The sequence below is a fragment of the Nocardia sp. NPDC051756 genome (genome assembly GCF_040681495.1).
Lineage (GTDB): Bacteria > Actinomycetota > Actinomycetes > Mycobacteriales > Mycobacteriaceae > Nocardia.
The window spans coordinates 115,344-173,014 of record NZ_JBFAYV010000007.1 but is presented as its reverse complement, the minus strand read 5'-3'; the positions used below and the strand labels follow the sequence as shown (position 1 = coordinate 173,014).

General features: G+C 66.5%; 46 protein-coding genes (2 of these 46 cut by a window edge). 33 read left to right on the top strand and 13 right to left on the bottom strand.

What is annotated here, in order from left to right:
* On the bottom strand, positions 1 to 301 hold the 5' portion of the coding sequence (locus AB0M22_RS30890) for a carboxymuconolactone decarboxylase family protein (RefSeq protein WP_364734412.1). Its footprint begins 185 nt before the window's first position; 301 of the gene's 486 nt are visible here — the first part of the coding sequence; the start codon lies at positions 299 to 301; its stop codon lies off the left edge, out of view.
* Between the two features lie 169 nt (positions 302 to 470).
* Between AB0M22_RS30890 and AB0M22_RS30885 the strand changes: the two genes are divergently transcribed.
* The 5 genes from AB0M22_RS30885 (at position 471) to AB0M22_RS30865 (ending at position 6,713) form a co-directional block, all read left to right on the top strand.
* The gene (locus tag AB0M22_RS30885; protein WP_364734410.1) at positions 471 to 1,397 is read left to right on the top strand and encodes an RNA polymerase sigma-70 factor; all 927 of its coding nucleotides are present in this window, start codon (positions 471 to 473) and stop codon (positions 1,395 to 1,397) included.
* 77 nt (positions 1,398 to 1,474) lie between these two features.
* Positions 1,475 to 2,278, top strand: coding sequence for a DUF6585 family protein (locus AB0M22_RS30880; protein ID WP_364734408.1), 804 nt, complete (start codon positions 1,475 to 1,477; stop codon positions 2,276 to 2,278).
* A 218-nt stretch (positions 2,279 to 2,496) separates the two neighbouring features.
* Positions 2,497 to 2,793 carry a WXG100 family type VII secretion target gene (locus AB0M22_RS30875; RefSeq protein ID WP_364734406.1) on the top strand — a complete coding sequence of 99 codons (297 nt, stop codon included), beginning with the start codon at positions 2,497 to 2,499 and terminating at the stop codon, positions 2,791 to 2,793.
* 21 nt (positions 2,794 to 2,814) lie between these two features.
* On the top strand, positions 2,815 to 6,456 hold the full coding sequence (locus AB0M22_RS30870) for a hypothetical protein (RefSeq protein WP_364734404.1): 3,642 nt from the start codon (positions 2,815 to 2,817) through the stop codon (positions 6,454 to 6,456).
* A 92-nt stretch (positions 6,457 to 6,548) separates the two neighbouring features.
* Positions 6,549 to 6,713, top strand: a complete 165-nt coding sequence (locus tag AB0M22_RS30865) for a hypothetical protein (RefSeq protein WP_364734402.1) — start codon at positions 6,549 to 6,551, stop codon at positions 6,711 to 6,713.
* Positions 6,714 to 7,207: 494 nt separating this feature from the next.
* Here the strand turns inward: AB0M22_RS30865 and AB0M22_RS30860 are convergent, their stop codons facing one another.
* The gene (locus AB0M22_RS30860; protein ID WP_364735135.1) at positions 7,208 to 7,597 is read right to left on the bottom strand and encodes a hypothetical protein; all 390 of its coding nucleotides are present in this window, start codon (positions 7,595 to 7,597) and stop codon (positions 7,208 to 7,210) included.
* A gap of 291 nt (positions 7,598 to 7,888) precedes the next feature.
* On the opposite strand from AB0M22_RS30860, the gene AB0M22_RS30855 reads away from it, so the two are divergent.
* Positions 7,889 to 8,854 (top strand): hypothetical protein, encoded by a 966-nt coding sequence (locus AB0M22_RS30855; RefSeq protein WP_364734400.1) that lies wholly within the window; start codon positions 7,889 to 7,891, stop codon positions 8,852 to 8,854.
* 406 nt (positions 8,855 to 9,260) lie between these two features.
* On the opposite strand, the gene AB0M22_RS30850 is transcribed toward AB0M22_RS30855, so the two are convergent.
* Both AB0M22_RS30850 and AB0M22_RS30845 read right to left on the bottom strand, forming a co-directional pair.
* Positions 9,261 to 10,775 (bottom strand): serine/threonine-protein kinase, encoded by a 1,515-nt coding sequence (locus AB0M22_RS30850; protein ID WP_364734398.1) that lies wholly within the window; start codon positions 10,773 to 10,775, stop codon positions 9,261 to 9,263.
* Between the two features lie 552 nt (positions 10,776 to 11,327).
* Positions 11,328 to 12,560 (bottom strand): ROK family transcriptional regulator, encoded by a 1,233-nt coding sequence (locus tag AB0M22_RS30845; protein ID WP_364734396.1) that lies wholly within the window; start codon positions 12,558 to 12,560, stop codon positions 11,328 to 11,330.
* 143 nt (positions 12,561 to 12,703) lie between these two features.
* Between AB0M22_RS30845 and AB0M22_RS30840 the strand changes: the two genes are divergently transcribed.
* The 15 genes from AB0M22_RS30840 to AB0M22_RS30770 all read left to right on the top strand — a co-directional run bounded on the left by AB0M22_RS30840 (position 12,704) and on the right by AB0M22_RS30770 (position 29,675).
* Positions 12,704 to 13,753 (top strand): substrate-binding domain-containing protein, encoded by a 1,050-nt coding sequence (locus tag AB0M22_RS30840; RefSeq protein WP_364734394.1) that lies wholly within the window; start codon positions 12,704 to 12,706, stop codon positions 13,751 to 13,753.
* A complete protein-coding gene (locus tag AB0M22_RS30835; protein WP_364734392.1) occupies positions 13,744 to 15,267 on the top strand; it encodes a sugar ABC transporter ATP-binding protein in 1,524 nt (507 codons plus the stop codon). Before AB0M22_RS30840 ends, AB0M22_RS30835 begins: the two co-directional genes overlap by 10 nt.
* Positions 15,264 to 16,319 (top strand): ABC transporter permease, encoded by a 1,056-nt coding sequence (locus tag AB0M22_RS30830; protein ID WP_364734390.1) that lies wholly within the window; start codon positions 15,264 to 15,266, stop codon positions 16,317 to 16,319. The genes AB0M22_RS30835 and AB0M22_RS30830 overlap by 4 nt, the downstream gene beginning before the upstream one ends.
* A 52-nt stretch (positions 16,320 to 16,371) precedes the next feature.
* A complete protein-coding gene (locus AB0M22_RS30825; RefSeq protein ID WP_364734388.1) occupies positions 16,372 to 17,268 on the top strand; it encodes an SMP-30/gluconolactonase/LRE family protein in 897 nt (298 codons plus the stop codon).
* Complete coding sequence (locus AB0M22_RS30820) at positions 17,261 to 17,872, top strand: bifunctional 4-hydroxy-2-oxoglutarate aldolase/2-dehydro-3-deoxy-phosphogluconate aldolase (protein WP_364734386.1); 612 nt, start codon at positions 17,261 to 17,263, stop codon at positions 17,870 to 17,872. Before AB0M22_RS30825 ends, AB0M22_RS30820 begins: the two co-directional genes overlap by 8 nt.
* A 130-nt stretch (positions 17,873 to 18,002) precedes the next feature.
* Complete coding sequence (locus AB0M22_RS30815) at positions 18,003 to 18,947, top strand: sugar kinase (protein ID WP_364734384.1); 945 nt, start codon at positions 18,003 to 18,005, stop codon at positions 18,945 to 18,947.
* A 17-nt stretch (positions 18,948 to 18,964) separates the two neighbouring features.
* A complete protein-coding gene (locus AB0M22_RS30810; RefSeq protein WP_364734382.1) occupies positions 18,965 to 19,720 on the top strand; it encodes an SDR family oxidoreductase in 756 nt (251 codons plus the stop codon).
* Positions 19,717 to 20,862: a galactonate dehydratase gene (gene dgoD / locus AB0M22_RS30805; RefSeq protein WP_364734380.1), complete on the top strand. Its 1,146-nt coding sequence runs from the start codon at positions 19,717 to 19,719 to the stop codon at positions 20,860 to 20,862. Before AB0M22_RS30810 ends, dgoD begins: the two co-directional genes overlap by 4 nt.
* Before the next feature lie 512 nt (positions 20,863 to 21,374).
* Positions 21,375 to 22,199: an alpha/beta hydrolase gene (locus AB0M22_RS30800; RefSeq protein WP_364734378.1), complete on the top strand. Its 825-nt coding sequence runs from the start codon at positions 21,375 to 21,377 to the stop codon at positions 22,197 to 22,199.
* Between the two features lie 349 nt (positions 22,200 to 22,548).
* A complete protein-coding gene (locus AB0M22_RS30795) occupies positions 22,549 to 24,012 on the top strand; it encodes an MDR family MFS transporter (RefSeq protein ID WP_364734376.1) in 1,464 nt (487 codons plus the stop codon).
* A gap of 195 nt (positions 24,013 to 24,207) precedes the next feature.
* Positions 24,208 to 25,752 (top strand): M28 family metallopeptidase, encoded by a 1,545-nt coding sequence (locus tag AB0M22_RS30790; RefSeq protein WP_364734374.1) that lies wholly within the window; start codon positions 24,208 to 24,210, stop codon positions 25,750 to 25,752.
* Positions 25,753 to 25,967: 215 nt separating this feature from the next.
* On the top strand, positions 25,968 to 26,294 hold the full coding sequence (locus AB0M22_RS30785; RefSeq protein ID WP_364734372.1) for a hypothetical protein: 327 nt from the start codon (positions 25,968 to 25,970) through the stop codon (positions 26,292 to 26,294).
* Positions 26,295 to 26,484: 190 nt separating this feature from the next.
* Positions 26,485 to 26,973, top strand: a complete 489-nt coding sequence (gene crcB / locus AB0M22_RS30780; RefSeq protein ID WP_364734370.1) for a fluoride efflux transporter CrcB — start codon at positions 26,485 to 26,487, stop codon at positions 26,971 to 26,973.
* Positions 26,973 to 27,335, top strand: a complete 363-nt coding sequence (gene crcB, locus AB0M22_RS30775; RefSeq protein ID WP_364734368.1) for a fluoride efflux transporter CrcB — start codon at positions 26,973 to 26,975, stop codon at positions 27,333 to 27,335. The genes crcB (AB0M22_RS30780) and crcB (AB0M22_RS30775) overlap by 1 nt, the downstream gene beginning before the upstream one ends.
* A 210-nt stretch (positions 27,336 to 27,545) precedes the next feature.
* Entirely contained in the window at positions 27,546 to 29,675 is a 2,130-nt protein-coding gene (locus AB0M22_RS30770) for an acyltransferase family protein (protein ID WP_364735133.1), read from the top strand.
* A gap of 10 nt (positions 29,676 to 29,685) precedes the next feature.
* Here AB0M22_RS30770 and AB0M22_RS30765 read toward each other — a convergent pair whose 3' ends face one another.
* From AB0M22_RS30765 to AB0M22_RS30725, 9 genes are all read right to left on the bottom strand, one after another.
* On the bottom strand, positions 29,686 to 31,977 hold the full coding sequence (locus tag AB0M22_RS30765; RefSeq protein WP_364734366.1) for an excinuclease ABC subunit UvrA: 2,292 nt from the start codon (positions 31,975 to 31,977) through the stop codon (positions 29,686 to 29,688).
* A gap of 45 nt (positions 31,978 to 32,022) precedes the next feature.
* A complete protein-coding gene (asnB, locus tag AB0M22_RS30760) occupies positions 32,023 to 33,879 on the bottom strand; it encodes an asparagine synthase (glutamine-hydrolyzing) (protein WP_364734364.1) in 1,857 nt (618 codons plus the stop codon).
* A 26-nt stretch (positions 33,880 to 33,905) separates the two neighbouring features.
* Entirely contained in the window at positions 33,906 to 35,387 is a 1,482-nt protein-coding gene (locus AB0M22_RS30755; protein WP_364734362.1) for an aldehyde dehydrogenase family protein, read from the bottom strand.
* Between the two features lie 18 nt (positions 35,388 to 35,405).
* On the bottom strand, positions 35,406 to 36,461 hold the full coding sequence (locus tag AB0M22_RS30750; protein WP_364734360.1) for a zinc-dependent alcohol dehydrogenase family protein: 1,056 nt from the start codon (positions 36,459 to 36,461) through the stop codon (positions 35,406 to 35,408).
* Positions 36,462 to 36,472: 11 nt separating this feature from the next.
* Positions 36,473 to 37,666, bottom strand: coding sequence for a cytochrome P450 (locus AB0M22_RS30745; RefSeq protein ID WP_364734358.1), 1,194 nt, complete (start codon positions 37,664 to 37,666; stop codon positions 36,473 to 36,475).
* Complete coding sequence (locus AB0M22_RS30740) at positions 37,663 to 38,724, bottom strand: class I SAM-dependent methyltransferase (RefSeq protein ID WP_364734356.1); 1,062 nt, start codon at positions 38,722 to 38,724, stop codon at positions 37,663 to 37,665. The genes AB0M22_RS30745 and AB0M22_RS30740 overlap by 4 nt, the downstream gene beginning before the upstream one ends.
* A gap of 33 nt (positions 38,725 to 38,757) precedes the next feature.
* Entirely contained in the window at positions 38,758 to 40,557 is a 1,800-nt protein-coding gene (locus AB0M22_RS30735) for a gamma-glutamyltransferase family protein (RefSeq protein WP_364734354.1), read from the bottom strand.
* A gap of 11 nt (positions 40,558 to 40,568) precedes the next feature.
* Positions 40,569 to 42,032, bottom strand: a complete 1,464-nt coding sequence (locus AB0M22_RS30730; protein WP_364734352.1) for an FAD-binding protein — start codon at positions 42,030 to 42,032, stop codon at positions 40,569 to 40,571.
* 158 nt (positions 42,033 to 42,190) lie between these two features.
* Complete coding sequence (locus AB0M22_RS30725) at positions 42,191 to 42,670, bottom strand: MarR family winged helix-turn-helix transcriptional regulator (protein WP_364734350.1); 480 nt, start codon at positions 42,668 to 42,670, stop codon at positions 42,191 to 42,193.
* Between the two features lie 103 nt (positions 42,671 to 42,773).
* On the opposite strand from AB0M22_RS30725, the gene AB0M22_RS30720 reads away from it, so the two are divergent.
* The 12 genes from AB0M22_RS30720 to AB0M22_RS30665 form a co-directional block, all read left to right on the top strand.
* Positions 42,774 to 43,526 carry a VOC family protein gene (locus tag AB0M22_RS30720; protein ID WP_364734348.1) on the top strand — a complete coding sequence of 251 codons (753 nt, stop codon included), beginning with the start codon at positions 42,774 to 42,776 and terminating at the stop codon, positions 43,524 to 43,526.
* Positions 43,527 to 43,534: 8 nt separating this feature from the next.
* Positions 43,535 to 44,731 (top strand): MFS transporter, encoded by a 1,197-nt coding sequence (locus AB0M22_RS30715; RefSeq protein ID WP_364734346.1) that lies wholly within the window; start codon positions 43,535 to 43,537, stop codon positions 44,729 to 44,731.
* 290 nt (positions 44,732 to 45,021) lie between these two features.
* A complete protein-coding gene (locus AB0M22_RS30710) occupies positions 45,022 to 45,522 on the top strand; it encodes a VOC family protein (RefSeq protein ID WP_364734344.1) in 501 nt (166 codons plus the stop codon).
* On the top strand, positions 45,519 to 46,424 hold the full coding sequence (locus AB0M22_RS30705; protein ID WP_364734342.1) for an L-tyrosine 3-hydroxylase: 906 nt from the start codon (positions 45,519 to 45,521) through the stop codon (positions 46,422 to 46,424). The genes AB0M22_RS30710 and AB0M22_RS30705 overlap by 4 nt, the downstream gene beginning before the upstream one ends.
* Positions 46,421 to 47,305, top strand: coding sequence for an LLM class flavin-dependent oxidoreductase (locus AB0M22_RS30700; protein WP_364734340.1), 885 nt, complete (start codon positions 46,421 to 46,423; stop codon positions 47,303 to 47,305). The genes AB0M22_RS30705 and AB0M22_RS30700 overlap by 4 nt, the downstream gene beginning before the upstream one ends.
* On the top strand, positions 47,305 to 48,138 hold the full coding sequence (locus AB0M22_RS30695; RefSeq protein WP_364734338.1) for a phenazine biosynthesis protein PhzF: 834 nt from the start codon (positions 47,305 to 47,307) through the stop codon (positions 48,136 to 48,138). Before AB0M22_RS30700 ends, AB0M22_RS30695 begins: the two co-directional genes overlap by 1 nt.
* The gene (locus AB0M22_RS30690) at positions 48,135 to 49,364 is read left to right on the top strand and encodes an aminotransferase class V-fold PLP-dependent enzyme (RefSeq protein ID WP_364734336.1); all 1,230 of its coding nucleotides are present in this window, start codon (positions 48,135 to 48,137) and stop codon (positions 49,362 to 49,364) included. Before AB0M22_RS30695 ends, AB0M22_RS30690 begins: the two co-directional genes overlap by 4 nt.
* Positions 49,361 to 50,161, top strand: a complete 801-nt coding sequence (locus AB0M22_RS30685) for a tryptophan 2,3-dioxygenase family protein (protein ID WP_364734334.1) — start codon at positions 49,361 to 49,363, stop codon at positions 50,159 to 50,161. Before AB0M22_RS30690 ends, AB0M22_RS30685 begins: the two co-directional genes overlap by 4 nt.
* A 50-nt stretch (positions 50,162 to 50,211) precedes the next feature.
* Entirely contained in the window at positions 50,212 to 51,276 is a 1,065-nt protein-coding gene (locus AB0M22_RS30680; RefSeq protein WP_364734332.1) for a methyltransferase, read from the top strand.
* Entirely contained in the window at positions 51,269 to 52,159 is an 891-nt protein-coding gene (locus tag AB0M22_RS30675; protein WP_364734330.1) for an alpha/beta hydrolase, read from the top strand. The genes AB0M22_RS30680 and AB0M22_RS30675 overlap by 8 nt, the downstream gene beginning before the upstream one ends.
* Positions 52,156 to 53,988: a non-ribosomal peptide synthetase gene (locus tag AB0M22_RS30670; RefSeq protein WP_364734328.1), complete on the top strand. Its 1,833-nt coding sequence runs from the start codon at positions 52,156 to 52,158 to the stop codon at positions 53,986 to 53,988. The genes AB0M22_RS30675 and AB0M22_RS30670 overlap by 4 nt, the downstream gene beginning before the upstream one ends.
* 1 nt (position 53,989) lies before the next feature.
* On the top strand, positions 53,990 to 57,671 hold the 5' portion of the coding sequence (locus AB0M22_RS30665; RefSeq protein ID WP_364734325.1) for an amino acid adenylation domain-containing protein. 668 nt of this gene lie beyond the right edge of the window; only the first 3,682 of its 4,350 coding nucleotides appear in the window; its start codon is at positions 53,990 to 53,992; its stop codon lies beyond the right edge, outside the window.

Here is a 57,671-nt window from a genome sequence, read left to right as displayed (position 1 = left end):
TGAGCCGGGTGCCCTCCTCGGCCAGGGCCAGCGCGGCCTGCTCGGCCTCGGTGAACACGGTGGCTTCGCGCCAGACCGCGACCAGGTTGAGCCGGACCGCGGTCTCGCCGGCCGCCGCGGCATCCTTGGTGTGCATGTCCACGCACCAGCCGCATCCGTTGATCTGGCTGGCGCGCAACGCCACCAGCTCCTGCGTGGGCTTCGGCAGCGACGACTGCAGAATCGGCAGGCTGGCATTGGCGAACCGCTTGCCGAACTTGGCGCCGAGCTCGTGGGTGAACAGGTCGATACGAGGTTCCATGACTTCGTCCTCACTCGTGGTGTTGCATTGAACGAACACCAGATGCCGACGGCTCGGTCGTTGTGACAGGCGCGCGGACGTGACGTGCGTCATAGGCGGGAGGTGTCACAAAATCGCGGCGCGCGGCATCTGGTGGGGTGAGAGCCGAGTGCAGAGATAGGAGCCACCCATGGCAGGTACGTCGAAGACCGCGCCCGATCGGAGTCAGGGCGAGCGGCCGGATCCGGCGACCGCCATGTTCGTCGCCCATCGGAACCTGCTGTTCACCGTCGCCTACGAGATGCTCGGCTCGGCCGCCGACGCGGAGGATGTGCTGCAAGAGACCTGGCTGCGGTGGGCCGGTGTCGATCTCGAGCTGGTCCGGGATCAGCGGGCCTATCTGGTGCGGATCACCACCCGTCAGGCGCTGAGTCGGCTGCGCACGCTCGGTCGGCGCAAAGAGTCCTACGTCGGGTCTTGGCTGCCGGAGCCGCTGCTCACCGCGCCCGATGTGGCCGAGGACGTCGAACTGGCCGACAGCGTGTCGATGGCGATGATGCTGGTTCTGGAGACGCTCGCGCCGACCGAGCGGGCGGTGTTCGTGCTGCGGGAAGTCTTCGATCTGTCCTACGACGAGATCGCCGAGGCCGTCGACAAGACTCCGGCCGCGGTCCGGCAGATCATTCATCGGGCGCGGGCGCATGTGTCCGCGCGCCGGCCGCGTGGCGTCGTTTCCCAGACCGAGACTCGGGACGCGCTCGCCGCTTTCCAACGGGCGATCGAGACCGGCGAGATGCAGGACCTGCTCGACATCCTCGCGCCGGACGTCGTGCTGCTCGGCGACGGTGGCGGAATCAAGCAGGCGGTCGCGCGGCCCATCGTCGGGTCCGACAAGGTCGCTCGGTTGCTGGCCGTCGGGTTCGAGCGGGTCCGGGCGGAGATGTCGGTCGAGCCGGTGCAGGTCAATGGCTCCCCGGCGCTGATCTACCGGCTCGCCGGAGAGGTCGATACGGTCTTGGCGCTGCGGATCGATGATGGTCTCATCACGGGCCTGTATGCGGTGCGCAATCCGGAGAAGCTGTCGCACATGGAGAGTGAGACCGCGCTGCGTCGGTGAGGTCGCGTCCTGGCGGGTGTATGGGTTCCGTCAATGACGGTGGTCGGCGTGGTGGGGTAGGGGCATAGTCAGCCGTCGTGACGGATCCTGCGGGCAACGATGTCGATCTTCGTGCCGAGATCGGCCGGGTTGCGGCGCGGGAGGATCTGGGCGCGCACCGAAGAACCTATGCGGCAGCGCAACCCGACATTCGGCGCTATGTCATCGAAGGGGTTGCGACGCTCGCCGCCGCGCTGGTGGCCGTGTTCGGTTTCGCGAGTGGTGTCGCGGTGGTGGCCATCGTCGGGGTAACGGGCATGCTGATGGTCGGGGGTCGGCTGCTGTGGGATCTGTTGTGGCTGGTGTATATCCACGGACGGAACCGGCGGGTTCGGCTGGATCTGTATGAGCGAGGGTTGGTCGTGATGGTCGGCGGCAAGGCTCGCTGTGTCCGGTACGACACGACGATGCTGCGGCGCAATATCGTCGAGCACGCGGATTCGCCAGCTGCGAATCAGGTTTCGTATGCCTACACGCTGGTCGACACGGTTGGTGATCCAATTGTGTTGCGGCACGGGATCGAGCGGCCGCAGGAGTGGGGGCCGGCGATCGATCAGGCGATTACTGCCGCTCAGTTGCCAAGGGCCGTCGAGGTACTGGCGGCCGGTGGGTGTCTCGACTTCGAGTATTTCTGGATAACGCGGGCCGAGATCGGGGCGGGGGAGCGGTCGGAGCCGTGGTCGCACGTGACGGGTATCGCGCTGAGTGCGGGGTGGGTCAGTGTTGGTGTGGCGGGGGAGTCGGCGCCGTTGGAATCGCTTCCGGTGAGTTTGATTCCGAACTTCACGATCTTTCGCACGCTCGCGGAGCGGATGCGGGTGCAGCATGCGCGGTCGGTGTAGGTCGCTCGGGGCGTAAAGGACGCGTCAGAGATCGTCGCGCCGTTCGGTGGTCGGTCTTGTCGCCGTCAGTGGCGCGACCGGCTCTGGTGTGGTCTCTCCTGAGAACCGTTGCCTGGCAGCGCATGTCAGGGAACCGTCAAATCGGTGTCGAGGATCTTTTCCGGCGCGGTCCGGCGCTGACATCGTCTGAATCCGGATAGTTGGTGAAAGGGAGCAGAGTGGCGTCGAAGGTCGGGGTGACTCCGGAGCAATTGCGGAGTGCGGCAGGGAAAATGGGTCTGCTGCGGGATCGGATGAACGACATCCTCAGCACATTGGAGTCCTCGCTGGCGACCAAGGGCGCCGCCTGGGGTGGCGACGGCTACGGCAGCACCTTCGCCGACGGCCCGGAAGGTTATGTGGCCGCGCACAAGAACCTCGCCGAAGGCATCGGCAACACCGCCGTGACCCTCGGCTCGTACTCCGCCGGGCAGTACAAGGCCGCGGACTTGCTGGCACGAATGGACCGGCGGTAGAACGACTTCTGCTGATATCGCATGTCCATCACCATTCCCAGCGAGCTGCAATGGCTCGGCTGGATCGCCGGATCGGACTGGCCCGACGGCGACGAAGACAAGATGTGGGCCATCGCCGCCGACTGGCGCAAAGCCGCCGCCGACATTCGTGAACTGCTACCGGATTTGGCCGCCGCCCGGAAAGCCACCTTCGAGGCATACCCCTGGGGTGACGGCGTCGAGGAGATGACCGCGGCGCTGGACAAGCTGGATCGCGGTCCCGAATCGCTGGAGCAGCTGGCCGAAATCCTGGACTACGTCGTCGAATCCGCGGACGCGCTCGGCACCGAGATCGAATACACCAAGATCCTCGTCATCAGCTCGCTGGCCATGCTGGCCTTCGAAATCGCTGCGGCGTGGTTCTTTCCGCCGACCGCGCCGTTGGTGGAGGCGGCGGCGATCGGGGTGACCCGGATCGCGGTGCGATTGCTCGGTCAGCGAGCGGTCAGTGCGATCGCTCGATTCGCGGCCAAGACCGGACTTGCCGCGCTGGCCAAGTTCACGGCGAAGCATGTGGTGTTCAGTACGGTGCTCGGTGCCGGGCAGGATGCGGCGATCCAGGCGTATCAGGTCGGGGCTGGGCATCGGGACGGCATCGATTGGAATCGGGTTGGTACGACCGCCTATACCGCTGCTGCGGCGGGTGCGGTCGGTGGTCCGGTTGGGGGACTGCTCGGGAAGGCGGCGACCAAAGTTCCGCTGCCCGCTGGACGTTGGAGTGGGGCGTTGAAAGGCGCGGCCGTCGGCGCGGGATCGGGTATGGCCGGCGCGCTCGGGGCTTGGGGCGTCGGCGGATTCGCCAATGGATGGACGTGGGATCCTCGGCTGCTGACCGGTGGTGCTGCTTACGGGGTATTGACCGGTGGTAGCAAGGGGTTTCGGCATAGGCCGTCTGGGCGTGGGCCTGGTGCAAGGGGATTCGATGCGCCGGATCCCGCGCGGTTCGGTGGTGGTGACGGCAGTGCCGCACGGGTTCACCCGGCAGGTGGTACACGGAACGGCGACGGTTCCACGCACCGCTCGGGAGATTCGTCTGGCAATGGCGTCGGGAATCAAGGCGTCTCTACTGGTAATCGCACCGGGGAGACGCCGGGGAACAGCGGGAATCACGCTGAAGGCTCGTCGAATGCGAATTCCGGTGCACGGAACGGTGTGAGTCGGGCCGGTATACCGGACGGTCCGGGACGGAGTGCGCACGAGGTGACACCGGCGCATGCCGGGAACAACGAGTCCGGAATCATTGCCGGGCCCAAGGAAACTCAGGCCACTGACCCGAACGGGCAGAGTGGCGATGGTTCCAGCTCATCGACGCATGGCAGGCAGGAATCAGGTACGTCGACTGCCGGACCGCGGCATGCAGTTGAACCGACTGGGCACCCGAATGAGGGCACGAATTCTGTTGCACCGCATGAAGAAGGTGCACGCCCTGCGTCAGCACAACGGCATCCGGAGGCGACTGCTGTCGACCCGAGCGCAGCCGCGTCCGGCGAAATGAAAGGCGCTCCACCGGAACCGGCACCTCCTGTCGGTGGCGAGTTCAAATCCCCTGGAACGGAAGTCGGCGGCACAACAAACACCGGCGGCGAGAATCCCGGTGCGACCGGGCAGCCTGGCGTCGAGAATCCCGCCGGCACGACCAGACAGTCGAATCCCAATACCGCGAGCGGTGCGGATCAACCACTGGTTGCCGCACATCCATCCGCTCCGTCGCAGGCTTCAGGCGGCCCCCAGCCGCACCCCGCGCCCAGCGGTGCCGACGGGAGCCAGTCGAAGTCGTCGGTCGGCGTTGACGGAGGCCAGCCGAAGTCGTCGGTCGGGGCCGATGGGAGCCAGTCGAAGTCGGCGATTGGCGCTGATGGAGGCCAGCCGAAGCCATCGGTGAAGGTGTCCGAACCTCCACGCGCTGAGCCGTCAACTCCACGAGCGGGCGGTACCGATACCCGCGCGCCTGGTTCGGAACCGCGCGCAGGCGCCCCCGAACATCGACCGGCTTCGGCCGGCACCGAGACACCCATTGAGGCAAGTACTACCGGGAAGGCAGCGTCCGAAACCCCCACTCCTAGATCAGAACAGCCGCACGCCCAGCCGGGCATACGCGGCGAGGAACAGCCACAGGCAGCAGAAGCGAGACGACCCGCCGAGGTTCCGGACCAGATCCGCGAAAAGCTCCGCGGCTTGGGCGTCGACCCGGAGGGCATGACCCCCGAGCAGGTACACCGCGCCGGAATGGATGCGGCGACGCGCCGCCTGTCGGAACTTGCCGCCTCGACCGCCGACCTGGACGCCGCGGGCCTACCGCCGAACGAACATTTCAACCATCGCAAGGCCCTGCAACGGCAGATCGACGAAATCCTCGCCCTGCGAAAAGACCTCCGATCCGAATACGAGCACCCACGAAACGAGACCACTGGAAAACCGGACGCTACCCAACCGCGTCCGGAAACCCCGCCGGGCAACGAGAATCCGTCGAAGCAGACGGGGGAGCGTCCACCGTCGGATGTCCGGCAGCCCGGCGAAATCATCGATTCGATCCGGGAAAAGGTGCGAGCACTCGGCATCGATCCGGAAGGCATGACTCCAGAGCAGCTGCGGCGCGCAGGAGAGGAAGCACTGACCCGACGAGTCGACGAATTCGCCGACCAGAGCGCTGCTTTGGAAGGTGCAGGCCTACGTCCAAACGAACTTCTACAGCAGCGCATGGAGCTGCGACGGCAGATCGACGAATTCCTCACGCAGCGTAGAGAACTCCGATCCGACTTCGACCACTACTGGAAACAGGCCGAGTCAGAAGCGAATACGCCCCTTGAGCGCTCAACGCCGGAACACCCTGCGCCGGAGCCAACTGTTCGGCAACAACCAGAAGGCGAACATCCACACCCCGACAACCACACACCCGCCGCACCCACCCCAGCCCCTCACTCAGTGCCGGAGGCCGAGCGAGCCCCCAACGAAATCCCCGACACATCCTCCAAAATTCCTTACACACCAAGATACTTCGGCGTCCCGCCGATCCCCGAGTACGAGGCCCCCGCACCCCCAGATGACGCCCTGTGGGAGCCGAAACCTGAGCCCGAGCCCACACCTGAGCCCGAACCGGGACCGGAGCCCACACCCCAACCGGAGCCGGAACCCGTGCCCGAGCCCGGGCCTGAACCAGTGCCCGAGCCTGAACCGGAGCCCGAGCCCGAGCCTGAGCCCGAGCCTGAACCGGAGCCGGAACCCGAGCCCGAGCCCGAGCCCGAGCCGGAGCCCGAACCCGAACCCGAACCAGTGCCGGAGCCCGAGCCCGAACCGGAGCCCGAACCGGAGCCGGAGCCCGAACCCGAACCCGAACCAGTGCCGGAGCCCGAGCCCGAACCGGAGCCCGAACCGGAGCCGGAGCCCGAACCCGAACCCGAGCCTGAACCAGTGCCGGAGCCCGAGCCCGAACCGGAACCGGAACCCGAACCCGAACCCGAACCCGAGCCTGAACCAGTGCCGGAGCCCGAGCCCGAGCCGGAACCGGAGCCCGAACCAGAGCCGGAACCGGAGCCCGAACCGGAGACGGGAGACCCCCAATGGTGCCCGCCTGCTGGCAGCACGCCGCCAGGCACAGGTACGCACGAAACGCAAGGGGCGCGGTAGGTGCGTTTGGTGCGGTTTGGCGTCAGGCCGCACCAAAGCGCACCAAACGCACCGCTGTTGGTGCGATCACAGGGGCGGCAGGCTCAGGTGTCATGCGCCGAACTCGACACCACGTGGCCGACCTCGTCGGCTTGCTCGCGATCCTCGCCACGACGATCATCCTGGTTCGTCTCCTCGACCCAGCCGCGGTCACGGTCCTAGCTGCCGCAGGTGGATTCGTGGCGGCAACGCTTCGGCTGTGGCCGCGCCGGAACTGATGACCGCTAGGGACCGGCTGAGTGGTCTGTGAAATCGTCACGCGGCGACGCTGGCGAACAGCCCGTCGACCGACTCGGTCACCCGAGTTCTGGTGTGTGCCCATAGTCGGAACCTGAGCCCGGCCCCTGAATCCGAGCCCGGGCCGGAACTCGCGCCTGGAACCGGGCCAGGCCCTGAACCGATACCTGGCCCGGTGCCGACACCCGTGCCTATGCTGGGGTCAGCACCGGCAGTACCGCCGATCGCATCCTGCGACGACCACGCCTGAGAAACGCAGGTGCACGCTATTGCCAGGCGTTAAGGACCGCAGAATCCGCTGCGGCGTAGGCAGATTCGGCTTACTGTCGATCGATGGGCGCCACCGCTCGACCCTTTGCCTATCTCAGCTTCGAATGCAGGGCCAATCCTGGCTGATCTGATTCCTGTCGGCTGGCAATGTCTCTAGGCAGGTGTCGCCGCCAGATCGATCAACGATCCGGCGGCGTCCTGCCGGTTACGGCACGTAGAGCGTCGCGAAGCCGGGCGTGACCGTCCCGGAGCTCGGCGAGGTGACCATGAAGACGAGCTGCCCGGCACCGGTATTCACCGAAGCCTGAGCCGGAATTCCGTTCAGACCGTCGGACAGGCGCGTGGCCCCGGTCGCACCGGTCGACAGGTTGACCCACTGCACGGGCGCGGTGAGCATGCACCCCCAACCGCCCGGCTTCCCACCGGTAATCACCACCACGCCGGGTTGATCACCGACCACCGCCACGCACCGAATCGCGGGTGCGTCGAAGCTGCCGTTCGGATTCCCGAACGGCGCGGGGTCGACCTGAAACGGAACTGTCACCGCCGCGGAAGCGACACCGGCGGCCGATAACCCCGACGCGACGACGAACATTGCGCCGAGACCGAGCTTGCGAGCGAAAGTCAGCACAGCGATCTCCTGGAACGTTGGCGGAACCCGACCCGAATTTCGCCGAGCATATCCCCTCCGGCCGACAAACTCGGACGGTCCGCGGGCGTTGCATATCGCGGCAACACGGCGGCGGATTGGCGCTACGTGACATATGACTCGATGACAGAAACCTACTCCTTGGTGAAACTGGATGACGGCGTCGATCACAAATGGCCTGCTCAACACCGGTGATGCGCCGCCGAACTATCGCAATCGGAAGGATGAGTCCAGCTCATGGCAGCGTCGCCGACCATGGACACGGTCAAGATCGCACTGGAGATGGCGGTCCGCGCCCCATCCATCCACAACACCCAGCCATGGCGATGGCGCGTCCGGGACCCGGCGATCCAACTCTGGGCCGACCCGCGACGGCACCTCGTCTCCAGCGATCCCCAACAGGGCAAACTGATCGTGAGTTGCGGCGCCGCACTGCATCATCTGCGCGTCGCGCTGGCAGTCCTCGGTTGGTCCGCCACCGTCACCCACCTGCCGGACCCGAACGAACCAGACCACCTCGCAACCGTCGAATTCGCCCCGCATCAGCCAACTCAGGCCGACATCGACCTCGGCGCCGCATTACTGCAACGCCACACCGACCGTCGCGGCTACCGCTCGCTGGAAATCCCGCCCGGCTACCTCAAAACCATCTCCACCCGCGCCACCAAATTCGGTGCCGTAGTCCGCCACGTCCCGGAAAGTCTCCGCGTCCGCTTGGTACCGCCGTTCCAAAACGCGGTCGCCCGCCACGCGAAAGACCCCGACTATCAACTCGAACTGGCCGCTTGGAGCGGCCACCGCCGAACCGCGGACGGCGTCCCCTCCGCAAACACTCCCCACCCAAACCTCACCGACGAAATCCCCGCCCGAATATTCGCCGACGCCGACCTGATCGACCGTCACGAAGCCCCCGACGCCGCCGAATGGCTCGTAATCTGCACCCCGCACGACGACCGCCGCTCCCAGCTCCGCGCCGGCGAAACCACCAGCGCCCTCCTCCTCGAAGCCACCCACCTAGGCCTATCCACCTGCCTCCAAACCGAACCCCTAGGCCTCCCCGAACTCCGCAACGACATCCGCACCACAGTCCTCTACGACTGCGCCTACCCCCAAACCATGATCCGAATAGGTTGGACCCCAACCAATTCCGCCCCACTAGCCCCGACTCCGCGCCGCCCGATCGAAGACATACTCGACGCGTAACCCGCTGCCATCCACCGCCGTTCGGTGTTGTGAACACCAACAGGGTTCTCTCGCATCACTACCAACGTTTCCCATTCGCGCCCCGCCGACTCGCGAACCGGGTCGAGCCATGAAAGCATCTGTGCCAGTTGGCTATCGGATTGCGTGAAGCGGGAGCTGTCCCGCATGGTCGCGTACCGAGAATTCGAGGAACCAGATGCTCCTGTGGGCAACCGTCGGCACCGCAACTCTCATCGTGCTGCTGCTACTCGGCGCGGCAGCGCGAGCTATGGATCCACAGACCCGGTCGGACCGCCGACGCCGTCTGAACCCCTCCGACCCGCGCACCTCAGCTCCGCAACAGCAATGGCCGCAGTCCGGCCGCTAGCGAAGTTCGGCGATGGAATGCCCTGGTAGAAGCCCGATCTCAATAGGCATACACCACTGCGTCGTTACCTCCGCCGCAGCTGACGAGACCTGCGTTGAACATGCAGATCATGGTGTAAGTGAGTCCCGTGACTGGACTGACCGCGACGACTGGACGAGGCTGAGGTGTCGGCGTGCCACTAGTAGCGTAGGCGCGACGGACCTCCTCAGCGAACCCGCATGAGGTGACGCTGTTACCCACCGCGGATGCGATGAAGGGGCCGGTTTGGCCGAACACCGACGCACATGGTGTCGCTCCAAGCGGCAGGCCCGCCGCCACGGACGCACGTGCCGCAGGAACCGCGGCAGCGCTGTATTGGCCCGATTCGACCTGGCCGCTCGTCGTTGTCGAGGCGACCTGGTTGAACTTGGACTGGGAGATGACCAGCCAAGCCACGACCCCGCCTAGGCCGAGCAGGACTACCGCCAGCAGCGTGGCCGCGACTGGAACGAAACTGGATCGTTTCGCCGTCGGCGGAAGGGTCGCAGTCGGGTACGGGTAGGGGATTCCATCCGGCGCGGCCGATGGGCTTGTGCGAGAAGCGATATCAGCGGCCGATCCGTAGCCACTGGTCGGTCGGATGGCGGTCGCCTCGTTCGGCGGTGTCTCGCCGAACTGGCTGACCGCGGTCGCCGATGCCGCGCGATCGACTACAGATGTCGCATCGTCATGCTGTGGCGACAATGCTGCGCGGGCTGCGCGGGCGAGGTCACCGGCTGTGGCATATCGATCCTGCGGGTCCTTCGCCATGCCTCGGGCGATGACGGTGTCGAATCCTGCCGGTATTCCGGGCCGCATGGAGCTGGGGCGCGGTGGCGGAGATGTCAAGTGCGCCTTGATCACTTGGCTGATGCTGGTTGCGTGGAAGGGGCGTTCACCGGTCAGGATTTCATCGAGAACGCAAGCAAGAGAATAGGTATCGGCGCGGCTTGTGGCCCGTACATCGTCGAACCGTTCCGGCGCCATGTAGCCGTACGAGCCGATCGTCGACCCCAACGCGGTGAGGGCAGGATCGGCACCGGAGTGGGCGATGCCGAAATCCACCAGATAGGCGAAGTCGTCGCGGGTGACGAGAATGTTCGCCGGTTTGACGTCGCGGTGAACGAGGGTATCGGCATGCGCTGCGTCCAGAGCGGCGGCAATCTGCTCGATGATCGCGACTGCGCGAGCCGGCGCGATCGGCCCGTAGCCGGCTACCAAAGACCTCAGGTCAGGCCCCTGAACGAGCCGCATGTCGATATAGAGTTCGCCTTCGATCTCGCCCCAGTCGTGGATCGGGATGACATGTGGTTCCCGCAATCGGGCGGCAGCGTGCGATTCGCGCCGGAAACGTTCCTTGTAGGTGGGGTCCTTTGCCAGTGACTTCGACAGGATTTTCAACGCGACAGTGCGATCCTTTGCCGTGTCATAGGCCTCGTAGACCTCGCCCATGCCGCCTTGTCCGAGCAATGCGCGGAGCTCATAGGGACCGAACTGCGTGCCGACTCGTTCGTCGGCTATCGAGTCTTGACCCATTGCGGGCCTCTTTCGGATACATAGAAGGGCGATATTCGGTACGGGCCGCAATGCACCTTTCGTCGCTAAGAGTATGAGTGTTACGGACGGCTGAACCGTTGGTCTCAAATATTCGGCGGGCGGCTGTATCGGCTGGCTTCACATTGGCGTATCCACATGACGTGGACTCGGCCGGATCGCTCATAATTCGTGCGAAAACCATTGGCGCAGTGTGTAAATCACACCTGCGATGTCGCCTGCGGGGGTGATGTCGTGTCGGTCGATGACACAATCAACGCGCCGAGATCCTGCTCGGAGTCGCCGATAAATTGCACGCCACCCACCAGGAAACGATCTCATCAACCGGTGGTCGAACGCAGTCGATCGATGAACGGACATTGGTATGCCGAACGCCAACCGGGCCATTTCTCTGTGCGTCAACGGGCCGAACTTCAAGCCTCAGTTAGCTCTGCACGCAACTACGGCAGTGGGAGACGACCGACTGATGGGGCGTCGTAGCGGCGCACCGCCGATGCTCATGCGGCGACTCGGCACCGCCAGCCGTTGGAACGATCAGGGGGTTGGGGTCCGGAGGGCTCGGCGGGCGGCTATTGAGCCGAAGGTTTCGCGGTCGGCTAGGAAACCTTCGAGGGCGAAGGTGGCGGCGCCGAGGCTGGCGGGGTTGTGGGGGAGGGTGGAGAGTTGGAGGGTCACGGCGGCGAAGGGGTCGGTCATGGCGTGGCGGGCGGCTACTCGGCGGGTGATGTCGAGGAGTCGGGCGCCCAGGTGGTCGGCGATCAGGTCGCCGAAGACGATGGTTCTGGGGTTGAAGAGGTTGACCAGGTTGGCTACCGCGACACCGAGGTAGTGGCCGGTTTTGTCGATGACTTCGAGGGCTGCGGCGTCACCGTTGTCGGCGGCCTTCGCGATTTCCGCGATGGTCACGGCGTCGTCGGTGTCGAGTAGCGGGCTCGACGGCGCGAGTTCGCGCAGGGTGCGCACGATGCCGGGTGCACTGACATACGCTTCCACGCAACCCGTTCGCCCACAACGACATTCGCGTCCGTCGAGCACCAGGTTGGTGTGTCCCCATTCACCGGCACTGTTGGTGACACCGCGGTAGAGCATCCCCTCGACGACCACGCCGATGCCGACACCGGCACGAAGCGTGACGACGATCAGATCGTCCACGTCCCGCCCCGCACCGAACCAAAGATGTGCCGCCGTACTGGCTTTGAGCGGATTGTCGAGATATAGCGGGTAGGAAAGGTGCTGCTCGAGCATCTGCGACAGCGGCACATCGTGCCAATGCCAGTACGGCGAGAACACCGAGACGCCGCCGATCGGATCGACGAGCCCGGGCACGCTCAGCCCTACGCCGAGCACCTTGTCCGCATCATCGGCGGCCAACTCGCCGATGCCGCGGGTGATGAGCGCGACCACATCATCGGGCTCGGTAGCCGCCGGATCGACCGGAATCTCGACCGACCGCTGCACCGTCATCGCCATGTCGAAAAGGTCGAAGTGGATGGCGGTTTCGGCGATATCGACCCCGACCAGCATGCCGCGATCGGGATTGATCGCGAGCTGGGCGCGCGGCCGGCCGATGCCGGGCGCGTCGTAGCCGAGCTCGGCGAGCACGCCCACGTCCAGTAGTTCCGAGATCATGTTGCCGACCGTGGCGAACGACAAACCGGTCGCTCGGGCGATCTCTTGCCGGCTGATATGGCCGACGGCGGCATACACCGCCTGCAGTACGCCGAACCTGTTGCGGCGTCGGATGTCGCGCGCGGTCAGCTGATACACGGGTCGGGACCTCCTCGTCCGCTGGTGGTCGCAAACATACCGAACCACTTCCGCCAACAGTATTTACAACAGTTATCTGAAGTCTTACTGTAACCGGCATCACTACGCGACGCGAGTAGGCGTCAGATCACCGAGGAGTGCCCATGTCCTGGACCCATCGACGACGTTGGACCAGTGCCGTTCTGTGCGGGGTGTCGCTGGCCCTGGCCGCGACCGCCTGCTCATCGGGCAAGGAGGCCGACTCGGCCGCTAACGGTCCACAGCATCAGACGGGCGCGGTCAGCCTGGTCTACGCGCAGAAACAGGGCGACCAGGAGTACTTCATCGGTGAGGCCGAGGGGGCAAAGGCGAAGGCCAAGGAACTCGGCATCGATCTGAAGGTCGTCAACCTGGGCAATGACGCGAACAAGGCGGTCACCGAGGTCAACAACGCGATCAATCAGAAGGCCAGCGGCGTGATCGTCGTGGTGCCGGATCCGTCGGTCGGCCCGCAGGTCGCCCAGCTCACCAAGACCGGCGGCGTCGCCCTGCTGACCTCGGACGACCAGGTCTGTACGACCGGCCCGGACCCGTCGAAATGCGCCAAGGACCAACTGGTGCCCCGCGTCGGCTTCAGCGGAACACAGATGGGTACTGAGGTCGGCCGCCGAGCTGGCGAGGACTTCAAGAAGGCCGGCTGGAAGCCGGAGGAGACCGCGATCGTCGACGCCTGGAAGCAGGACGTGACGGTCTGCACCGACCGGGTCGAGGCGAACAAGAAGGCCTTCCGCGAGGCCGCCGGCGTGGACGTCAAGGTGATCGACGTCGGCACCGACAACACCCCTTCGGACGCGCAGAACAAGATCTCCGCGACGGTCGCGGGCAATCGATCGGTCAAGAACTGGATCGTCATGGGCTGCAACGACGAGAACGTCAGCGGTGGCGTCGCCGCCATCCAGAACTCCGGCTACGCCGCGGACAACGTGCTCGGCGTCGGCCTCGGCGCCTACCTGGCCTGCAAGGAATGGCGCAGCGGCAAGCCGACCGGCTTCAAGGCGGCACTGTTCATCAACGGCAAGGACGTCGGCGCCCTCGCGGTGCAGACGATCTACGACTACCTGAAGAACGGCAAGGCCATGCCCGCCGAGGCCTTCGCGCCGACCACGATGGTGGACTCCGGCAGCTGGCAGCAGGCAGGCGTCACATGCAGCTGAACGGCCTGCGCGCCACCGGCCTCAGCAAGAGTTTCGCCGGGGTGCCCGCCCTGCGCGATGTGAGCTTGGACTTCCCGGCCGGCGCGGTGACCGCGCTCATGGGCGAGAACGGCGCGGGCAAATCCACCCTGATCCGGATCCTCGGTGGCGATCACCGCCCGGACACCGGCCGGCTCGAGCTCGACGGTGTCGTGCTCGAACCGGCCACCCCGGCCGATGCTCGTGCGGCCGGGATCCGGGTGATCGGCCAGGAACCGGAGATCGTGCCGCACGTCTCGGTCGCCGAGAACGTCTACCTCGGCGCGCTGCCGCGCCGCGCGGGTCGTCTGCTCGACCGCGCGGCCTTGCACGAGCGGATGCGCACCGACCTGGCCCGGCTCGGCTTCGATCGCGATCTCGACCCGGACACCGTCGGATCGAAACTGACTGCCGCGCAACGACAGCTGGTCGAGATCATGCGGGCGCTCACCACCGACGCCAAGGTGATCGCCTTCGACGAGCCGACCTCCTCGCTGTCCGACCACGAAACCGAATCGCTGTTCGCCCTGATCGGCCGGTTGCGGGCGCGAGGGCTGGCGGTGATCTACGTGTCTCATCGGATGCGGGAGATCTTCCAGCTCGCCGATCGGGTCGCGGTCCTGCGCGACGGAGCGCTGGTCGGGGTGCGCGCGACCGCAGAGACCGACGATCAAGAGATCGTCCGCATGATGGTCGGCCGCGACCTGTCCACGTTGTTCACCCGCGGACCGAGCACACCGGGCCGGGTCGTCCTCGATGTCGACGGGGTCACCACCGACGACGTGCAGGACGTGAGCCTCCAGGTTCGCGCCGGTGAAGTGGTCGCGCTGGCCGGTCTGGTCGGCGCGGGGCGGTCCGAATTGGCGGGCGCGCTGGCCGGCGATCACCCGATCCGCTCCGGCACGGTGCGAGTGGACGGTCAGCAGTTGCGGTTGCGTCAACCGCGGGATGCGGTGCGGGCCGGCATCGGCTACGCGCCGGAAGAACGCAAAGCCCAAGCCCTGCTGCTGCATCGCGGTGTGCGCGACAACATTTCGCTGGCCATGCTCGATCACCTGCGGCGACTGCGATTCGTCAAAGCGGGCGAGGAACGCCGGCTCGCCCAGCACTACGTCGACTCGCTGCGGGTGCGCACGCCCTCGATCGAACAGGAGGTGCGCAAACTCTCCGGCGGCAACCAGCAGAAAGTGGTGCTCGCCCGCTGGCTGGCCCGCAAACCCAAGGTGCTGATCCTGGACGAGCCGACCCGCGGCGTCGACGTCGGAGCGAAGGCCGAGATCTACCGAATCATCGAGGAATTGGCCGAAGCCGGGGTGGCGGTGCTGGTGATCTCCTCGGAACTACCCGAAGTGCTCGGCCTGGCCGACCGGATCGTCGTCATGCAGCACGGGCGAGTCACCGGCGAACTGGACCGCAGCGCAGCCAGCGAGGAGGCCATCCTCGCGCTGGCCATGGCCGCAGACCTGACGTCGAACACATCTCGAGGGAACCAATGACCGAGCAACAACTCGAACTGCCGCCGGTGGCCACCGCTACACCGGCGCCCACGCTGTCCCGCTACACCGCCGCGCTCACCCCGCGGCGACTGCTGCACGCGATCGGCCCGGGAAATCTCAGCCTGATCGGCGCGCTCGTGGTCATCGTCGCGATCTTCGGCTCGCTCAACGACGGCTACCTCGATCCGGCGAACCTGGCCGGAATCGGTGACGCGGTCACGGTATTCGGACTGCTGGCCGTCGTGCAGACCGTGGTGATCATCTGCGGTGCGCTCGATATCTCGGTCGGCTCGCAAGCGGGCGTCGCCTCGGTGATCAGCGCGATGGCGTTCACGGCGACCTCGGGCAACGCCTTCCTGGGTATCCTCGCCGCGATCGGCGTCGGCGTGGTGCTCGGCCTGGTGAACGGGCTGATCATCGTCTACGGCCGGGTGAACCCCGTGATCGCGACGCTGGCCACGCTGGCCGCGTACAAAGGTCTGGCCCAACTGATTTCGGGCGGCAAGGCGCAGGGCTTCGTGCTGGACAACGACCTGTTCATCTTCCTGGCGCGCGGCAAGATCATCGGCCTGCCGGTGCCGGTGATCATTCTCGCGATCGTCGCCCTGGCCGTGCACGTGCTGCTGAAGTACACCGATATCGGCCGCAACATCTATGCCATCGGCGGAAACGACACCGCAGCAAGGCTTTCCGGAATCAACATCAACAAGTATCTGATCGCGGTGTTCGTGCTCGCCGGCGTGGTGGCCGCGATCGCAGGCATCATCCTGACCGCACGAACCGGGTCGGGGCAGCCGGTTTCCGGCAGTGAGGGTCTCGAGCTGAAGGCAATCACCGCGGCTGCGCTCGGCGGGTGTGCGCTCAAGGGCGGTAAGGGAACCGTCGGTGGCACGCTGCTGGCGGTCGTGCTGCTCGGTGCGCTGGACAACGGGCTGAATGTTGTTGGCGTCAATACGTTTTGGCAGAACGTCGCGCAAGGTTCCTTGCTCGTCGCCGCTGTGGTCATCCAGCAGCGACGCAGTGGAGAACGTGCGGTTGGGCTGCCGACCTGATGTGCAACCCACACCGCCGCAATCCGTGCACCAGCTATCACAGGAGCGAACCATGATCACCTTGCGCGCGCATCCGTGCGCTCCGCCGCCCGGGGTGCTGTGTGAAAGCCCGGTGTGGGACAGCAGAACCCAGGAACTGGTGTGGGTCGACATCCGCGGCGGTCATATCCATCGCGCGACATTGGACGGACCCGACCTCACCCTTCGGTCGACGATCAGCTTGGAACCGCCGGTCAGCGCCGTAGTGCCCTGCGCCTCCGGCGGCCTGGTCGCGACAGTGGGCGACACCGTCTATCGAATCGCCGACGACGGCACCACCACACCGATCGCCGCAATTCCGTTGCCTGAGGACGGTATTCGACGCCGTTTGAACGACGCGAAGGCCGACCCGCACGGACGGCTGCTCGCAGGCACAATGTCCGAAGACGGCGTCAAGGGCAGCGCCGCCCTCTATCGGCTCGACCCCGACGGTGCGCTGACCACCCTCCGCGACGGCGTCACCATCTCCAACGGACTCGACTGGAGCCCGGACGGCACCGTCCTCTACTACGCGGACAGTCCGACGAAACGAGTCGACGCCTTCGACTACGACATCGCCACCGGCACGTTCAGCGGCGGCCGGTCATTCGCGCGATTCTTCGGCGGCGACCCCGACGGCCTGACCGTCGACGGTGAAGGCTGGGTGTGGGTAGCGGTGTGGGGTGCGGGACAGGTGCACGGATTCGACCCCACCGGGCATCGGCGCGTGATCATCGAGGTCGGCCCCTCACAGGTCTCCAGCTGTGTGTTCGCCGGGCCGGATCTGAGCGTAATGGTGATCACCACCGCGGCAGAGGGACGAGGTGCCGCGGAACCTGATGCCGGTCGACTGTTCACCTGCATCCCCGGCGCCGTCGGCTTGCCCGGAACCGCTTACGCCGACGCGGGATTGGTGCACAGCGATGTCTGATGATCTCTTGCAGTGGAGCACCCCGGTCATCGCGATCCTGCGCGCCCCGACCGCGTCCCGGTTCGCCGAAGTCACCGCCGTCCTGCACGAATCCGGCATCACCGCGGTCGAATTCACGCTCACGACCGACGGCGCTCTGGACGCACTGCGTGACTGCGCGGGATTCGACCATCCGATCGGCGTCGGCACGGTCATCACCGCCGACGACGCGAACCGCGCGGTCGACGCCGGCGCCGCCTACCTGATCACCCCGATCGTCAGCGACGACGTCATCGAACAGGGATTCCGGCTGAGCATCCCGGTGATCTCGGGTGCGTTCACCCCCACCGAGATTCACCACGCCTGGTCGGCAGGCAGCACCATGATCAAGGTCTTCCCCGCCTCGGTCGGCGGCCCCGACTACCTCCGGGCCATCCGTGCCCCGCTGCCCGATATTCCATTGGTCCCGACCGGCGGTGTCGCCCTCACAGACGCCAGGGCATATATGGACGCGGGTGCCACCGCCCTCGGCATCGGTTCCCCGCTCATCGGCGATGCCTGCACCGGCGGCGATCTCGACGCACTACGCGAACGGGTGGCACTCCTGCGCGAGGAATTGTCATGAACGTGCGACGGCGAATGGGCAACGAGCGCAGCGGATTTCGCGCGCCGAAGGGGAGTGCCCGTGAAGCGGTCCTGCACCGCGCTGGGGAGGTCGGGACTTGCCGCTCGTCGATCGTGCGGAACGGATTGTCATGAGGGGCAAGCTGGTAACGCTCGGTGAAGCGCTCGGGGTCGTGGCGGCCACAGAGCCGGGGCCGTTGGCCTCGGGTGCGGCGATGCGGATGGATTTCGCGGGCGCCGAGGCGACGGTCGCCATCGGCGTCAGCAGGTTGGGGCACGACTCCGCGTGGATAGGCAGTGTCGGCGACGATGCGGTCGGCACGATGGTGCTGGACCGACTGCGGGCCGAACGAGTCGACGTGTCCCGCTGCCGGATCGACCCAGAGCTGCCGAGCGGCATGATGCTGCGCGAGCGGCGCACCGCTGACCGAATCCGGGTCACCTACTACAGGCGCGGGCTCGCTGGTTCCAAGCTGTCCGTAGCCGAGGTCGACAAGGAACAGATCGCCGCGGCAGGTGTCCTGCATCTGACCGGAATCACCCCGGCACTCAGCCAGACCGCGCGCGACGCAGTGCACGCCGCATTGGACATAGCGGTCGATGCCGGTGTCCTGGTGTCGCTGGACATCAACTACCGCAGCGCCCTGTGGCCCCGCTCCGCGGCCGCCGCGGAACTGGCGAAACTGGTGTCGCGATCCGACATCGTCTTCGCCGGAACCGACGAAGCGGCGCTACTCGTGCCCACCGCGAGCCCGGCGGCAATGGCCGAATCCCTTGCCGCACTGGGCCCGTCACAGGTCGTATTGAAACTCGGCGCCGAGGGCGCGCTCGCATTGCATCGCGGCCGACAGATCAGGCAACCGGTGATCCCGGTGACCATGGTCGATCCGGTGGGCGCGGGCGACGCCTTCGTCGCCGGCTACCTCGCGGGCGTTCTCGACGGCGGCCCGGTCCGGCACAGCCTGCGGTTGGCCGCGACCTGCGGCGCGTTCGCGGTATCGGTACCCGGCGACTGGGCCGGCCTGCCGTCGCGCCGCGACCTCGACTTGCTCACCGGCACGGACATTCAGCGTTGATCACGAAGGGAAGAGCATTGAGTCGTCTCGCAGACCGAGTCGCGGTCGTCACCGGCGCGGCATCGGGCATCGGCGCCGCCACGGCCGAGCGCCTCGCCGAAGAGGGGGCCTCGGTTGTCGTCGCCGACATCGCCGAGACCGGGGGAGAAGAGGTCGCGGCGAAGATCCGCGCGGCCGGGCATCGCGCCGAATTCGTCCGATGCGACGTCTCGCACGAAGAATCGTGGACTGAGCTGCGGGACCGGGTCAACGAAATGTTCGGTCCGCTGGATGCCTTGTGCAGCAACGCCTCCAAGCAGGCCACCATCCCCGCGCACGAGCTGACCCGCCCGCAGTGGGACGAGGGTCTGGCGATCAACCTGACGCCGCTGTTCCTCGGTGTGCGCACCTTCATCGACGATCTGCAATCCCGCAACGGCAACGTGGTCGCCATCTCCAGCGTGCACGCCCAGTTCGGCCTGCCCGGGTACCCGGTGTACGCCGCCGCCAAGGGCGGATTGACCGCCCTGGTCCGGCAACTCGCGGTCGAGTACGGCGGATCGAGGGTGCGGTTCAACGCCATCCTCCCCGGCCCGGTGCTCACCCCGGTCTGGGACGACGTCGACGAGGAGGGCCGACGAATGTCCGCCCGCGCCACCGCCCTCGACCGATTGGGCGCACCCGAGGAGGTCGCCGCGGCGGTCGCCTTCCTCGCCTCCGACGACGCCTCGTTCATCACCGGCGCCAACCTCGTCGTCGACGGCGGCTGGAGCGTACGAAAGGAGTCCCGGTGAAGATCACCGCACTGACCACCTACCTGGTCGCGCCGCGCTGGTGTTTCCTGCGCATCGACACCGACGAGGGCATCACCGGCTGGGGCGAACCGGTCATCGAGGGCCGCGCGCACACCGTCGCCGTCGCCGTCGACGAACTGGCCGACTACCTCGTCGGCAAGGACCCGATGAGCATCGAAGCGCATTGGCAGGTGCTCACCAAGGGCGGTTTCTATCGCGGCGGTCCGATCCTGTCGAGTGCGATCGCCGGCATCGACCAGGCCCTCTGGGACATCACCGGCAAGGCCCTCGGCGTCCCCGTCTGGCAGCTGCTCGGCGGCGCGGTCCGCGACCGGGTCCGGGTCTACAGCTGGATCGGCGGCGACCGCCCCGACGACGTCGCTCAAGCCGCGCTCGAACGAAAACAGCAGGGCTTCACCGCGATCAAGATGAACGGCTCGGCCGAACTCGAATTGATCGACACACCACGCGCGACCACCGCCATCGTCGACCGCGTCGCGGCCGTACGCGAAGCCACCGGCGACGACTTCGACATCGCCGTCGACTTCCACGGCCGCCTCTCCGTCGCGATGGCGCGGCGAGTGCTACCGCTGCTCGAGCCGTACCTGCCCTTCTTCGTCGAAGAGCCGCTGGTGCCCGAGGTCAGCGACCGGATCGGCGAGATCACCCGCGCGACAAGCATTCCCATCGCCACCGGCGAACGACTGTTCTCCCGGTGGGACTTCCGCACGGTGATCGACCAGGGCATCGCGGTCGTCCAGCCGGATCTCTCGCACGCGGGCGGCATCTCCGAGGTCCGCCGGATCGCCGCCCTCGCCGAGAGTCGCGACGTGGCGATCGCGCCGCATTGCCCGCTCGGCCCGATCGCGCTGGCCGCCAGCCTGCAGGTCGGTTTCGCCACCCCCAACCTGCTCATCCAAGAACAGAGCCTCGGCATCCACTACAACACCGGATCCGACCTACTCGATTACCTCGTCGACCCCGCCGTCTTCGCCTACCGCGACGGCTATGTCGACCTACTGAACGCGCCGGGTCTCGGTATCGAGATCGACGAGAAGGCGGTGGCCCGAGCCGCCGAACTGGGCCATCGCTGGCGAAATCCGATCTGGTACCGCAAGGACGGTTCCTTCGCCGAATGGTGAATCACACTGCCGGTGCGGTTGCCGGCCCGTAACAACGGAGAAACTGCCGTGGTCGCATACATTCTGATTTCTGCCCTCCGACTCGCCGCACCGCCGGCCGAGCGGATGTACGAACCTGACGAACACATCGACGAACACACCGTGATCGACGACCGCGCACAGGATGCGCGCGTCGAAGCGGATCCCGCGGAACGGATCGACGAGGCGCCGCAGCGCACAGCGGCACTCGCGCCACCACCGCGTGCCATCACGCCGCTACCGAGTGGAGGACATCCACCCAGAGATAGCCCGGCCGGGCCGGCAAGCAGCCCGCCCCACAAACAACGATTGAGAATCGTGCCCGGTCACGTGCCGCAGGTGGACCGGGGTGGCCCGCGAGAGCAGAAACGCGCCTGACGATCACCCGCCCATCGATCTGCTCCCTTCGAACGAACCAGGCGCAGGCGTAACGTTTGCTGTGCGTACCTGCACCATCGGGCGCACAGGTACTTCGGGTGGACGGAGGACGCAGAGTGGCAGTCGAGACCCGCGACATACCAACGCGATTGGGAAATCTTCACGTCCAGATCGCGGGCGCAGGCGACCCCATCCTGCTATGGCCCAGCCTGTTGCTGGACCACACCCTGTGGCAGGCCCAGGTCGAGCATTTCGCGCCGCGATTCACCACCATCGCCATCGACCCACCCGGCCACGGCGCCAGCACTCCACTCACCCGAACCTTCACCTTCGACGAATGTGCCACCTGCATCACGCAGATCCTCGACGAACTCGGCTTCGATCGCGCCCACATCATCGGCAACTCCTGGGGCGCGATGATCGGCGCGACCTTCGCCGCCCGCTACCCCGACCGCGTCCGCACCGCCGTCCTGATGAACGGCACCGCCTCACCCGCCCCACGCCGCCAACGCCTCGAGTACGCAGCTCTGCTGACCATCGCACGACTGCTACGCGGCATCCGCCCGCCACTCACCCGATCGGTCGTCTCCGCGTTCCTCGGCCCGACCTCACGCCGAACCCGGCCGGAGGTGGTCGAGCGGATGCTGCACGTCGCGCGCGCCAACAACGTCGCATCCGTAACCCCGGCAATCCGCAGCGTGGTCTCGCAACGACCGGATCAACGCAGCCTGCTCGGCGAGATCCGCACCCCGACCCTCGTCGTGGCCGGCCGCGAGGACGCGACTTTCCCACCCGCCGAGGTCGAAGAGATGGCGCGCTGCATCCCCGACGCCGAGTACGTCCTGCTCGACGGCGCAGCCCATCTCGTCGCCCTGGAAGTCCCGGACACGGTCAACACTCTGATCGACGACTTCCTGACCCGCCACACCTCGCTGAAGTGATCTCCCCATTGGGATTCCGCCGTCGGGCTGGCGACCAGCCGACCTCCTCGCGGCGATCCACGCCCAGCCACTCCCCAGCCACCCGTCGAATCCACTGCATCGACCAGAGTGATCCGGCTCACGATTCGATCTTGGATTAGCCGAGAAAATCCCTCTGAGCAGCGGTTATGTCGCAGACAGCAGGCATATCTCCGGGAAAACCCGGTGATTTGTGTCGGTCCCAACCGGTTAACTGATGGTCGCCCGATGAGTTCGAGCACCCGAGTCCGTCTCATTCATTGTGGCGCCGGGACCTCGACCCTCCAGGGACCACACGTGCAACTGTCAACCATCTGCCCGGAGGTATCCGATGTCCGCCCAAGTATCCGCTCCCGCCAAGGGAGGACGGACACCGCTCGTAATCCGGGTATTGGTACTCGCGACGTTCGTGGTGATCCTGAACGAGACCATCATGATCAACGCAATCCCGCGGCTCATGGCGGATCTCGATGTCACCGAGCGGGCAGCGCAGTGGGTTTCCACCGCGTTCATGCTCACCATGGCCGCCATCATTCCGACCACCGGCTGGTTCCTGCAACGGGTTTCGACTCGCCAGGCCTACGCGTCGGCGATGGGCATCTTCCTGGCCGGCACCGCGCTGTCGGCGATCGCGCCGACCTTCGAGGTGCTGCTGCTCGGCCGGATCGTGCAGGCCGGCGGCACCGCGGTGATGATGCCGCTGCTGATGACCACGCTGATGACCGTTGTCCCCGAACAGGACCGCGGCCGGGTGATGGGCAACGTCACGCTCGCCATTTCGGTGGCGCCCGCGATGGGGCCGGTGATCTCCGGACTGGTGTTGCAAGTCGGCTCGTGGCGTTGGCTTTTCGTGCTCGTGCTGCCGATCACCGCGGTGGTGGCCTGGCTGGGTCTGCGTCAGCTGGAGAACGTCGGTGAGCCGCAGGCCGGCGCGATCGACTGGGCCAGCGTGTTCCTCGCCGCGCTCGGCTTCGGTGGACTGGTGTTCGGGCTCAGCCGATTCGAGGTCGACAACCTGACCAGCCCGGCGCTGATCGTCGCCGCCGGCGTTGCGCTGATCGCCGGGTTCGTGTTCCGTCAGCTGAGCCTGCAGCGCTCCGGCACCCCGCTGCTGGATCTGCGCGTCCTGCTGGCCGGCACCTACACCAAGGCGCTGGTGCTGATGTCGGTCGCGTTCATGGCGATGCTCGGGTCGATGATCCTGCTGCCGCTGTACCTGCAGAACCTGCGTGGTCTGAGCCCGCTGGCGACCGGCCTGCTGGTGATGCCGGGTGGTTTGGCGATGGGTCTGCTCGGACCGACCATCGGACGGCTGTTCGACCGGTTCGGCGGACGGTTGCTGGTGATTCCCGGGTCGATCGGCATCGCCGCATCGCTGGCCGGCTTCACCCTGATCTCGCTGAGCATGCCGTACTGGCAGCTGCTGGCCCTGCACATCCTGCTGATGGTGTCGCTGGCCGCGACCTTCACCCCGGTCTTCACCCTCGGCCTCGGTGCGCTGCCGCAGCATCTGTACTCGCACGGCAGCTCGATGCTCGGCACCCTGCAGCAGGTTGCCGCGGCGTTCGGTACCGCGCTGGTGGTGACCGTGATGTCGGCGCGCAGCACCTCGCTGGTCGAGGACGGCGTCGACGCGGTCACCGCGCACCTGGACGGCATGCGTCTGGCGTTCGGTGTGTCCGCCGTCCTGGCGCTGATCGTGATCGTAGCCGCCGTGCTGCTGCCGAACCGCGCTGCCGCACACGAAGATTCCGATGAGATCGAATCCACGACGCCCGAATTGATCAAGGGCTGAGGGTAATTCGACCCGAAGAAACCCCCGGCTGCCTGCGCAGGCCGGGGGTTTCCTCGTTCGCGAATCGCCTACTTCGGCGGCCGGATAACGTACCCACACAACCGTTTTCCCCACTTGGACTGGGGTTTCACTAAGCGGACATACCGGCTTAACCTCCGACCATCGGGATTTGTCCGTCCCTTTGGAGGAGCCCACATGCCCCACATCTTCCGCCGTGCCAAGGCTTGTCGCGTTGTCGCGACAGCCGCCGCTCTGCCTCTCGCTCTCTCGCTCACGCTGGCCGGGATTTCGCACGCCGATCCAGGCGCGCCACCCGAGCGACAACTGGCTGAATCGGTCCAGGCGCCCAATATCAAACGGCATCTGCAAGAGTTCCAGAAGATCGCCGACGCCAACGGCGGCACCCGTGCCTCCGGCACACCGGGTTTCGACAAATCCAGCGACTACGTGGCGGGCAAACTCCGCGGCGCGGGCTACCAGGTGACGGTGCAGAAGTTCGACTTCCCGTTCTTCCGGGAGAAGTCGACCGCGGCCATGTCCCAGGTCTCACCCGACGCCAAGGTCTACAAGCCGACCGCGCCGGGCAGCAGTGAGCTCGGCGACTTCGTCACCCTGACCTATTCGGGTTCGGGGAACGTGCAGGGGACCGTCCAGGCCGTCGATCTGACGCTGCCGCCGGCCCCGGCGCCGAGCTCGACCTCCGGCTGTGAGGCCGAGGATTTCGCCGGCTTCACCGCGGGCAATATCGCCCTGATCCAGCGCGGCACCTGCCCGTTCGCCGACAAGGCCCGCAATGCCCAGACGGCAGGCGCGTCGGCCGTGATCATCTTCAACGAGGGTCAGCCCGGACGTACCGACGCGTTCGCCGGAACCCTTGGCGGGCCCGGCTTTACGGTGCCGGTGGTCGGTGCGAGCTTCGCCGTCGGCGAGGATCTCGCGTCGCCGGCGAACACGGTCGTCAAGCTCAAGACCGATACCGAGAGCACGACCCGCAGCACCAGCAACATTGTCGCGGAGACCAAACGCGGCAACGCGGACAAGGTCGTGATGGCCGGAGCGCACCTCGACTCCGTGCTCGCCGGTCCCGGCATCAACGACAACGGTTCCGGCAGTGCGGGATTGCTCGAGGTCGCGTTGCAGCTGGCCAAGGTGCCACCGAAGAACAAGGTCCGCTTCGCCTGGTGGGGAGCCGAAGAGCTCGGCCTGCTCGGTTCCGAACACTACGTGGCGAACCTGCCCGAGGCAGAGCGCAACAAGATCGCGCTGTACGCCAACTACGACATGATCGCGTCGCCGAACTACGCGTACATGATCTATGACGGCAGCGGGGGACCGGCCGGTTCCGCCGAGATCGAGAAGAACCTGGCCAAGTACTTCGACTTCCTCCGCCTCCCGCATGTCCCGACCGCGCTCGACGGTCGTTCCGACTACGGGCCGTTCATGACGGTCGGCATTCCGGTCGGTGGCTTGTTCACCGGTGCGGAGGGCATCAAGACGCCCGAACAGCAGAAGATGTTCGGCGGTGAAGCGGGCAAGCCCTACGACGCCTGCTATCACAGTGCCTGCGACACGACCAAGAACATCAACGAGAAGGCGCTGGCCGTGAACACCGGCGCCATCGCCTACTCGGTCGCGACCTTCGCCTTCAGCGACAACCCACCGGCTCGCACCGTGGCGGCGAAGTCCGCTCCCGCGCAGCACGGAAAGACCCAGACCTATCACGGTGGACTCGCCATGTAAGTCTGGACATGGCAGAACGCAACCCGGTGGCCATCCCACCGGGTTGTGTTCTGTTGTGGCACGGATCTTTGTCGACTGTGCTGCCGCACGATGCGTCGGATGCGGGCCGCTAGCCTCGGAACCGAATGTTTCGACGGGTATGGAGGTTCACGACCATGCAGGAATCGCAGGATCCGATTTCTCTCATTGCAGAGGCCGCTGGTGATGATGTCGCTGTGGCGATGCGGGACCAGATCATCGACTTGGTCGGCGGACGGCGTGGTGCGGCAATGGTTTTCGGTGAACCGGTCACCGCCGACGGCATCACCATCGTGCCGGTGGCGCGCGCGGGGATCGGATTCGGCGGTATCGAGGGCAGCATAGGCGGGGGCACCGACATTCGTCCGCTGGGCTACATCGAAATCAGTCACGGCGTGGTGCGCTATCGACCGATTCGCGATATCTGGGGCCGGGTCGTCGTGCCGCTGACGGCGATGGCCGCCGGGCTCGCGGCACCGTGGGTGCTCCGATCCGCGAGCAAGCTCCGCCGCACTCGCACGTAGTAGCGCGCCCCCACAACCCGCTGGCCATACCCCCCGCACGCACCCCGCGTTGACACGACATACAATGGTTGCTGCGGCGGTGGGGCTCGCCGCTCCGGACATCGGATTCGGAACAACCGCGGGCATCGCCGGCCAACAGTCCCTACCCCATCACTCCGCTTTCGGGCGGCCCATGGAGTAGGAGACAGCCGTGCCCATCGACCCGCGTTCACCCCTTCTCATCGATCCCGATATCGACCTGCACAGCCCTGACCAGCGCTGTGAGCTCGGAGATACCCACGGCGCAATCTTGGCCGTCATCGCGGTCGGTGGGGCGCTCGGTGCGTTGGCCCGCTACGGGCTCACCCTCGCCTGGCCCGCGCCGGCGGGTGGATTCCCGTGGGCGGTGTTCATGATCAACGTAGCGGGGAGTTTCCTGCTCGGCGTGCTGATGGTCGTCATCACCGAGCTCCGCCCGGCCCACCCGTTGGTCCGCCCGTTCCTCGGCGTCGGCGTGCTCGGCGGATTCACCACCTTCTCCACCTACGCCAACGACATCAGGGCGCTGCTGGACCCGAACACGGTCATGGTCGCCGCCGTCTACCTGTTCGGCACCTTGATCGCGGCCTTGGTCGCCACCACCCTGGCCCAGATCCTCGTCCGCGCCGTAGTCCGTCCCGCCCCGGTCGAGGTGGCGTGATGAACGCATTGCTCGTGGTCGCGGGCGCCGTCCTCGGCGCACCCCTGCGCTACCTGCTCGACCGCACCGTCCAGTCCCGCCACGACAGCCATTTCCCTTGGGGCACACTGGCCGTCAACATCACCGGCTGCCTGATCCTCGGCGCGGTCACCGGCGCAGGCCTCTCCGCCCCCTGGATGTTGCTGGCCGGCACCGGCTTCTGCGGCGCCTTCACCACCTACAGCACCTTCAGCTACGAAACCGTCCGCCTAGCCGAACAACGCGCCTACCGCCACGCCCTCCTCAACGCCGCAGTAAGCATCACCGCCGGCCTGGCCGCAGCCGTAATCGGCTATTCCATCGCCCACAGCCTGCACGGATAAGCCGACGTCGTTCGAATACATCCTCCGTATTGTCGGAGGATTTATCTGTGATGCGGACAGTTCGACCAGACGGTGCACTAATAATTTGATCCAATCTGTAAGTGTGACTTACAGATTTGTTCAGTAGTTCTTGAGTGGGAAAGTTTGGGGGGACATTGTTGGGGAGAGTTGGTAAGAATGCGTCCCATGGTAGGGACTGTGCCCAGGGAAATGGTGGTTCGGCGGGTCGCGGCGGGTGGGGTGGGGGATGGGTTTCGGGGGGATGTGCAGGGGTTGCGGGCCGTTGCGGTGGTGGCGGTGGTGGTTTTTCATGCGGGGGTGTGGGGAGTTGGGGGTGGGTTTGTCGGGGTTGATGTCTTCTTTGTGATCTCGGGGTTTTTGATTACCGGGATGTTGTGGCGGGAGGTGGCGGCCACGGGGACGGTGGGGCTGGCCCGGTTCTATGGTGGGCGGGCTCGGCGGTTGTTGCCTGCGGCGGGGATTGTGCTGGTTGCTACCGCGGTGGGGGCGGCGGTGTGGTTGCCGCCGTTGCAGGCTCGGGCTGTGCTGTGGGATGGGATTGCCAGTGCGTTGTATGCGGGGAATTATCGGCTTGCGTTGACTGGGACGGATTATCTGGCCGCGGATGCGCCGCCGTCGCCGTTTCAGCATTACTGGTCGTTGGGGGTGGAGGAGCAGTTCTATCTGTTGTGGCCTGCGTTGATCATCGGGGTCGCGTGGTTCGCGCATCGTCGGCGTCGCGCGGAACCTTCGCCGATTCCGTATCTGATTGTTCTTTCGGTTATCGCTGCGGCGTCGTTCGCGGTCTCGTTCACCTGGACTCGCACACTTCCGCCGTGGGCGTTCTTCGCATTGCCCGCCCGGGCTTGGGAGTTGGCGCTCGGAGGTGTTGTCGCCCTTTCGGTTCCGGTATGGCGGCGGCTACCGGAATCGCTGGCTACCGTCGCCGGGTGGTCCGGCTTGGCGTTGATTCTGTTCGCCTGTACCCGATTGGACGGGCGGACACCGTATCCCGGCACGGCGGCGCTGCTGCCGGTCCTCGGCGCGGTGCTGGTTATCGCCGCGGGCTGTGCCGCGACCCGCTGGGGAGTGGGGCGAGCACTGTCGGTCGAGCCGTTGCAGTCGCTGGGGCGGCTGTCGTATTCCTGGTATCTCTGGCACTGGCCGGTGTTGTTGCTCGCGCCGCGGGTGATCGGGCACAGCCTCGACACTGTCGGCGCGGTAGGAGCGGTCGTCACGGCGGGTGGTCTGGCGATGCTCACGCTGTGGTTCGTCGAGGATCCGGTTCGGTTCGCGGCACCGTTACGACGTTCGGCCGCACTGAGTCTCGCGAGTGGCGGTGCGGTCACCGCGGTGGCGGTCGGTGCCGGGGTGGCGTTGCTCGTGTTCGTGCCCGCCCCGGTCGGTCATGGGGCGGCGGCCGAGGCGCTCACGGTGATGTCGGCACCAGAGCCGGCGGTGGCGGAAACCATCGATCCGCACGATGCGGCGGTTCGACAGCTGACCGCGCAGGTGCAGGCCGCGGTCGCGGCATCGGCCGAACAGCATTCCGTCCCATCGAATCTCTCCCCGGCCCTCGCTGACGCGCCTGGCGACAAGGCGGCGGTGTTCGGAAACGGTTGCGTGCGTTCGTGGCTCGATACCGGGCAGCCCGAATGCGTGGCGGGCGATCCGGATTCGACCAACCGGGTGGCCTTGGTCGGCGATTCGCACGCCGCGATGTGGAGCCCCGCATTCGAACAGGTTGCCGAGCAACGACATTGGCGACTGGAAACGATGAGCAAGGTCACCTGCCCGCTGATGGAACTGCCCATCACCAGCCCGTACCTGGGCCGGGAGTACACCGAATGCGTGCAGTGGCGTCATCAGGTCATGTCGAGACTGCAAGCCGAGCACCCACGCCTGATCGTGCTGAGCATGTCCCGCCGATACGGCGGCGACTTCGGTTTCACCACCTACGACCAGGCATGGATCGACAGCCTGTCCCGCCTGACCGCCCAGCTACGCGCAACCGGCGCGAATGTCCTTGTCCTCGGCCCGATTCCGGACCCGCACACCACCGCGCCGACCTGCCTGTCCGACCACCTGGACGACGCACTTGCCTGCTCACCATCGCGCCCGATCGCAGTCAACGATGAGGGCATAGCGGCCGAACGAGCCGCCGCAACCTCGGCCGGCGCGCAATACGCCGACCTCACCGACCTCTTCTGCACGACCACCCGCTGCCCACTCATCGCCCGCAACAACCTCATCTACCGCGACGACAACCACCTGACCGTCACTTACGCCAAAACCCTCACCCCGATCGTCGCCGCACTGGCCGACCGCGCCCTTGGCTGATCCAGGCGACTCAGCGATCGGCCCGCTCGAGATCGGTTCGCAAGTACTTCGCAGTAACCGACTTCTTGTCGGCGGTGAGCTGTTTCGGAGTGCCTTCGAAGAGGATCCGTCCACCGTGACGCCCCGCATCGGGTCCGAGATCGATGACCCAATCGGCGTGTTTGACGACTTCCAAGTCGTGCTCGACCACGATGACGGTGTTTCCCTCGTCGACCAGCCGATCGAACAGCACGAGCAGACGGTCGACATCGGCCATGTGCAGCCCGGTGGTCGGCTCGTCGAAAACGAAGACGGTACCCGTATCTTGCAGTCGGAGCGCGAGTTTCAGGCGCTGACGCTCACCACCCGACAGGGTCGACAACGGTTGCCCCAGCGTCAGATAGGCCAAACCGACCTCGCTGAGCGTCGCGAGCTTGCTGGTCACCTTCGCTTCGGTGAAGTAGGACAGACTCTCTTCGACGGTCAGCGCGAGCACCTCGGCAATGTTCTTGCCGCGCAACGTCTTCGCCAGCGCCTCCGGCCGGTACCGACTGCCTTCACACACCTCGCAGGTCACGGTGACCGGGTCCATGTAGGCGAGGTCCGTCTCGATCATCCCGCGCCCCTTGCACGCAGGGCAGGCACCGGTGGAGTTGAAGCTGAAAAGCCCAGGCTCGGCATCATTCTCCTTCGCGAACAAACCACGAACCGTATCCATGATGTCCACGTACGTCGCCGGCGTAGATCGTGAGGAGATACCGATACCCGACTGGTCCACCATCACCGCATCCGGATGCTGAGCCGCGAAAGCCCCTGAGATGAGCGAACTCTTACCGGATCCCGCCACGCCGGTCACCGCGGTGAGCACTCCGGTCGGGATGCTCACGGACACGTCGTGCAAATTGTTCACCGTGGCCTTGCTGATATCCAGCGCACCAGTCGATTTGCGCACGGACTCCTTCAAGCCCGTGTGCTCCCGCAGCCTCCGCCCGGTCAGCGTGCTCGCCTTCAACAGCTGCCGATAAGTCCCTTCGAACACGATCTCGCCGCCGTGCGTACCGGCTTCGGGCCCCATGTCGACGATCCGATCGGCAACCGCCATGACATCGGGGTTGTGTTCCACGACCAGCACCGTATTGCCGTTGTCCCGCAACTCGGCGAGAAGTTCGTTGAGCCGGTGCACATCTCGCGGATGCAGCCCCACGCTCGGCTCGTCGAAGATGAAGGTGAGGTCGCTCAAACTGCTACCGAGATGCCGGACAGTCTTCAGCCGCTGCCCTTCACCGCCGGACAACGTGGACGTCTCACGACCGAGGCTGAGATACCCGAGCCCGATCGATTCCAGCCGGGTCAGTGCCGTAACGGCCGCCTCGACAACAGGTTTCGCGACCCGGTCATCGATATGTCCCAACTCGACGATCAACTCACTGACTTCCAGGGCCGCATAGTCGGCGATGTTCTTGCCGTTGATCTTCGACGCCAGCGCGGCCTTGTTGAGCCGCCCACCACCACACACCTCACAGGTACTGACCCGCACGACCTGCTCGACGTCCTTGCGCTCCTTCTCTTTCAGCGCATCGAGCCCGTTCTTCAGGTAGCGCCGATTGAACTTGGTGACCACGCCTTCGTACTCATTGGAATGCGTCACGTCTTTGCCGGGACGGCGGACCTTGAACCCCTCGCCGTACAGCAGCTTGTCCCATTCCTCCGCGGTGAACTTCGCCAGCGGCTTGTCCGGATCGAACAACCCGGATTCGGCGTAGATCGTCCACGGGTAACCACCGACCGCATACAGCGGCGACGTGATGGCTCCCTCGTTCAGCGACTTCTTCTTGTCGAACAGCAAATCGAGGTCGAGTCGTGCGGTGCGCCCGAGCCCCTCGCATTCGGTACACATGCCCTGCGGCACGTTGAACGAGTACATGGTCGACTCGCCCGCGCTGGGCTTGCCGTGCCGCGAGAACAACACGCGCAGAATGGGATTGATCTCGGTCATGGTGCCGACGGTCGACCGGGAACTGCCGCCGATCTGCCGCTGATCGACCACGATGGCCGTCGACAAATGCGACATGCCTTCGGCGTGCGGCCGCTCGTACTTCGGCAGCCGGTTACGGATGAACCAGGGGAAGGTCTCGTTGAGCTGCCGCTGCGACTCGACGGCGATCGTGCCGAACACCAGTGACGACTTACCGGAACCGGATACGCCCGTGAAGACGGTCAGCCGCCCCTTGGGGATCTCCAGCGACACGTTCTTCAGGTTGTTCTCGCGGACGCCTTGCAGCGTAATACTGTCGTTCGCTTGCCGACCGACTCGATCCGACATATCCACTCCCCTCAGCGTGACCCAAAACTAGTTTCCAAATAGAAATTATACCAAGACGCTCACGTCGTACGCGGCGATCCACTCGGCGAGGCGAATGGGCGTCTCGTTGTACAGTCCGCGCTCCTGCATCGACGAGGCGCCGGCCACCGGTGCGTTCAGATGCTTATCGATCGCGTCGAGATCGAACAACGGCAGCGCCGGCGAACTCGGCTCCGCGACAATCTTTCCGAGTATCTGCTTGATCGCCCGGTCATACCCGGAATCCTGAGTGGACGGATACGGCGCCTTGCGGCGTTTCACAATCGATTCGGGCAGCAGATCCGCGGTCGCGGCGCGCAACAGGCTCTTCTCCCGTCCGTCGAAGGTCTTGATCGACCACGGCGTATTGAACACATACTCGACCAAACGATGATCGCAGAACGGAACCCGAACCTCGATCCCACTGGCCATACTCAACCGGTCCTTGCGATCCAGCATCACCGGCAGCCACCGGGTCAGATTCAGATAACTCGCGATCCGCATCCGCCGGTCATGCCCGGTCTCGCCGGCCAGATGCGGAACCTCTCGCAGCGCCGTCTGGTACTGATCGGCGATGTATTCCGGAAGGTTCAGTGCCGCCGTCAGATCGGGATTCAGGAACGCCGTCGACTGCTCGGTGATCGACCGCTCGCCGAGCGCGTGCCACGGAAAAGTATCGGCCTGCACGGCCTTTTCGTCATGGAACCACAGGTACCCGCCGAAGACCTCGTCCGCGGATTCGCCGGAAAGCGCGACAGTCGATTGCTCCCGCACCGCACGGAACAGCAGATAGAGCGACGGCCCGAGATCACCGTCCCCGAAGGGCAGGTCCCAAGCCCGCGACACCGCCGACCGGATGCTCGGCGCAACCAGATCCGCGTTGTTCAACAGGATGGTCTGATGGTCGGTGCCGACGTGCCGCACCAATTCCTGCGCGAACGGCTGATCCGGCGCCTCCCGCAACGGCTCCGGCGCGAAGTTCTCCACCTGCCCTTCGAAATCCACCGAGAAGCTCCGGATGCGCTCACTGCCATCGAGCCTGCGCTGCGCGAGCGCGGTCAACGCGCTGGAATCCAATCCACCGGACAACAGCGTGCACAGCGGCACATCGGCCACCAATTGCCGGGCCACGATGTCTTCCAGCAACTCTCGAACCTTGCCGACGCTCGCGGCAATATCGTCGGTGTGCGGCCGAGACTCCAGTTCCCAATATTTCTCCTCGGTCCGCCGCCCCTGGCGAACCCGAAGAACATGTCCGGGACGTACCTCGTACATGCCGTGCAACGGTGTCTGCCCGGGAACCCGGACAAACGACAGAACGTCGCGCAGCCCGTCGAGCGTGAGCACCGCCCGGCTCGCCGGATGCGCGAGAATCGCCTTCGGCTCGGACCCGAACAGCACACCATCGGCGGTCGGATAATAGAACAACGGCTTGACGCCCAACCGATCCCGATACAGCAGCAATTCCTCGACGCGGCTGTCCCAGATCGCGAAGGCGAACATTCCGTTCAACCGCCGCACGAATTCCGTGCCCCACTCCAGGTAGGCCCGCAGCACGACCTCGGTGTCACTCCTGGTCGAAAAGCGGTGCCCCTTCGCGGTGAGTTCCGCGCGCAGTTCGGTGAAGTTGTACACCTCACCGCTGTAGGTGATCGCCGCCAGCGGCGTCCCGTCGGGCAACGTTTCCGGCGTCACCATCGGCTGCTTGCCGCCCTCGAGGTCGATCACCGAAAGCCGCCGATGGCCTAGGGCGCAATGCGGATGAAACCACATTCCCTCGGCATCGGGACCACGGAAAGCCATGGTGTCCACCATTTCCTGGAGAACCCGGCGCTCGGCAGTGAGATCACGATCGAAATCTACCCAACCGACGATTCCACACATCGTCTTATCCTTTCGCTATCGTCGTCTCACGCGAGCGTCGCCCACACGGTCTTCGGTTCGAGGTACGCGTCGAGCCCGGCCCGCCCCATTTCCCGGCCGACACCGGACGCCTTGACCCCGCCGAACGGGGCAGCCGGGTCACCGGGTGCCCACGTATTGAGGTAGACCGAGCCGGCGTGCAGGCGGGCCGCGAGAGTGTGTGCGGCGCTGAGGTTTTGCGTCCAGACACCGGCCGCGAGACCGTACTCGGTATCGTTGGCAAGGCGCACGGCCTCATCGATGCTGTCGAACGGAGCCGCCACCAGAACCGGCCCGAAGATCTCCTCCCGGCAGATCCGCATGTCCGGCGTGACATCGGTGAAAAGCGTTGGCCGAATGAAGAATCCGCCATCGGGGGAGGAGGTGGGGATGTCTCCCGACGTCAGCGTCGCACCGGCGGCCACCCCGTCCTCGAGGTAGCCCCGCACCCGCCGATACTGCTCGGCCGATACCACCGGCCCGCATTCGGTCGCTGGATCCAGCGCCGGCCCGACCTGCGCACTCTTCGCCCGCGCCGTCAATCCTTCGATCACCTCGTCGAACACGCTCTCGTGCACGAACAACCGAGACGCGGCGTTGCAGGCCTGACCGGTATTGAAGAAGATCCCGTTGTAGCTTCCGGCGATCGCGGCGTCGAGATCGGCATCCGGGAGAATGATGTTCGGACTCTTCCCGCCGAGCTCCAGCGTCACCCGCTTCAGCTGCGCCCCCGCCTTCGCGCCGATCTCCCGCCCCACGGAGGTGGATCCGGTGAACACGATCTTGTCGACACCGGGATGATCCACCAGCGCCGCACCGGTCTCCCCGTCCCCGGTCAGCACATTGACCGTGCCCGCCGGAAAACCGGCTTCGTCGATCAACTCGGCAAACCGCAACGCGGTCAACGGCGTCTGCTCCGCCGGCTTGAGCACCACGGTGCACCCGGCCGCGAGTGCCGCTCCGACCTTCCACGCTGTCATCAACAGCGAGAAGTTCCACGGAATGATCTGCGCGCAAACGCCGACCGGTTCTTTCCTGGTGTAGCACAACGTATTCGGCACCGCGACGGGTATCGTCTCGCCCTCGATCCGCGCCGGCCACCCACTGAAGTAGCGGAATTGTGCTGCGGCGGCGGGAACGTCGAGCGCGCGCGTCATCGTGATCGGCTTGCCCGCATCGAGCGCTTCGAGTTCGGCCAGCTCCGCGCCATTGCTGTCGATGAGGTCGGCCAGTCGAGCGATGAGCAGCCCGCGATCGGCCGCGGACAATCGGCTCCACGGTCCGTCGAGCGCACCACGGGCGGCAATCACCGCGGCCGCGACGTCATCCGCTCCCGCATGCGCGATCTCCGAAATGTGCCCGCCGGTAGACGGATCGACGGTACTGAACGTCCGGCGACTCGCCGCAGCGACGAACTTGCCGTCGATGTACAGCAGATGCGGCCGGGACAGGAAGTTGCGGGCGGCAACGCCCACGGTGCTGATATCCACGAGTCCTCCCGGTCCGCGTCAGAAGCGGTCGATGACGGTGATGCCGGTGGTGGTGAAATCGCTCATCGCGGACAGGACTTCCCCGGCCCGGTCGAGCGAAACGGTGCGCTGCACCAAGGTCTGCGGCGTGAGCCGACCGGAGGTGACCAGCGAGAGCAACTCCGGATAGCTGGAGTGCGGATTGCCGTGTGAGCCAACGACGGTCAACTCGCCGATGGTGATGAGATCCATCGGCAGCGGGATCTCACCGGAATCCGCCGCGCTGGTCAGCCCCACCTGCACGTGCCGGCCGCGTTTGCGCAGCGAGCGTACGGAATTCACCACCGTCGCTCTGGTGCCGAGCGCATCGATCGAGACATGCGCACCACCACCGGTAACCTCCTGGATCACCGCGGGCACCTCCTGCTCGACGCTCGCATCGACGGTATGCGCCGCGCCCTGCTCTTTGGCCAGCGCGAGCTTGCCCGCATCGATATCCACCGCGACAACGGAAGCCCCTGCGGCACTGGCAATCTGAACGGCGGCTAGCCCGACGCCGCCGACTCCGTGCACAGCAACCCATTCGCCGGGACGAACCTGCCCCTGCCCGGTGACCGCGTGGAACGCCGTCATGAATCGACACCCGATCGCGCTCGCCGCCACCGGCGTGAGCTCGTCCGGCACCAGCACACAGTTGAAGTCGGCATTGGAGATCTGGACGTATTCGGCATACCCACCGTCACACCAGAACCCGAGTACCTGCATGTTGTCGCACACATTGGCCTGCCCCGACCGGCAGAACGCGCACGTCCCGCAGGCCAGGTGAAACGGAGTGGTGACCCGATCACCGATCCGCACACCACGCACCTCGCGACCGACCGCCGTGACTGTACCGACGATCTCGTGCCCCAGAGTGCGCGGCAACGCGACCTGTCCGCCCATCCAACCCCAGTCACCCATCCACGCGTGCCAGTCGCTACGGCAGATGCCGGTGGCGATAACCTCGAGCACGACGCCGTCGGGTTCCGGTGTGGGATCGGGGATGTCGCGCAACTCGAGTGGGGCGCCGTACTCGACAATCTGTGCCGCTCTCATCGTCGCCCCTTTCAGGAGATGCGCATGGGGAGCGTTTCCAGTCCCCGGGTGATGTTGTTCGGTTCCCGGATGGGGCCACCGGTGAGTTCCAGCGAGGTCGCGCGCTTGGCGAGCGCGGCGAACAACGCGTTTGCCTCCATCGAGGCGAGAGTCCTTCCGGGACAGTTGTGTACGCCGAAACCGAAGCCGACGGTGTCCGCCGGGTTGCGGTCCGCCTGGAACCTGTCCGGGTCGGGGTAGTGGCGTTCGTCGCGGTTGGCCGCACCGTAGGAGACCAAGACCCGCGCACCCTCGGGAATGGTGACGCCGTCGATCTCCCGGTCCTCGGTCGTGACCCGGGAGAAGTGCTGGATCGGCGTCTCCAGCCGGACGCCCTCCAGGAACGCGCCGGGGATCAGCTTCGGATCCTGCCGAATGGCCGTCCACTGGTCCGGGTTCTCGGCCAGCAGCCACAGGGTGCTGGCCACGCCGGCGATGGTGGTGTCGAGGCCAGCGCAAGCGTAGGCGCTCATGGTCATCAAGGCTTCGTTCTCGGTGATCTCGCCGCGATCGGCTGCCTCCCAGACGATTTGGCCGAAGCTGTCCGGCAGCAACTTGTCCGGCGTCGCATCGGTGACGAGATACTGCATGAGTGCCTCGACGTCCGGGAAGGTCGACAGCTGACGTTCACCGGGCGGCCCGAAGTAGTTGAACGCGCCGAGCGCCCAGACCAGAATCTTGTCCCGCTGTTCGTCGCGGGGGAAGCCGATGAGGTCCATCACGATGTCCACCGGCAGCTTGGCCGCGAAATCGGTGACGCCGTCGAAGGTTTCGCGCTGCATCAGGTCGTCGACCAGTTCGTCGGCGAGCTGCTCGATATTGCCCGCGACCTTGCGCACATACTTGGGCCGCAGGGCGTCGTCGAGCACCTTGCGCACGGCTCGGTGCCGCGGCGGGTCCATCGACAGCAGCGACCCGTCCGACAGTTCGTTGGCCGTCGGGTTCATCGCGATGCCCTGGGCGGAGCTGAACCCCTCCCAGTCGACGAGCGCGGCCCGCACCTGGTCGTACCGGAACAGCCCGTAGAGATCGTGTTCGGTCATCTGGACGACCGGCCCCAGGTCACGCAGGGTCTGATAGCTGGGCACCGGATCGAGCAGGGCCTCGGTCGAGAACAGGTCCAGATCGGTCTCGACCGCGGCGCCGGGGGTCGCTGTCGTGGTCACGACTGGTCCTTTCCGGCCAGATCGTAGAAGCACAACCGCGGGCCGGCCTCCGGTCGTGTGTACATCCGGCGACAGGTCAGCTCGGACTTCTCGAACACGTCGAACCAGGCGGCACGATCACGCGGCAGTCCCTGGCCGGTCAGCACGTGGATGAGGAAGAAGTCGTCGTCGTTTTCCCTGCTGTCGTAACGGATTTCGGGCTCGCCGACCAACAGGATCTTCAATGCCGGGAAGGTCGCCGAGATCTCGTTCAACAGATCGATGACGGCCTGCTCGCCGTGCCGGAAATGCTCGTGCAACGCGCTCATCATGCACAGCCCGTCCGCCTCGAAGCATTCCTTCGGCCAGGTCTTCGGCGCGAACGCGTCCCCGACAACGAACTTGACCCGATCGGCCACACCGGAGGTGCGGGCGTGCTCGTTCGCCACCGCGACGGCGTCGGCATCGATATCCAAGCCGATACCGGTCAGCGAAGGATCGCGCAGGCATGCATCCACGACCAATGATCCGCCACCACAACCGATGTCGAGAATGCGCTCGACGTTGCGGCCGCGCATAGCGGTGAGCAGAGTGGGAGTGTGGAAGGCGGAGAAGAGAGTGTCGCAGTGCGCGCCGAGCTTGCCGCCGTCGCGAATCACGTCCTTGCCGTACACCGCCTTGCCGGTGAGCAGATCGCCGGTCCGGCTGGTGACCATCCCATACGCGTCGACATAGACGCCGAGACGAGCCAGCGAGACATCCGTGGTGAGGAACTCGCCGAGCCGGGTCAGGAAGAATTCCTCGCCCCGGGTCTCGAGGATTCCTCGATTGACCAGATAGCGCAGAAAACCGGGCCCCATATCCGGATCGATCCCGGCCAGCAACCCGTCGGCTGGACTGCGCGGTCCGGACTTCAGCCGCTCCAGCAGCGGGGTGTCGGCGATCGCCCGCACCGCGTGGCAGACGTGCATCGCGCTGATCATCTCGGGCAGGTCGGACAGCGTGAACGCCTGCCATTCCCTGCGCTGCTGCTCATCGGTGAGTTCGATGATCTCCGGACGATATTCGGTGGTCGTCATCGTGGTTCCTTTCGAAAGTGGTGTCGTCCAGCGCTATTCGGCTACGGCGTAGGCGTGCCGCTTGCGCGGGCTCGCGGCCGCCCGGACGAACTCGTGGTCCTCGGTGAACCCGGTCGCGCAGACCCGGCCCAGCGAGTACGCGGGGACGAGTTCCACCTCGTGGCCGCGCTGTTCCAGCTGCTGGACGACCGCCGGATCGCAGGTCTCCTCGGCCACCAGGACGCCGGGCCGGTGCGCGTGCGGCGTGAAGGACGCCGGCACCTGATCGGTGTGGAAGGCGGTGGTTTCGGTGGCGGTCTGGAAGTCGAGACCGAAATCGACGACGTTGAGGAAGAACTGCAACGTCCACTGGTCCTGCCGATCGCCACCCGGCGTGCCGAAGGCGACATACGGGCGGCCGTCGCGCAGCACCACGGTCGGGCTGAGCGTGGTCCGCGGCCGCTTGCCGGGCGCCAGCGAGTTCGGGTGATCCGGCGTGAGATAGCCGCACTGGCCGCGGGTGCCGAGCGAGAAGCCGAGGCTCGCGATGGTCGGCGAACTCTTCAGCCAGCCGCCGCTGGGCGTCGCGGCGACCATGTTGCCGTGCCGGTCGACCGCGGTGACGGTGACGGTGTCGCCCTTCGTCGTGGTCTCCTGCAAGATCGTCGGTAATCCGTTGCGCAGCTGAGACATCCACTCGGTCTCGGCCTCCTGGTAGTCCGGCACGGACCGTTCGGGGATGAACGAGGTCCGGCCGCCGGGCGCACCCGGCCGCAGGTCCAGCGCGGCCCGCGGACCGACGAGGGCCCGCCGTTCCCGGCTGTACTCCTCGTCGAGCAGCCCGGCCAGGGGCACGTCGCTGAATGCCGGATCTCCGTACCAGGCTTCACGATCGGCCATCGCGAGCTTCGTGCACTCCGTCACGGTGTGCAGGTAGTCGGCGCTGCCCAGGCCCATCTTCCCGAGGTCGAATCCGTCCAGCAATGCGATCTGCTGGAGGAACACCGGGCCCTGCGACCACGGTCCGGGCTTGAACACCTGGTGCGCACCGTAGTTGTAGCTCGGGGCGGTCTCGACGGTGGCCTGCCACCCGGCGAGATCATCGGCGGTCAGCAGTCCGCTGTGCCGCCTGCCGGTGGAATCGAGCATCGGGCCGGTCGCGAGGAACTCCGAGATCTCCTCCGCCACAAAGCCTTTGTAATAGGCATCGTGTGCGGCCTGGATCTGCGCCTCACGGTCGCTCGACGCGGACTCGGCCGCTTTGATCAGCCGCTGATAGGTGTTGGCGAGCGCCGGATTACGGAACCGGCTGCCCGCCGCGGGTGCGACGCCACCCTTCAGATACGTCTGACCCGACCCGGTCCACTCGTCGCGGAACAGCGGAGCGAGCACCTGGATGGCCTGCGCGGTCTCGGGCAGCAACGGAAAGCCGTTGTCCGCGTACCCGATCGCCGGTTGCAGCACATCGGCCAGGTGCATGGTGCCGAACTCCGCGAGCATCCGCATCCAGCCACCGAACGCGCCGGGCACACAGGCGGGCAACAGCCCCGACCCGGGGATGCCGCTCAGCCCGAGTTCGGCGAAGGTATCGATGCTGACCGCGCGAGGCATCGGTCCCTGACCGCAGATCTGCTGCACATCACCGCTTCTCGCCCGATGCGCGACTACGGACAGGTCGCCGCCGAGCCCGTTGAAGTGCGGTTCCACCACCTGGAGCACGAAGCCGGCGGCGACGGCGGCGTCGAAGGCGTTGCCGCCGTTGGCCAGAATGCGCATGCCCGCGGCGGAGGCGAGCCAGTGCGTACTGGAAACTGCGCCGGTGGTCCCGGTCAGCTCGGGCTTGGATGGAGGCATGGGGAAACTCCCTAGTCGTCTTGGAAGATCTTGAGACCCGGCGCGAGAATGGCGCTGGGGTCGTAGCGAGTCTTCGCGGCCCGCAACGTCGTCCACTTGTCGCCGTAATGCGCCCGCCAGTCCGGCGCGGTGAAGCGCAGCGAGCCGATCGGATAGAGCACGGCCCCGTATTCCTTACGCGCGTGGGCGAACATGCGATCGTTGCGGTCCAGCATTTCCTCGATGAACGCCGGATCGACGCCGGGCGTCTCGGCCACGGTGTTGATGTCGAGCACGAACACCCAATCGGAACCGTTCGCCTCGGGCACCGGCGGCAGCGGCCGGGTCAGGTGCGAGCGCCGCTGCGGATACAGCAGGCTGATCCCGAACGGCCCGATATCGCGCGCGCTGAGCTGCGCCTGGACCTCGCCGACGTATTCCTCGACGACGGCGCCGGACAGCCACACGTCGTACCACGGCTTGACCAGCCGATCCCAGCCCACCTCGTCGCGCATGCCGTCGACCAGGGTGTCGATCTTGTACGCGTAGTCCAGGTAGGTGGTGTCGTCGATCAACGCCTCGGTGGTCAGGCCCTCGGTCGCGACCGCGTCGTCCGGCGGCGTGGCCGGATCGTAAAGGACTGTCGCATAAAGCCGATGGGTCGGCTCGGACTCCGGCGAGTACAACTCCGCGTAGACGTGATCGATGGCCGGTCGCTCGATGAGCGTGCGCACATCGCGGAAGAACTTTGCGTTGTCGGTGTACTCCAGCACGTAGCTGCGGGCGCGTTCGGCCGCGGGCACCAGGTCGAGCACAGCCTTGGTGATGACACCGCATTGGCCGAGCCCGCCGAGTACCGCCTCGAACAGGTCGGGCTTGTGCCGCGGCGAGCAGCGCTCGATCGCGCCGGTCCCGGTGACGACCTCGAGCTCACGCACGTGGTCGACGTGCAACCCGGTGTTCAACGCGCCGACGAGTCCGCCGAGCCCGCCCACCGAGAGTGTGCCGCCCACGGTCAGCGAGGTGTAGCCGGTGACGGCCGGCGGCGTCAGCTTCGGCGACTGCGCGTAGGCGGCGTTGATCAGGTCCTTCCACAGGATCCCGGCGTCGACCTCGGCGGCATCCGTACCGATGGAATGGATTCGGTTGAGGTATTTGTTCTCGATCACCAAACCGTCGGTGAGGCCCTGGCCGAGCGTGGTGTGCGCCGCGCCTCGGGTCGACACGCTGACGTCGTGCGCGCGGCAGAAGCGGATCATCGCGGCGATGTCCTCCGCCGAGCGTGGCCGCAGGACCGCCGCGGGCTTGTGGTTGGTGATGTTGCCCAGATCGGTGGCGACCGCCGCGCGCGACTCCTCGTCGACGAGCAGCTCACCCTCCAGCGCGGGCGCGGTAGCGAACGACAGGCCCGCGTTCTCGCCGGTGACCCACGTGCGTTCGAGCGGATCGAAACCGACTATCGCGGACTGTATGGTGCCGGCGCTGAATTCAGGCACGGCAAACTCCTTTCGACGCAATGGTTTCGGCCGATGGCAAGCACGATGGCTGCGGCCGATTTCCACTACATCGAACATATCCGGACGGCTATGTCCGGCACATCCAGAGAATCTTCAAGTTACTGTCAAAAGCTCTTGAAGCCATATATCCGGGCAGGTTACGGCGATATCGGCGCGGGCTGCGCGGCAACATGGATCGCCTCGGCGACTTTGCCGCACAGGTCGGCGAAAACTGCTTGCTCGGCCGGGGTGAGCACGGACTCGGCGATTTTGGCGTTGTCCCGCCTGCATTCGGCTGCGCGGTCGAGGAATTCGCGTCCGACCGCGGTGAGCGAGGTGGTCTGTTCGCGCCGGTCGGTGCCGAGCGCGGCCTGTTCCACCAGGTCCTGATCCTTCAGCACGCGCAGCGCCTTGGACATGGTCGGGCGCGAGACGCTCAGCGAATCGCTCAGCGCCGATGGCGTCATCGGCCCACGTAGACGCAGCATTTCGAGCACGTCGTACTGCTGCCAGGTCACCCGCTCGGGGGTCGTCCGGGTGCGGCGCGCCACCAGCACACAGGTCAGGTGAGCCAGCGCGTTCTCTATCCCGTCCTGCCAGTCGAGTACCTGGCTGTGGCCGTTTTCGTCGACAGGCACTGGTCTCTCCTCACCCGGTTGTGGACTTGATTTCCCGTCGGAAACTAGTTTACGGTAATTAGCGCTACACCAACTCGTACTCTGTCATACAGGAGGAGTGGTTATGAGCACCTCGGGTACGCACCCGACCACCGTGGGGTGGTTCGAAATCGCCGCCACCGATCCGGAACTCGATAAGCAGTTCTACCAGGGGATATTCGACTGGCAATTCACCTCGTTCGGCCCCGGTTATTACACGATCACCGCGCCAGGCGCGTCGGCGAGCATGGGCGCATTGCGCCGCGGCAGCCAGGACGCGCTGTGGATCAGTGTCGTCTGCGACGACATCGCCTCGACGATTCCGCGTCTGGAAACGCTGGGCGCCAAGGTTTTCGAGGATCCCGCCCGGACCGCAGCGGGCGATCTGCACGCGGTGATCACCGACGTGCAGGGGAACAAAATCGGGCTGTTCGAGCCCGCCGCGCGCGAGTATGTCCGGCCGGCTCCGGCGCCGAACGCGACGGCGTGGTTCGAAATCGGCACAACGGATTTCGAGGCCACCCGGAAATTCTATGAACACGCTTTCGGCTGGGCATATGAGCGGGACGAGGCCGCCGAAGGGGCGGTCTACTACAGCGTGCACCCGGGCGGTTCGAAGGAGCCGATCGGCGGGACGATGGACGTGACCGGCATGCCGAACCCGGCCGACTACGCGATTCCGGGACTGCTCGTCACCGACGTAGCCGACCTGCTCACCCGCGTCGAACAGGCAGGCGGACAACGCCTGATGGACCCGTTCGCCGACGCGACCGGCCTGATCATCGGACAGTTCACCGACCCGTTCGGCAACCGGTGGACCGCGTTCGCCCAGCCGTGAGGGGTGCCATGCCGTTCGCCGTATACGTGTTGGGCCTGGGCGTCTTCTGCCTCAACACCACCGAAATCATGGTCGCCGGGCTGATTCCCGGCATGTCGAGTGACCTCGGCGTCTCCATCGCCGCCATCGGCTATCTCGTCTCGATCTTCGCCTTCGGCATGGTCGTCGGCGGGCCGGCGCTGATCGTCGGCCTGTCGAAGGTGCCGCAGAAGAAGTCGCTGATCTGGCTGCTCGTGGTGTTCGTGGTCGGGCAGACGATCGGCGCGCTGGCCCAGGACTATTGGGTGCTGGTGATCGCCCGGGTGGTGACCGCGCTGGCCGCGTCGGCGTTCTTCGGGGTCGGCGCCGCGGTCTGTGTGCGTCTCGTCGGCGCCGAACGGCGCGGACGCGCCATGTCGGTGCTGTACGGCGGCATGATGGTCGCCCAGGTCGTCGGCCTGCCGCTGGCCACCTTCATCGAGCAGCACTTCGGGTGGCGGGCCAGCTTCTGGCTGGTCGACGCGCTGGCGGTGGTGTGTATCGCCGCGGTCGTGGCGCTGGTGCCGTCCGGCGGCAATACCCAGACCATGGATTTCCGGGCGGAGATCCCGGCGTTCCGGAACCTGCGCCTGTGGGGCGCGTACGCGACCAATGCCCTGGTCATCGGCTCGGTCGTGGCCGGATTCACCTATCTGTCACCGATTTTCACCGATGCGTCGCACTTCGCGCCGGCCACGGTGCCGGTGCTGTTCGCCATGTACGGGATCGCCACCGTGCTGGGCAACGCCGTCGTCGGCCGGTTCGCGGACCGCTACACGCGGCCGATCCTGTTCGCAGGCCTGATCGCGTTGATGCTGGTACTCGCGGGTTTCGCGCTGTGCGTCGAATACCAGGCGCCGACCATTGTCGCCACCGTGCTGCTAGGCCTGATCGGCCTGCCGCTCAACCCGGCCATGGCGGCCAGGGTGATGTCGGTGTCGAACGAGGGTGCCCTGGTCAACACGGTCAATGGGTCGGCCATCAACATCGGTGTCATGATCGGCCCGTGGCTCGGCGGCCTCGGGATCAGCGCCGGACTCGGTCTCACGGCACCGCTGTGGATCGGCGCGGCGATGGCGCTGTGCGGGCTGCTCACGCTGATACCTGATCTGCTGCAACGCAATCAGGCACCCGTGCAGCCGGCGATGCAGCCGGCCCGTGCCGAGGGGTCCGGGCACAGTTCGTAATCGCCGCCAATATGGTTGCGGCGTATTATGTTTCATGGAGATGCGTCCAGTCGGGCGGCGTGGCCGTATGCGCGCCGCCCCATTGGACTCGAATCATCCAGCGCACCGGAGTATCCGGTTTCGAGCGCATTAAACCCCTGGTAATCAAAGGTTTTCGGCAAGCGCCGACAACTGTTGTCTGACAGCGATTTAAGAGTTTCTTGAACCCCATTTGATTGCCCCTGACCTCGCTCTCCGTCGAGTATGGAAGGTGCTGGGACATTCCCTCCCACAGCGGTGAGGGACCCGCCATGAGCACATTCGCGACGGAAAGGCATCCGATGCACGGGCTTGACATCGCGCCGAGATTTCACCACCTCGCCATTCAGACCGACGACGTGGACGCCACGATCCGGTGGTACCAGGAATTCCTCGGCGCCACGGTGGAATGGAAGCTCGACAGCTTCTCGCCACTCACTCTCGAGCGATTGCCGGGAATCGAGAAGCTGGTCGAGCTGAAAACGGGGGACGTGCGATTCCACGTCTTCGACCGGTCCGGGCACACACAGGACGGCCCGGACCCGCTCGGCTACCAATATCAACACGTCGGTATCACCGTGGACCGGCCGGAAGACCTGGTCGCCCTTCGGGAGCAGTGGCTGAAGGCGCGCGCGTCGACCGACCTGCACTGGGCCAGGGACGAAGCGCCGTCCGACATCGTGACCGATGCGGACGGCATGCAGAGCCTGTACGTGGTCGATCCGAACGGCCTCGAAATGGAATTCCTCTACTTTCCTGGAGCGGGGTCGTGAGTACTAACGGACATCAGTCGAAGGGGCGCCGGCCGCCCGCGTTGCAGCCGCATGTGTTGTTCATGCCGCCGCTGGGCGACGGCTTCGAGGGTTCCGCGGACGCGCACAACGATGCCGACGCCGCCGATCGAGAAATGCTGGACTACAAGGTATTCGGCGCCCAGCCGGTGGAGGAGGAACGGCTCTTCTGGTACCGCTGGATAGCCGGTCACCAGATCTCGTTCCTGATGTGGCGGGCCATGTGTGACGTGGTGTGGCTGCACTCCGACGACGAGGCCGACGGGCCCGGCGAGCGCGAACTCGACCTGCTGTCGGCCTGCGTCGACGGGTACAGCGCGATGCTGCTCTACTCGTCCACCGTCCCGCGGGACCACTACCACGCCGACATCCGCGCGCGAATGGCGTTGCAGCACCCCGCGTTCAGCGGCACTTGGGCGCCGGACTATCGACCGGTCCGCCGGATCTTCCGCGGCAAGATGCCGTGGCAGGACGATCCATCGTGCGCCGCGCTCGACGCGGCCGTCGCCCGCAACGAGGCGACGCACAGCCATATCGCCGATCATCTTGTGCCGGACGGTCATTCGCTGTTGCAGAAATCCGCCGGCACACCCGGCGTCAGCGTCTCCCGGGAGAAGGAAGACCTCTACGACAACTTCTTCCTGACCGTCCGGCGCCCGGTCAGCCACGCCGAATTCGTGGCCCAGCTCGATGCCCGGATCGCGGATCTCACCGCGGACCTGCGGCACAACGGGCTGTACCCCAATGTCGACGGGCAACATCATCCGGTCGTCACCGCCCAGTCCGACGCGGTGATGCGACCGCTGGTCACCGACATCTTGCACGTGCTGGATCGGGCCGCCCGGCTGGTATCGGACATGCGACTCGAGGAGGCGCGCCGATGAAGCACGGCATTGTCCTACTGCCCGAGCACGAGTGGAAGGTCGCCGCCGACCGGTGGCGCGCCGCCGAGCAACTCGGCTACCAGCACGCCTGGACCTACGACCACCTGATGTGGCGCTGGCTCGCGGATCGCCCGTGGTACGGCTCGATTCCGACGCTCACGGCCGCGGCCACCGTCACCAGTTCCATCGGCCTCGGCATGCTCGTGGCCACCCCCAACTTCCGCAATCCGGTCGCGCTCGCCAAGGAACTCGTCACCGTCGACGACATCGCGAGCGGCCGGCTGATCTGCGGACTCGGCTCCGGCGCACCGGGATTCGACGTGAGCATCCTCGGTGGGCCGGACCTCGGCCCGCGCGAGCGCGCCGATCGATTCGAGGCGTTCGTCGAACTCCTCGACACCGTGCTCGCCCGAGGCTCCGTGACAAAGGTGTCACGCTGGTACACCGCGTCGGGCGTGGACTTCCATCCGCGCGCCGGCGACGCGCCGCGCCTGCCCTTCGCCGTGGCCGCGACCGGCCCGCGGGGCATGGCGCTGGCCGCCAGGTTCGCGCGGTACTGGGTTACGTCCGGACCGCCCAACGACTTCCGCAGGCGGCCGCTGCGCGAGGTCGTGCCCCTGTTGCGAGACCAGGTGCGCGTCATCGACGCCGCGTGCGAGCGGGCGGGCCGGGACCCGGCCACCCTCGGCAAGCTGTTCGTCGCCGACGCGGCGGTGGGCGGGATCACCGGTTCACTCGCCGCCTACGAGGACGCCGCGGGTGAGCTCGAGCAGGCCGGCATCACCGACCTCGTCGTGCACTGGCCGCGCCTGGATCAGCCGTATCAGGGCGACGAGCAGGTCGTGGTCGATTTCGCCGAGAAGCATCTGGGAGGCGAGTGATGCAAGTACTACGCGTGGACATGTTCGGCGCGGCGCCCGGCCGGGGGAGCACCTTGGATGTGCTGATCCCCGAGGGCCGGTGCGACGACAGAGCGGTGGCGGAAGCCACCGAGTATGCGTGCCAAGGCAATTCGGACGAGAGCGCCCTGGTGAGCGAATGCTCCCCGGCGCAACAGACCTTCGGGTCGCGGATCTTCAACACCGACGGTGAGACGCCGTTCGGCACGCATTCGCTGGCCGGCGTGGCCGCCTGCGTGGTCGGCACCGGTCGGCTGGCACCGGGTGAGGTCGGCCGCACGGCCGAGGTCGGCTGCCAATGGTTGTGGACCGACGGCCGCGAGGTGCGGGTGCCGTTCGACGGACCCGTTGTGCACGAACCGATTCCGTACGACCCCGCGTTGTTCGGCTGGCGCAACGGCAGCTCGCACGCCGGTGGCATCGGACGGGCCTTCAACTTCGTTCAGGTCACCGACGACCCGCGCTCGATGCGGATCCCGGATCTCGACCGGATGCGGGAGGTGGGTCTCACGGATCTCACCGCGTATCGCTGGGATCCGGATCGTCAGGAGGTGCTCGCCCGCGTGTTCGCGCCCGGGTTCGGCATCCCCGAGGACGCGGGCTGCCTGCCCGCGGCCGCCGCGCTGGGACTCATCGGGCTCGGCCTGACCGCGGACGGCCGCTCGCCGGTCACGGTTCGCCAGGTGACCGGAGACGGTCGCGAATCCGTCTTCGGCTGCACCGGCTCTAGCCACGGCGACACCGCCAGCGTGCGGATCACCGGCCAGGTGTGGGTGCCCGCGATCGACGACGAGCAGAAAGCGAGTGAGGGATGAGCATTCGGTCGGAATCCGGCGCAACCATGCCGGCGCTCGCCGAGGCCAAGCGCCGGGACGATCTCGATCCGCTGGCCCAGTACGCTCGCCAGTTCGCCACCGAGGGCTCCATCCACCTCAACGGGAACTCCCTCGGCCCGCCCCGCGGCAGCCTCTCCGCCGAACTCGACCGCGTCGTGTCCGGCCAGTGGGCGCCGCGTCAGGTGCAGGCCTGGTTCCGGGACGGCTGGCTCGAGCTGCCGCGCACGGTCGGCGACAAGCTGGGCACGCTGCTCGGCGCCGGGCCGGGGCAGGTGCTGGTCGCCGGCGAGACCACCTCGACGACCCTCTTCAACGCGCTGACCGCCGCTTGCCGGCTGCGCCCGGACCGTCCGGTGCTGCTGATCGAGGCCGAGTCGTTCCCGACCGACCTGTACATCGCGCATTCGGTGGCCCGGCTTCTGGACCGCGAACTCGTTGTCGAGCCGCGGGCCGGATTCGATGAATACCTGCGGGACAACGGCGCTCAGGTCGCTGCGGCGCTCGCCGCACCCGTGGACTTCCGCACGGGGGAGCGGCGGGAGATCCGCCCGGTCACCGCGCTGTGTCACGCCGTAGGGGCCGTGTCGGTGTGGGATCTCAGCCATGCCACCGGTGTGCTGCCGGTCGATCTCGATGCGAATGCGGTCGACCTGGCCGTCGGCTGCGGGTACAAGTACCTCGGCGGAGGCCCTGGCGCACCGGCTTTCACCTATGTCCCCACCAGACTTCAATCGACCGTGGACTTTCCGCTGGCCGGCTGGCACGGGCACGCCAAGCCGTTCGCGATGGTGCCGACGTTCATCCCGGCCGACGACATCGATCGGGCCCGCACCGGCACACCGCCGCTGCTGAGCCTGGTCGGCCTGAATCATGCGCTCGCCCCGCTGGTCGAGGTCGGGATTCACGAATTGCACCGGCGTTCCAGGGATCTCGGCGAGTTCTTCCTCGAATGCCTCGAAGGCAGCCGCCCGGAATTGCTCGATCAGCTGGCGTCCCCACGCGAGGCGGATCGCCGCGGTGGTCATCTCGCGTTGCGAATTCCGCAGGCGGACAAGATCGAAAGCGCGCTCGCCGACAGCGGCGTGCTGGTCGACGCCCGCCCACCGGACCTGATCCGCTTCGCCTTCGCGCCGCTGTACGTGACGCACGAGCAGGTGTCGAAGGCGGCCGACGCACTGTGCCGCGCCGTGGAGGGAGTGCAATGACCCGCGCCCCCGAATACGTTGCGCCCGAGTACGTCACCTACGCGCACATGGACGAACTGCACGAGTTGCAGGTCCCGCGCAGCGAGGCCCGCGGCGAGCTGAACTTCATCCTGATCAGTCACGTCAAGGAGCTGCTGTTCCGCGCGGTGATCGACGATCTCGACACCGCACGCCGTGCCCTGGTCCGCGACGACGTCGCCGACACCTGCCTGGCGCTGGCCCGGGCGACCCGCACGCAGCGGGTGCTGGTGGCTTGCTGGGAGTCGATGAACGGCATGTCGGTCGATGAATTCGTGGCGTTCCGGGAGGTGCTCAACGACGCCTCCGGCACCCAGTCCTTCGCCTACCGCGCCCTGGAGTTCGTGATGGGCAACCGGCCGCAGCGTCAGGTGGAGGCGGCGTTCCGCGACGGGCACGCGATGCTGCGCGCCGAACTGCTGGAGCCGTCGCTGTACGACGCGGTGCTGCAACATCTTGCCCGGCAAGGCTTTTCGGTCCCCACCGAATGCGTCGAAAAGCCGTCCGCGCAACAGCACGAATCCCATCCGCTCGTCGAGGACGTGTGGTTGGAGATCTACCGGCACCCGGACCGGCATCCCGATGCGCACCGGCTGGCGGAGGCCCTGCTGGAGGTCGCCTATCAGTTCTCGCACTGGCGGGCCACCCACCTGCTCGTGGTCGAGCGGATGCTCGGCGGCAAGAGCGGAACGGCAGGCACCGACGGAGCACCGTGGCTCCGCGCCATCAACGAACACCGCTTCTTCCCGGAACTGTGGACTTTCCGCACCCGGCTCTAGACGCGCACACCTCAGACAAATACCCCGACTGCTGGAGGAACACGATCACGATGACGGAACTGAAGACCGAGCTGACGAAACCGGTCGACCTCACCTCGCTTGTCCCGGTGTTGTTCGGGTTCGCTGCTTTTCAGCAGCTGCGCGCGGCCTCGGAATTGCAATTGTTCGAATACCTCGACCTGAACGGCCCGTCCACCAGCGACCAGGCCGCCGAAGGGCTGGGACTGCCCGCCAAATCCGCGCGTCAGCTGCTGCTCGGCACCACCTCGCTCGGCCTGACCGACCGCGAGGGCGAGGAGTACACGCTGAGCGCGATGCTGCATGACGCGATGGCAGACGGCACCTGGCCGCTCATCCGCAACATCATCGACTTCCAGCAGCGGTTGACCTACCTGCCCGCCAAGGAATATGCCGAGTCGCTGCGGACCGGCAAGAACCTGGGCCTGAAGCACCTGCCCGGCAAGGGGAACGACCTGTACACCCGGCTCGAACAGACGCCGGAATTGGAGGCGCTGTTCTTCCGCGGCATGCATTCCTGGTCGGAGCTGTCCAATCCGGTGCTGCTGCACCAGGTCGACTACAGCACGGTGACCAAGATTCTGGATGTCGGTGGCGGCGACGCGGTGAATGCGATCGCGCTCGCCCAGGCACACCCGCACTTGAGGATCACGGTGTTCGATCTCGAGGGCGCCGTCGAGGTGGCCGGCGACAATATCGCGGCCGCCGGGCTCGGTGACCGGATCGACGTGGTGGCCGGCGATATGTTCGGCGATCCGCTGCCGCGCGGCTACGACGCGGCGCTGTTCGCACATCAGTTCGTGATCTGGTCGCCGGAGCAGAACCGGGCGCTGCTGGAGCGGGCGCACGCGGCGCTGCCGCCGGGCGGCCGGGTGATCGTGTTCAACGCGTTCGCCGACGACGACGGGCGCGGTCCGCTCTACACCGCGCTGGACAACGTCTACTTCGCCACCTTGCCGTCCGAGGAGTCGACCATCTATCCGTGGCGGGAGCACGAAGAGTGGCTCGTCGCTTCGGGATTCGGCGACATCAAGCGGATCCGCAACGAGGGCTGGACGCCGCACGGAGTCATCGAAGGGCGCAAGTCCGATGAGTGAGCAAACCCTGCTCGACCGCGAGTACTCGCCGAGTTCGGTCGCGCGGCACATGGCCGGCTCGCTGCGGCGGTACCGGACGCTCAGCGACGCCGCCCGGTCCGAGCTGGACGTGCACATCGCCGTGCCGTACGGCGAGGGCCACGGCGAGCGGTGTCACGTGTTTCCCGCTGTGCCGCAGGGCACTCGGGGACCGGAGACGCCGGCGCTGGTGTTCGTGCACGGCGGCCACTGGCAGGAGTCCGGCATCGATGACGCCTGCTTCGCCGCCGAGCACGCGGTGGCGCACGGATGTGCCTATGTCGCCGTGGGGTACGGGCTGGCCCCGGATCGCACGGTGCCCGGCATGATCGGCTCGGTGGTCCGGGCGCTCGACTGGCTGGTCACCACCGGTCCGATGCTCGGGATCGACCCGGAGCAGTTGCACGTGGCCGGTAGCAGCGCGGGCGCGCATCTGCTCGCCGCGGCGCTGACCGGCGAGGATGCGCCCCGAGTGCGCAGCGCGTGCCTGCTGAGCGGGCTGTACGACCTCACCGAGATCCCGGAAACCTACGTCAACGACGCCGTCCGGTTGACCCCCGAACTCGCCCGCGAGTGCAGCCCGCTGCGGATGCCCGCACCGCGGTGCGATTCGATCCTGCTCGCCGCCGGGCGGCACGAGACCCGGACCTATCTGCGCCAGCACGCGGCGTACGCGGAACATCTTGCCGCGCAGTCGGTCCCGGTCAGCGCGCAGATCGTGCCCGAGCGAGACCACTTCGACCTGCCGCTGGATCTGGCCGACCCGTCGACCCCGTTCGGCCGGACCAGCCTGCGGCACCTCGGCCTGGCGCCGCGCCGCCGAGGCGCATCAACACCGGAAGGAACGGTGACATCAGCGCGATGAAACCCACACTGACCGCCCCGGAGTCCGTCACGACGGGCTCGGCCGAGGGCGCGACCACCGAGACCATCGTCGACGCCTTCGTGCGCACGGCGCGCGAATATGCCGAGCGGGAGGCGATTTCCGACGGCGACACCACACTGACCTATGCCGAACTGGACAATCTCAGCAGCCAGATCGCGCGCGCGTTGCGTGATCGCGGACTGACGCCGGGGGCGCGGGTCGGGGTGCATCTCGAGCGCAGCCTCGCCACTTATCAGGTGTTCCTCGGCATCCTCAAGGCCGGGCTCGTGGTGGTGCCGTTCAATCCGGTTCACCCGGCGGAGCACAAGTCGCGGATGTATCAGGTCGCTGAGCCGGTGCTTACCGTAACGGACTCTGCTGCGGCAGAAGGTTTTCCGGCGGATACGTGTTTGCCGGTCGGCGATCTGCTGTCGGCTGCGTCGTCGTTGTCCACCGAGTCGGGACCGTCCGCGGTTACCGCGGCGGCGCCCGCGTTCATCCTGTTCACCTCGGGTTCGACCGGCGTGCCCAAGGGCGTCGTGATCGCGCATCGCGGGATCGCCCGGGTGTCACAGCATCTCGTCGGATTCACCCCCGGCCCCGAGGATCGGTTCCTGCAACTCGCGCAGCCCGCGTTCGCCGCGTCGACCACCGACATCTGGACCTGTCTGCTGCGCGGTGGCCGGCTGACCATCGCGCCGCAGGAGATGCCGCCGCTCGGCGAGCTGGCGAGAGTCATTGCGCGCGAGCGGATCACCGTGCTCAACCTGTCTGTCGGACTGTTCAACCTGCTCGTCGAGCACCATGCCGAGCAGCTCACGCATGTCCGGACGGTGATCGTCAGCGGCGACTTCCCGTCCGCGTCGCACCTCGAGCGTGCGCTGGCGGTCATCGACGGCGACGTGTTCAACGCGTTCGGCTGCACGGAGAACTCCGCGCTGACCGCGGTGCACAAGATCACCGAGGCGGACCTGTCCGATGCCGAGATCCCGGTCGGGCGGCCGATGCCCACCGTCGAGATGTCCGTGCGCGACGAGCAGTTGGAGCAATGCCCGCCCGACCGGATCGGCGAGCTGTGCATCGCCGGTGACGGGGTGGCCCTGGGCTACCTCGGCGATCCCGAGCAGACCGAGCGGAAGTTCGTCCGGCACGACGGTCACCGACTGCTGCGCACCGGCGACCTGGCCAAGCTGACCACCGACGGGGAGATCGTGCTCGCCGGACGCACCGACCAGATGGTCAAGGTGCGCGGATTCCGGGTGGAGCCAAGGCATGTCGAGGTGACCGCCGAGGCGTTCCCCGGCGTCCAGCAGGCGGTGGCGCAGGCGGTGCCGAGCGGCGGCGCGGCGGACCAGCTCGCGCTGTGGTGCGTGCCGGTGACCGGACACGAACTCGCGGAACGCGATCTGACCGAGTATCTGCGAAAGCAACTGCCCGACTACATGGTTCCGTCGATGGTCCTGGTGGTCGACGCCTTTCCGCGCAACGCCAACGGCAAGATCGACCGCAAGGAACTCGGCACGCGGCTCGCCGAGCACAGCGTCGACGAGGCACCGGAGGGCGTGGACACGAGTGTCCCCGTGCGGACCGAACCCGAGGACCGGATCGCCGCGGTCGTCCGCTCGTCGCTGGCCGACATCACCAAGACCGACGAGCTCGACCTGGATGCCGGACTGATCGAAAGCGGTGTCACCTCACTGCAATTGATCGACCTCGGCGCCCGGCTCGAGGACGTGTCGGGCGTCGAACTGGCCCCCGACGAGATTGTCGGCGCGGGCACCGTGCGCGGTGTCGCCGACCTGATCCGCACCAAGCGTGCGCGAGGCTGACATGACAGCTACCGATCAACACACATCGAACGGCGCAGAGCGCCGGCCGGCGTCCCCGGCCCAGCCCGGTCTGTGGTTCGACAGCATCTACGGCGCGGATCCGACGGCGTACAACCAGCCACTGGTCTTGCGGCTGGGTATTCGGCTGGAGCACCGCTACCTCGTCGAGGCGTTGGCCGCGGTGCACCGGGACCATGCCGCGCTGCGCACCACCTTCGACATGGACTCCGACGGCGAGCTGCGCCAGGTGGTGCATCGCGAGCTGGCGCCGGACGTCGACGTGCGCGACCATCCGGGTGGCGACATCGGTGCGTGGGTGACCGAGCAGGTGGCCGAGATCGCCGGTGCCGCTTTCGATCTGCGCACCGGACCGCTGGCCCGGGTCCGGCACCTGCGGTTCGGCGACGCGGGCGACAGCGTGCTGGTGTTCAACATCCACCACACCGTGTTCGACGGCATGTCCTGGAAGCCGTACCTCACCCAGGTGGAGGCGGCTTACACCGCGGTGCGGAACGGTGACGAGCCGCCGCGGGCGGACCGACGCCAGGCGATCGAGGCCTATGCGCGGTGGGCCGAGCTGTCCGCCGATTCCGAAACGCTGCGGTTCTGGCGGGACAAGCTCGCCGACGCCCCGGCCGCCGCACCGCTCGGTTTGCCCGCCGAGGGGCCCGCGCGGCACGTGACCCGGCAATCGGTGCTCGATGCCGACCTGTCGGCCCGGGTGCGCGAGTTCTGCGCCACGGAGGGCGTCACCACCAGCATGTTCTTCGTCGCGCTCAGCTTCGTGATGCTGCACCGGCAGACCGGTCAGGACGATGTCCTGCTCGGTATTCCGGTGTCCGTGCGCGGCGCGGGTGACGCCGAGGTGCTCGCGCACCTCACCAATACCGTTGTGCTGCAACACCGACTCGAAGACGGCAGCACCGCCCGGGACGTGCTGCGGGCGGCGAAACGGGAAGTGCTGGAGGGGCTTCGGCATCGGCACGCGCCGCTGGAAGCGGTCCTCAGCGAGCTGCGATCGGCCGGCGGCAGCCAGGACGGGGCCTTGTTCAACGCAATGGTCACCGTGATGCCTGCCGCCGCACGTCGTTTGGATCTGCCCGACTGGGGAGTGCAGACGTGGGAGCACGAGCCGGGCGGCGCCAAATACGATTTGGCGATCCTGGTCGACGAGACCTCCGACCACTTCACGCTGGTCGTCGAGCACGCGACCGCCGCGGCCGACGGCGAGCACTTCACCGAATACCTGGCGCAGCGCCTGCGCACCCTCCTGGACAGCGTGCTCACCGACCCGGACGTGCCGGTCGCCGATCTGCGCTGGACCGGCGACGAGGAGCAGCGGGCGATCGCCGAGCTGTGCGCGCGCCGAAGCGACGCACCCGAACTCGGCACCGAGCTGACCGCCGACCTGTTCACGGCGAGCGCCGAAGCGGCGAGCTCCGATCCCGCGGTGACGGTGGACGGCACTGTGATCACCTATGCCGAATTGGCCACGCGCGCAGACTCGGTCGCCGCGAGCCTCGCCGCCAGGGGAGTCCGTGACGGGCAGCCGGTCGCCGTGCTGATGCGGTCGAGCCTCGACCTGATCGCGACGGTCATCGGGATCCTGCGCGCCGGCGGCAGCTACGTCACGCTCGACGCCGATCAGCCGTGGGACCGACTGAACTTCACCCTGAACGACTGCGGCGCAGAGATTCTGGTGCGCGCGCCCGAGATCGACCTCGCGGAGGCGTCGCTGCCGCCCGGGCTCGAGGTCATCGATGTGACCGAAATAGCGGGCGCGGAAACCTCATTCGAGGATCAGCGGAAGACGCCGGAGGATACGGCGTACATCGTGTACACCTCGGGCTCCACGGGTCGCCCCAAGGGCGTTCGGCTGCCGGAGATCACCCTGGCCAATCTCGTGCACAACCAGGCCCGCTTCACGTCGGACCTCAGGATGCGCACGTTGCAGTACATGCCGCCCGCCTTCGACGTCTTCGCCATCGAGGTCTTCGGAACCCTGTGCAACGGTGGCACTCTGGTCGTCCCGCCGGTCGCTGCCCGCACCGATTTCGAGGCGCTCGCCGAACTGTTCGCCGAAGAGCGGGTGCAGCGGGCGTACCTCCCGTACGTCACGCTGCGTGAGCTGGCCGCGGTCCTGCGCTCGTCCACGATCGAGCTGCCGGACCTGCGCGAGGTGTACGTCACGGGTGAGCGTTTGGTCATCACCAGTGACGTCCGTGCCATGTTCCGCAGCAATCCGGACGCCCGGCTGGTCAATGCCTACGGCCCGTCCGAGGCCCACCTGTGCAGCTGGGACCAACTTCCGGCCGATCCCGAGGAGTGGCCGACCATCCCGTCGATCGGCCGCGTGGTCGCCGGCGTCGACGCCTATGTGCTCGACACCGACTCGACCGGCGCGGACCGGCAGGTGCCGTTCGGCGTCGAGGGCGAACTCTGCGTTGCCGGACCGGTCGTGTCGCCCGGCTACCTCGGGCTGCCGGACAAGACCCGCGAGGCCATGGTCCTCGATCCGTTCATCGACGGCCAGCTGATGTACCGCACCGCCGACGTGGTCGTACTCGCTCCGGACGGTCGCCTGCACTACCGCGGCCGCAAGGATGACCAGGTCAAGATCCGCGGATACCGGGTCGAACCCGGCGAGGTCGAGGCCGCGCTGGAACGGGAACTGGAGGTGGACGCCGCCGCCGTGATCGTGGTGGACGAGGGCGGCGACCGCGCGCTGCAAGCTTTCGTGCAGAGCGCCGCGGAACCGCCTACCGACTGGCGCAATCGGCTCGGCTCCGTACTGCCCGGATACATGATCCCGCGGCAGGTCACCCGCCTAGACACGATCCCGGTGACGCCGAACGGGAAGACCGACCGTCGCGCGTTGGCAGCGCTGCCCGTCGAGTCGGCAGCCGACGACACCGACGATTCCGATGTCGCGTGGACGGATTCGGAGCGGACGATGGCCGAGCTGTGGGCCGATGTGCTCGGCCGCCGCCCGGCGACGCCGGACGACGACTTCTTCGTCCTGGGCGGGCACTCGCTGCTCGCCGCCCGCCTGCATCGTCAGGTCAAGCAGCACTTTCACACCGACGTCGCGCTGTCGACGCTGCTGAGCACGCCCACCCCGCGCGGGATGACGAAGAGCCTCGCCGACCGCTACGCCGCTGCCGCACCGGACCTTTCGACGGACGCAGAGCTGCACGACCTGGTCGTGGGTGAGCGGCGCGAACCCGAGCGCGGCACGGTATTCCTCACCGGCGCGACGGGATTCCTCGGCAGCCACCTGCTCGACGAACTGCTGCGTACCGAACAGCGGGTGCGCTGCCTGGTCCGCGCGGACACCGTCGCGGACGGACGCGACCGCCTGCGCCGCACCTTCCGCAAGTTCGCGCTCGACCCGTCCGGTCTCGACGAGGTCGACATCTGCCTCGGCGATCTCGACCAGCCGCGGTTCGGACTGGGCGACGACTACGACGCCGTGGCCCTCGACGTCACCGAGGTCTATCACGCTGCGGCACATATCAATTTCGTCGTGCCCTATCACACGGTCAAGCGCACGAACGTCGACGGACTGCGGCACCTGCTCGACTTCTGCGGGATCAATCGCACTCCGCTGCGCCTGATCTCGACCCTCGGCGTCTTTCCGCCCGACTCGACCTCCGGTCAGGTCTCCGAGGACACGGTGCCGG

What these genes read in the sequence shown, in the direction of transcription:
- AB0M22_RS30765 (WP_364734366.1), bottom strand. Translation starts at nt 31,977, where the DNA reads ATGTCGGATCGAGTCGGTCGGCAAGCGAACGACAGTATTACGCTGCAA.
- AB0M22_RS30870 (WP_364734404.1), top strand. Translation starts at nt 2,815, where the DNA reads ATGTCCATCACCATTCCCAGCGAGCTGCAATGGCTCGGCTGGATCGCC.
- AB0M22_RS30865 (WP_364734402.1), top strand. Translation starts at nt 6,549, where the DNA reads ATGCGCCGAACTCGACACCACGTGGCCGACCTCGTCGGCTTGCTCGCG.
- AB0M22_RS30820 (WP_364734386.1), top strand. Translation starts at nt 17,261, where the DNA reads ATGTCTGATGATCTCTTGCAGTGGAGCACCCCGGTCATCGCGATCCTG.
- AB0M22_RS30740 (WP_364734356.1), bottom strand. Translation starts at nt 38,724, where the DNA reads ATGACGACCACCGAATATCGTCCGGAGATCATCGAACTCACCGATGAG.
- AB0M22_RS30680 (WP_364734332.1), top strand. Translation starts at nt 50,212, where the DNA reads ATGACGGAACTGAAGACCGAGCTGACGAAACCGGTCGACCTCACCTCG.
- AB0M22_RS30790 (WP_364734374.1), top strand. Translation starts at nt 24,208, where the DNA reads ATGCCCCACATCTTCCGCCGTGCCAAGGCTTGTCGCGTTGTCGCGACA.
- AB0M22_RS30835 (WP_364734392.1), top strand. Translation starts at nt 13,744, where the DNA reads ATGCAGCTGAACGGCCTGCGCGCCACCGGCCTCAGCAAGAGTTTCGCC.
- AB0M22_RS30815 (WP_364734384.1), top strand. Translation starts at nt 18,003, where the DNA reads ATGAGGGGCAAGCTGGTAACGCTCGGTGAAGCGCTCGGGGTCGTGGCG.
- AB0M22_RS30685 (WP_364734334.1), top strand. Translation starts at nt 49,361, where the DNA reads ATGACCCGCGCCCCCGAATACGTTGCGCCCGAGTACGTCACCTACGCG.
- AB0M22_RS30840 (WP_364734394.1), top strand. Translation starts at nt 12,704, where the DNA reads ATGTCCTGGACCCATCGACGACGTTGGACCAGTGCCGTTCTGTGCGGG.
- AB0M22_RS30795 (WP_364734376.1), top strand. Translation starts at nt 22,549, where the DNA reads ATGTCCGCCCAAGTATCCGCTCCCGCCAAGGGAGGACGGACACCGCTC.
- AB0M22_RS30675 (WP_364734330.1), top strand. Translation starts at nt 51,269, where the DNA reads ATGAGTGAGCAAACCCTGCTCGACCGCGAGTACTCGCCGAGTTCGGTC.
- AB0M22_RS30700 (WP_364734340.1), top strand. Translation starts at nt 46,421, where the DNA reads ATGAAGCACGGCATTGTCCTACTGCCCGAGCACGAGTGGAAGGTCGCC.
- AB0M22_RS30860 (WP_364735135.1), bottom strand. Translation starts at nt 7,597, where the DNA reads ATGTTCGTCGTCGCGTCGGGGTTATCGGCCGCCGGTGTCGCTTCCGCG.
- AB0M22_RS30770 (WP_364735133.1), top strand. Translation starts at nt 27,546, where the DNA reads ATGGTGGTTCGGCGGGTCGCGGCGGGTGGGGTGGGGGATGGGTTTCGG.
- AB0M22_RS30830 (WP_364734390.1), top strand. Translation starts at nt 15,264, where the DNA reads ATGACCGAGCAACAACTCGAACTGCCGCCGGTGGCCACCGCTACACCG.
- crcB (WP_364734368.1), top strand. Translation starts at nt 26,973, where the DNA reads ATGAACGCATTGCTCGTGGTCGCGGGCGCCGTCCTCGGCGCACCCCTG.
- AB0M22_RS30695 (WP_364734338.1), top strand. Translation starts at nt 47,305, where the DNA reads ATGCAAGTACTACGCGTGGACATGTTCGGCGCGGCGCCCGGCCGGGGG.
- AB0M22_RS30715 (WP_364734346.1), top strand. Translation starts at nt 43,535, where the DNA reads ATGCCGTTCGCCGTATACGTGTTGGGCCTGGGCGTCTTCTGCCTCAAC.
- asnB (WP_364734364.1), bottom strand. Translation starts at nt 33,879, where the DNA reads ATGTGTGGAATCGTCGGTTGGGTAGATTTCGATCGTGATCTCACTGCC.
- AB0M22_RS30690 (WP_364734336.1), top strand. Translation starts at nt 48,135, where the DNA reads ATGAGCATTCGGTCGGAATCCGGCGCAACCATGCCGGCGCTCGCCGAG.
- AB0M22_RS30720 (WP_364734348.1), top strand. Translation starts at nt 42,774, where the DNA reads ATGAGCACCTCGGGTACGCACCCGACCACCGTGGGGTGGTTCGAAATC.
- AB0M22_RS30855 (WP_364734400.1), top strand. Translation starts at nt 7,889, where the DNA reads ATGGCAGCGTCGCCGACCATGGACACGGTCAAGATCGCACTGGAGATG.
- AB0M22_RS30750 (WP_364734360.1), bottom strand. Translation starts at nt 36,461, where the DNA reads ATGAGAGCGGCACAGATTGTCGAGTACGGCGCCCCACTCGAGTTGCGC.
- AB0M22_RS30850 (WP_364734398.1), bottom strand. Translation starts at nt 10,775, where the DNA reads ATGGGTCAAGACTCGATAGCCGACGAACGAGTCGGCACGCAGTTCGGT.
- AB0M22_RS30735 (WP_364734354.1), bottom strand. Translation starts at nt 40,557, where the DNA reads ATGCCTCCATCCAAGCCCGAGCTGACCGGGACCACCGGCGCAGTTTCC.
- AB0M22_RS30885 (WP_364734410.1), top strand. Translation starts at nt 471, where the DNA reads ATGGCAGGTACGTCGAAGACCGCGCCCGATCGGAGTCAGGGCGAGCGG.
- AB0M22_RS30710 (WP_364734344.1), top strand. Translation starts at nt 45,022, where the DNA reads ATGAGCACATTCGCGACGGAAAGGCATCCGATGCACGGGCTTGACATC.
- AB0M22_RS30825 (WP_364734388.1), top strand. Translation starts at nt 16,372, where the DNA reads ATGATCACCTTGCGCGCGCATCCGTGCGCTCCGCCGCCCGGGGTGCTG.
- AB0M22_RS30670 (WP_364734328.1), top strand. Translation starts at nt 52,156, where the DNA reads ATGAAACCCACACTGACCGCCCCGGAGTCCGTCACGACGGGCTCGGCC.